The 57671-nt window shown below is 44.0% G+C and carries 43 protein-coding genes and 2 pseudogenes (1 of these 45 cut by a window edge); 18 read left to right on the top strand and 27 right to left on the bottom strand.

Going from position 1 to position 57671, the window contains the following annotated elements:
* Positions 1–280, top strand: the end of a protein-coding gene (locus ACSAZL_RS05825) for an amidohydrolase (protein WP_440947768.1). It extends 1313 nt beyond the left edge of the window; 280 of the gene's 1593 nt are visible here — the last part of the coding sequence; the start codon falls outside the window, past its left edge; its stop codon occupies positions 278–280.
* Positions 281–517: 237 nt separating this feature from the next.
* Here the strand turns inward: ACSAZL_RS05825 and ACSAZL_RS05820 are convergent, their stop codons facing one another.
* Positions 518–673: a hypothetical protein gene (locus tag ACSAZL_RS05820; protein WP_440947767.1), complete on the bottom strand. Its 156-nt coding sequence runs from the start codon at positions 671–673 to the stop codon at positions 518–520.
* Positions 674–914: 241 nt separating this feature from the next.
* Between ACSAZL_RS05820 and ACSAZL_RS05815 the strand changes: the two genes are divergently transcribed.
* The 3 genes from ACSAZL_RS05815 to ACSAZL_RS05805 all read left to right on the top strand — a co-directional run bounded on the left by ACSAZL_RS05815 (position 915) and on the right by ACSAZL_RS05805 (position 12665).
* Positions 915–5195 carry a NosD domain-containing protein gene (locus tag ACSAZL_RS05815; protein ID WP_440947766.1) on the top strand — a complete coding sequence of 1427 codons (4281 nt, stop codon included), beginning with the start codon at positions 915–917 and terminating at the stop codon, positions 5193–5195.
* Between the two features lie 1117 nt (positions 5196–6312).
* On the top strand, positions 6313–10392 hold the full coding sequence (locus ACSAZL_RS05810; RefSeq protein ID WP_440947765.1) for a NosD domain-containing protein: 4080 nt from the start codon (positions 6313–6315) through the stop codon (positions 10390–10392).
* Between the two features lie 716 nt (positions 10393–11108).
* On the top strand, positions 11109–12665 hold the full coding sequence (locus ACSAZL_RS05805) for a dicarboxylate/amino acid:cation symporter (RefSeq protein WP_440947764.1): 1557 nt from the start codon (positions 11109–11111) through the stop codon (positions 12663–12665).
* A gap of 295 nt (positions 12666–12960) precedes the next feature.
* Here the strand turns inward: ACSAZL_RS05805 and ACSAZL_RS05800 are convergent, their stop codons facing one another.
* Positions 12961–14733 carry an aldehyde ferredoxin oxidoreductase family protein gene (locus tag ACSAZL_RS05800; protein WP_440947763.1) on the bottom strand — a complete coding sequence of 591 codons (1773 nt, stop codon included), beginning with the start codon at positions 14731–14733 and terminating at the stop codon, positions 12961–12963.
* Positions 14730–15248 (bottom strand): 4Fe-4S binding protein, encoded by a 519-nt coding sequence (locus ACSAZL_RS05795; protein ID WP_440947762.1) that lies wholly within the window; start codon positions 15246–15248, stop codon positions 14730–14732. The genes ACSAZL_RS05800 and ACSAZL_RS05795 overlap by 4 nt, the downstream gene beginning before the upstream one ends.
* Before the next feature lie 852 nt (positions 15249–16100).
* Here ACSAZL_RS05795 and ACSAZL_RS05790 point away from each other — a divergent pair.
* The gene (locus ACSAZL_RS05790; protein ID WP_440947761.1) at positions 16101–16262 is read left to right on the top strand and encodes a hypothetical protein; all 162 of its coding nucleotides are present in this window, start codon (positions 16101–16103) and stop codon (positions 16260–16262) included.
* A gap of 766 nt (positions 16263–17028) precedes the next feature.
* On the opposite strand, the gene ACSAZL_RS05785 is transcribed toward ACSAZL_RS05790, so the two are convergent.
* Together ACSAZL_RS05785 and ACSAZL_RS05780 are read right to left on the bottom strand one after the other, a co-directional pair.
* On the bottom strand, positions 17029–17733 hold the full coding sequence (locus tag ACSAZL_RS05785; protein ID WP_440947760.1) for a type 1 glutamine amidotransferase: 705 nt from the start codon (positions 17731–17733) through the stop codon (positions 17029–17031).
* Positions 17734–17842: 109 nt separating this feature from the next.
* Positions 17843–18496 carry an HAD family hydrolase gene (locus ACSAZL_RS05780; protein ID WP_440947759.1) on the bottom strand — a complete coding sequence of 218 codons (654 nt, stop codon included), beginning with the start codon at positions 18494–18496 and terminating at the stop codon, positions 17843–17845.
* Positions 18497–18886: 390 nt separating this feature from the next.
* Between ACSAZL_RS05780 and ACSAZL_RS05775 the strand changes: the two genes are divergently transcribed.
* The 5 genes and pseudogenes from ACSAZL_RS05775 (at position 18887) to ACSAZL_RS05755 (ending at position 23734) form a co-directional block, all read left to right on the top strand.
* On the top strand, positions 18887–20341 hold the full coding sequence (locus ACSAZL_RS05775) for a phytoene desaturase family protein (protein ID WP_440947758.1): 1455 nt from the start codon (positions 18887–18889) through the stop codon (positions 20339–20341).
* A gap of 383 nt (positions 20342–20724) precedes the next feature.
* Positions 20725–21075: a Rieske (2Fe-2S) protein gene (locus tag ACSAZL_RS05770; protein ID WP_440947757.1), complete on the top strand. Its 351-nt coding sequence runs from the start codon at positions 20725–20727 to the stop codon at positions 21073–21075.
* Positions 21076–21097: 22 nt separating this feature from the next.
* Positions 21098–21382: a hypothetical protein gene (locus ACSAZL_RS05765; RefSeq protein ID WP_440947756.1), complete on the top strand. Its 285-nt coding sequence runs from the start codon at positions 21098–21100 to the stop codon at positions 21380–21382.
* 302 nt (positions 21383–21684) lie between these two features.
* On the top strand, positions 21685–22338 hold the full coding sequence (locus tag ACSAZL_RS05760) for a methyltransferase cognate corrinoid protein (RefSeq protein WP_440947755.1): 654 nt from the start codon (positions 21685–21687) through the stop codon (positions 22336–22338).
* Positions 22339–22357: 19 nt separating this feature from the next.
* Positions 22358–23734 (top strand): annotated as a pseudogene (locus ACSAZL_RS05755) (monomethylamine:corrinoid methyltransferase).
* A gap of 126 nt (positions 23735–23860) precedes the next feature.
* Here ACSAZL_RS05755 and ACSAZL_RS05750 read toward each other — a convergent pair.
* The gene (locus ACSAZL_RS05750; RefSeq protein ID WP_440947754.1) at positions 23861–24106 is read right to left on the bottom strand and encodes a DUF2769 domain-containing protein; all 246 of its coding nucleotides are present in this window, start codon (positions 24104–24106) and stop codon (positions 23861–23863) included.
* 643 nt (positions 24107–24749) lie between these two features.
* On the opposite strand from ACSAZL_RS05750, the gene ACSAZL_RS05745 reads away from it, so the two are divergent.
* On the top strand, positions 24750–25667 hold the full coding sequence (locus ACSAZL_RS05745) for a hypothetical protein (RefSeq protein WP_440947753.1): 918 nt from the start codon (positions 24750–24752) through the stop codon (positions 25665–25667).
* Positions 25668–25953: 286 nt separating this feature from the next.
* Here ACSAZL_RS05745 and ACSAZL_RS05740 read toward each other — a convergent pair whose 3' ends face one another.
* From ACSAZL_RS05740 to ACSAZL_RS05730, 3 genes are all read right to left on the bottom strand, one after another.
* Positions 25954–27111 carry a hypothetical protein gene (locus ACSAZL_RS05740; protein WP_440947752.1) on the bottom strand — a complete coding sequence of 386 codons (1158 nt, stop codon included), beginning with the start codon at positions 27109–27111 and terminating at the stop codon, positions 25954–25956.
* Positions 27112–27677: 566 nt separating this feature from the next.
* Entirely contained in the window at positions 27678–29039 is a 1362-nt protein-coding gene (locus ACSAZL_RS05735) for a PFL family protein (RefSeq protein ID WP_440947751.1), read from the bottom strand.
* Between the two features lie 20 nt (positions 29040–29059).
* Positions 29060–29338: an ACT domain-containing protein gene (locus ACSAZL_RS05730; RefSeq protein ID WP_440947750.1), complete on the bottom strand. Its 279-nt coding sequence runs from the start codon at positions 29336–29338 to the stop codon at positions 29060–29062.
* A 463-nt stretch (positions 29339–29801) separates the two neighbouring features.
* Between ACSAZL_RS05730 and ACSAZL_RS05725 the strand changes: the two genes are divergently transcribed.
* Together ACSAZL_RS05725 and ACSAZL_RS05720 are read left to right on the top strand one after the other, a co-directional pair.
* Positions 29802–30191 carry a DUF2769 domain-containing protein gene (locus ACSAZL_RS05725; protein WP_440947749.1) on the top strand — a complete coding sequence of 130 codons (390 nt, stop codon included), beginning with the start codon at positions 29802–29804 and terminating at the stop codon, positions 30189–30191.
* Positions 30192–30600: 409 nt separating this feature from the next.
* Positions 30601–30771: pseudogene (locus ACSAZL_RS05720) on the top strand (histidine kinase dimerization/phosphoacceptor domain -containing protein); the annotation flags it as partial.
* 117 nt (positions 30772–30888) lie between these two features.
* Here the strand turns inward: ACSAZL_RS05720 and ACSAZL_RS05715 are convergent.
* Positions 30889–31398, bottom strand: coding sequence for a shikimate kinase (locus tag ACSAZL_RS05715; protein ID WP_440947748.1), 510 nt, complete (start codon positions 31396–31398; stop codon positions 30889–30891).
* Positions 31399–31975: 577 nt separating this feature from the next.
* Between ACSAZL_RS05715 and ACSAZL_RS05710 the strand changes: the two genes are divergently transcribed.
* Positions 31976–32236 carry a DUF2769 domain-containing protein gene (locus tag ACSAZL_RS05710; RefSeq protein WP_440947747.1) on the top strand — a complete coding sequence of 87 codons (261 nt, stop codon included), beginning with the start codon at positions 31976–31978 and terminating at the stop codon, positions 32234–32236.
* A gap of 92 nt (positions 32237–32328) precedes the next feature.
* Here the strand turns inward: ACSAZL_RS05710 and ACSAZL_RS05705 are convergent, their stop codons facing one another.
* Positions 32329–32721 carry a hypothetical protein gene (locus tag ACSAZL_RS05705; protein WP_440947746.1) on the bottom strand — a complete coding sequence of 131 codons (393 nt, stop codon included), beginning with the start codon at positions 32719–32721 and terminating at the stop codon, positions 32329–32331.
* Positions 32722–32898: 177 nt separating this feature from the next.
* Here ACSAZL_RS05705 and ACSAZL_RS05700 point away from each other — a divergent pair, with 177 nt between their 5' ends.
* Complete coding sequence (locus ACSAZL_RS05700; RefSeq protein WP_440947745.1) at positions 32899–33054, top strand: hypothetical protein; 156 nt, start codon at positions 32899–32901, stop codon at positions 33052–33054.
* Between the two features lie 363 nt (positions 33055–33417).
* On the opposite strand, the gene ACSAZL_RS05695 is transcribed toward ACSAZL_RS05700, so the two are convergent.
* The 4 genes from ACSAZL_RS05695 to ACSAZL_RS05680 form a co-directional block, all read right to left on the bottom strand.
* On the bottom strand, positions 33418–33951 hold the full coding sequence (locus tag ACSAZL_RS05695; protein ID WP_440947744.1) for a tRNA (cytidine(56)-2'-O)-methyltransferase: 534 nt from the start codon (positions 33949–33951) through the stop codon (positions 33418–33420).
* Between the two features lie 81 nt (positions 33952–34032).
* Complete coding sequence (locus tag ACSAZL_RS05690; RefSeq protein WP_440947743.1) at positions 34033–35553, bottom strand: AMP phosphorylase; 1521 nt, start codon at positions 35551–35553, stop codon at positions 34033–34035.
* A 426-nt stretch (positions 35554–35979) separates the two neighbouring features.
* Complete coding sequence (locus ACSAZL_RS05685; protein ID WP_440947742.1) at positions 35980–36855, bottom strand: DMT family transporter; 876 nt, start codon at positions 36853–36855, stop codon at positions 35980–35982.
* A gap of 174 nt (positions 36856–37029) precedes the next feature.
* A complete protein-coding gene (locus tag ACSAZL_RS05680; RefSeq protein ID WP_440947741.1) occupies positions 37030–38715 on the bottom strand; it encodes a right-handed parallel beta-helix repeat-containing protein in 1686 nt (561 codons plus the stop codon).
* A gap of 520 nt (positions 38716–39235) precedes the next feature.
* Here ACSAZL_RS05680 and ACSAZL_RS05675 point away from each other — a divergent pair.
* A complete protein-coding gene (locus tag ACSAZL_RS05675) occupies positions 39236–39373 on the top strand; it encodes a hypothetical protein (RefSeq protein WP_440947740.1) in 138 nt (45 codons plus the stop codon).
* Between the two features lie 59 nt (positions 39374–39432).
* Here the strand turns inward: ACSAZL_RS05675 and ACSAZL_RS05670 are convergent, their stop codons facing one another.
* The 5 genes from ACSAZL_RS05670 to ACSAZL_RS05650 form a co-directional block, all read right to left on the bottom strand.
* Positions 39433–39642: a hypothetical protein gene (locus ACSAZL_RS05670; protein ID WP_440947739.1), complete on the bottom strand. Its 210-nt coding sequence runs from the start codon at positions 39640–39642 to the stop codon at positions 39433–39435.
* Between the two features lie 729 nt (positions 39643–40371).
* On the bottom strand, positions 40372–40593 hold the full coding sequence (locus tag ACSAZL_RS05665; protein WP_440947738.1) for a hypothetical protein: 222 nt from the start codon (positions 40591–40593) through the stop codon (positions 40372–40374).
* 896 nt (positions 40594–41489) lie between these two features.
* On the bottom strand, positions 41490–42659 hold the full coding sequence (locus ACSAZL_RS05660) for an ABC transporter permease (RefSeq protein ID WP_440947737.1): 1170 nt from the start codon (positions 42657–42659) through the stop codon (positions 41490–41492).
* A gap of 197 nt (positions 42660–42856) precedes the next feature.
* Positions 42857–44008: a hypothetical protein gene (locus ACSAZL_RS05655; RefSeq protein WP_440947736.1), complete on the bottom strand. Its 1152-nt coding sequence runs from the start codon at positions 44006–44008 to the stop codon at positions 42857–42859.
* A gap of 231 nt (positions 44009–44239) precedes the next feature.
* Entirely contained in the window at positions 44240–44401 is a 162-nt protein-coding gene (locus ACSAZL_RS05650; RefSeq protein WP_440947735.1) for a hypothetical protein, read from the bottom strand.
* A gap of 500 nt (positions 44402–44901) precedes the next feature.
* Here ACSAZL_RS05650 and ACSAZL_RS05645 point away from each other — a divergent pair, with 500 nt between their 5' ends.
* Together ACSAZL_RS05645 and ACSAZL_RS05640 are read left to right on the top strand one after the other, a co-directional pair.
* Positions 44902–46359, top strand: coding sequence for a cobyric acid synthase (locus ACSAZL_RS05645; protein WP_440948790.1), 1458 nt, complete (start codon positions 44902–44904; stop codon positions 46357–46359).
* Positions 46360–47470: 1111 nt separating this feature from the next.
* Complete coding sequence (locus tag ACSAZL_RS05640; RefSeq protein WP_440947734.1) at positions 47471–48199, top strand: hypothetical protein; 729 nt, start codon at positions 47471–47473, stop codon at positions 48197–48199.
* Positions 48200–48243: 44 nt separating this feature from the next.
* Here the strand turns inward: ACSAZL_RS05640 and ACSAZL_RS05635 are convergent, their stop codons facing one another.
* From ACSAZL_RS05635 to hdrC, 7 genes are all read right to left on the bottom strand, one after another.
* Positions 48244–48525: a hypothetical protein gene (locus tag ACSAZL_RS05635; protein ID WP_440947733.1), complete on the bottom strand. Its 282-nt coding sequence runs from the start codon at positions 48523–48525 to the stop codon at positions 48244–48246.
* 9 nt (positions 48526–48534) lie between these two features.
* Positions 48535–50136, bottom strand: a complete 1602-nt coding sequence (locus ACSAZL_RS05630; RefSeq protein WP_440947732.1) for a hypothetical protein — start codon at positions 50134–50136, stop codon at positions 48535–48537.
* Positions 50127–51356, bottom strand: a complete 1230-nt coding sequence (locus tag ACSAZL_RS05625; RefSeq protein ID WP_440947731.1) for a Coenzyme F420 hydrogenase/dehydrogenase, beta subunit C-terminal domain — start codon at positions 51354–51356, stop codon at positions 50127–50129. The genes ACSAZL_RS05630 and ACSAZL_RS05625 overlap by 10 nt, the downstream gene beginning before the upstream one ends.
* A gap of 2 nt (positions 51357–51358) precedes the next feature.
* Complete coding sequence (locus ACSAZL_RS05620) at positions 51359–51805, bottom strand: hydrogenase iron-sulfur subunit (protein WP_440947730.1); 447 nt, start codon at positions 51803–51805, stop codon at positions 51359–51361.
* Complete coding sequence (locus ACSAZL_RS05615; RefSeq protein WP_440947729.1) at positions 51805–54849, bottom strand: FAD-dependent oxidoreductase; 3045 nt, start codon at positions 54847–54849, stop codon at positions 51805–51807. The genes ACSAZL_RS05620 and ACSAZL_RS05615 overlap by 1 nt, the downstream gene beginning before the upstream one ends.
* A gap of 170 nt (positions 54850–55019) precedes the next feature.
* On the bottom strand, positions 55020–56003 hold the full coding sequence (gene hdrB, locus ACSAZL_RS05610; protein ID WP_440947728.1) for a CoB--CoM heterodisulfide reductase subunit B: 984 nt from the start codon (positions 56001–56003) through the stop codon (positions 55020–55022).
* A gap of 31 nt (positions 56004–56034) precedes the next feature.
* On the bottom strand, positions 56035–56574 hold the full coding sequence (gene hdrC, locus ACSAZL_RS05605; RefSeq protein ID WP_440947727.1) for a CoB--CoM heterodisulfide reductase subunit C: 540 nt from the start codon (positions 56572–56574) through the stop codon (positions 56035–56037).
* Positions 56575–57671 lie beyond the last annotated feature (1097 nt).

Raw genomic sequence — 57671 nt, 5'->3', positions numbered from 1 at the left:
GGATGCTCGTAACCCGATTAAGGGCTCTGTGATGGGATCAACCATGAGCGACGGAGAAGGCAATGTCATCTTCCCGGATCAGGTGCTTCCTTTTGAGCAATGGCTCTGGATGTATACTGCAGGTGGCGCTTACGCCGGTGGGCAGGAGAAAGAGCGTGGCATGCTGAAAAAAGGTATGGTTGCGGATCTTGTAGTCCTCGAGAGCGGTCTTGACCCAAAAAAACCTCCTGTTGTTGCTGAAACCTGGGCAGCAGGTAAGCGGGTATATACGAAAGGGTAAATCCGGCCCGGAATCCTGGAAGCTATGAATATTCCTCGGGAGAATGGCAGAAAAAGGGTATGTAAGGATCATTGGTAATGTATGTACGGATCATCGATAATATCCGACCCTCTTCGGCCGTATCTCCCCTGAAGAGCGAAGATCAAGAGTCAGGAATGAATTTATGCTTCCTCTTGACGAGATTCTGTGAACTCCGTACTTTAAGCCCTGAAGATGAAGCAGTTACTTCCAAAGGCATCATGAACATGAAATTTTGATATATCGTAAATATTCAGGTAGCTTTTCAAGGGCTGTAATTTCCTCCTCTTTCCGGGAAGGAAAATCACCATTTTTCTCGATTTTTGATACTTTTTTCAAGACCGTTTTTGCACAGTGATGTCCATTTATTAGCAAGCAGTCTCCTTCAGGATCAAAATATTTATACTATCAATTACACTAATAAAATACAATATATAAAAATTTAGTAGATATTTCATCTGAAATAAAATTAAACTTCATGCACAGCTGGTTAAATTTAGTTTTAAGGAGACCTGAAAAAATGGTTTTACTACATAAAAAAACTCAGTTACAATTTCTAACACTTACGTGTTTTCTTTTTCTTGTTTTAAACGGAACCGCAGTTGCTGCCCCTTCCATGTTATACGTGGGCGCCGGAGGCGGTGGAAATTATACAACTATTCAGGCTGCGGTAAACAATGCAACGTCTGGCGACACAATCATTGTCTACCCGGGAACGTATACGGAGGTTATAGATGTTGATGTAGCAAATCTCACTATTCGTTCCCTTTCCGGAAATCCTGAAGATACAATTGTGAAAACGCTTTCCCCGAGCCACAACTTCAAAGTAATTGCCAATAATGTGACTATCAGCGGATTCAAAATTATCGGGGAAGGGTACTATACGGGAGTTTTTATAACCGGGGTTTCAGGGGTTAACATCACTAACAATAAGTTCTCCGGGAACGATTGTGCTATTCAGGTGCAGAGTTCCGGCGGATGCAACCTGATCAACAATACGGTTTTTGGCTCTACCAGTTACGGATTCCATCTTTCTTCTTCCAGCAACTGTATCCTTGCCAACAACACAATTTCAAATACTGATGCAGAAGGCTTCTATCTGGATAATTCAGAAAATTGCAATCTTACCAACAACACCATCTCAAACACTTATTATGAAGGCATCTATCTGTATTATTCAGGAAGCTGCAACCTTGCCAATAATAAAATATCAGATACTGATGCAGAAGGCTTCTATCTGTATAATTCAGGAAACTGTACTCTGATCGATAACATAATTTCAAATACTGATGAAGACGGCTTCTGTCTGTATTATTCAGAGAATTGCAATCTTACCAACAACACCATCTCAAACACTTATTATGAAGGCATCTATCTGTATTATTCAGGAAGCTGCAACCTTGCCAATAATAAAATATCAGATACTGATGAAGAAGGCTTCTATCTGTATAATTCAGGAAACTGTACTCTGATCAATAACATAATTTCAAATACTGAAGATGAAGGCTTTTATCTGGATTATTCAGAAAGTTGCAATCTTACCAACAACACTATCTTAAACAGTGGTTATGATAGCATTTACCTTTATAATTCCAATAGCTGTAATCTTACCGATAACATTGTTTCAGATAGTTATGACGATGGTATTACTCTGTATTATTCAGAAAATTGCAATCTCTCCGGTAACACAATCTCAAACCTTTACGACGATGGCATCCTTCTTTATTATGCCGGAAGCTCCATTCTGACAAACAATACCGTTTCAAACGTTGATTACGGCATCTATCTGGAATATTCTGAAAACTCCACCCTGAAAAACAGTAACGTTTCAAGCGCTTATTGCGGCGTCTGTCTGTATTATTCTGAAAACTCCACTCTGACAAACAGTAATGTTTCAAACTCTTATTATGGCATCTATATTGAAGATTCTGATGGAACTGTCATGAGGAATAACACTGTAAGTTCAGGAGAATACGGACTCAAACTCGATAATGTCAAAAACTGTACTCTTGAAGACAATATTATGTCCGGAAATCGGTACAACTTCGGATTCAGTGTTGACGACTATGACTTTTTCAACAACACCGGAAACATAATTGACACCAGCAATCTTGTCGACGGAAAACCGATTTACTTCCTTGAAGGGGACCCAGCTCCATCAATCGGAAGTGACGCAGGAGCAATCTACTGCATAAACTGCGGAGATGTTGAAATTAAGGATGTTGTGCTGCAAAACGTCACAAATGGGATTAGTCTGTATAACACGAGTGCAGATCTGGCCAACAACACTATAAACAACACAGAAATCGGAATCGGGCTTGCATATTTGCAGGATGTCAGTATCTCGGACAGCAAGGTTGAGAATTCCAATTACGGAATTGGATTACTGTATACTGCAAATGTAACTATCGCTGACAATAGTGTCAGGAACTCCATTGATGGAGTTTACATGTACGCTTCAGAGAACTGCACGTTTACGGACAACTATGTTCAGAATTCAATACGAGAACACAAATATAGTACTGTAAGCTCAAACCTTGTTAAAGGTGAGGAGAATACACTTATAAGCGATAATTCCCTTCGAACCTCGAACCTCGTAGGGGATATGGAGGAGTCCGGCTGTGGGATCATGTTTGCATATTGCCGGAATTTCAGGCTTGGGAACAATGTTGTTGACCAGGCAAGCAACTTCGGAATTTTACTCAGTGAGTGCCAGGATGTCGTGCTTGTGAAGAACTCGGTGCTGAACATCGGAGATGTAGGAATTTATTCGTATAATTCTTCCGATGTAGATATTCTGAACAATACGGTCCAGAATGTAACAGGTACATCTTTGATGTTTTCCTCCGGATTAAGCAAAAGTTCTCTAACAAACTCAAATGGTGTTGGAATTTTATCCGAATATACACAGAGTCTCAGGGTTGAAAACAATACCATCGATCAGATAGATAACACAGGCATTCTCCTTGATGAGTGTCAGGATATTGAGTTTGTTAACAATTCGGTTCAGAACACCGGATATGTGGGAATTTATCTGGATGGCTCCTCCGGTGTTGACCTCCTGGACAATGAGGTCCAAAACGTAACATATAGACCCTTACTATATGACTCCGGATTAAAGGAAAGTACTCTAACAAGCTCGAATCTCGTACAGCGCTCGAGACCCTCCGGAGTTGGGGTTTTATCCGAATATTCACAGGACCTAAGGTTTGAGAACAATATTATTGGCCAGATAGATTGCATAGGAATTCTTCTCGGTGGGTGTCAGGACGCCGAGCTTGTGGGGAACTCGGTACGGGATGCCGGATATATGGGGATTTATACAGCAGGTTCTTCCGGTGTAGAACTTCTGGAAAACACGGTTCAGAACGTAACAGGCGAGTATGAACTGTATAGATCCGGAAATTTACCCTTTGTCAGCTCTCCTCTTGTTGGAGATAACCCCGGTATTTCAGGGTATGGAATCGGTTTGGATTATTCAGAGGACTTCAAGCTTGAGGGGAATACCGTAAAAGACTCTTCTCAGGTCTGGGGCATTTATCTCTATGAACCGGTGAACGCAACCCTTGAAAGTAATTATATTGAAAGCTGCAAGATCGGACTTGCATCCTACGATGGCTATAACTGTAGCATCAGCGACTGTTCCGCAACTAACTGCAGTTCCGGAGGAATCCTTATTGAAAATTTCCAGGAAAGCATGGGGGCCGAATATACGGTTACCGGCTGTACTGTAGACGGAAGTGATATCGGGCTGCTTGTAACGGGAGAAAGCATCCTTGCCGATAATATTTTATCCGGCAATTCTTACGGAATCGTGCTCTACGATGCGAACAACAGCCTGATCTATGGCAACACCATGGTCGAAAACAGTCTGGCAGGACTTACCCTTGATCTGGACCGGACTGAAATTGTGTCTCGCATCGGGCTTGTAGGGAGCATGGAAAGTCCCGAGAGTGGAAATAACACGATTTACAACAACTATTTCAACAACGTAAACAACACCCTCATCTACAGCGAGGCAAACAACACCTGGAACACCAGCAAAACTTCAGGGGAAAGCATAGTCGGCGGCCCGTACCTCGGAGGCAACTACTGGGCAAATCCCAGCGGGACAGGTTTTTCCGAAAACTGTACGGATGCTGACAGGGACGGGATTGCCGACTCTTCCTATGAAATCGTAAACGGAACCTTTGACTACCTGCCCCTTACGGAAATTCCCTCCACAACCACGACAAAGCACAAAAGCTCCCCCAATTACATTCCTTCAAGTGGAAGCAGCACCGGAGTCACAGGTATTGACAGTGCCCAGAAAAGAGTTGCTGCAGGATCCAGGGCCACCTTCACTTTCAATAACCCTGCTTCCGGAATAATGGGCCTGAGTTTTACTTCCCAGCAGTATTCCGGGAACGTCATTGTCAGGATTGAGGCTCTTGATTCAGGAAGTTCCGGCAATGTTCCCGGAGGAGAAGTCTACCGGCTGATGAACATCCTGGTCGGAAACGAACGTTTCGAAAGTGGAGACAATATCAACGGAGCCTCCCTTAACTTCAGGGTCTCAAAGAGCTGGGTCGAAGAAAACAACATCGACGTCTCCAGTATAACGATAAACAGGTTCCATGACGACAAATGGAATGCGCTTGCAACAGAAATGGCTTATGAAGACGAAGAATACTACTATTTCACGGCAGAAACTCCGGGCTTCTCCAAGTATGCGATTACGGGAGACAAGCTCGGGGATGTGGTGATTGCTCCGGCTGAAGAGGAAGAAACCGGGACAGTAACCGGAGAAGAGCAAACAGGTGACGTTGAAAAGAGTACACCAGGATTCGAAAGTAACTTTGCGGTCCTCGGAATCCTTGCTTCGGTATTCTTTGCAAAGAGGAGAATCCTGAAATAAACATCTGGAAAATAAGGAAATTAAGCAATTTGGAAAATAAGGAAATTAAGCAATCTGGAAAATAAGAAAATTAAACAATCTGGAAAATAAGGGAATTACTTTATATTCCCTGATTTTCTACTTTTACTACAATTTTTTAATCTGTTTTGTCTTTTTCTGGTCGTCCCTCTTTACATGGTTGATATTTTTGAAAAAATAAGTCTGACTCAAATTCCTGAATTTTGCCCCGTACAATGTCATTTGCTTTATTGTGTCGTTCTTGTCCCGCTCGACGCAGGAGAGCGGTCTTTCCCAACAAGACAAAAAAGAGATAGAAGGATGAAAACAACAGATTAGCAAGTAAAAGCTGCTGTAGGCGTTTATGAGTTTAAAAGAAGAAAAAGAGCTAAAACGGTACCAATTTCAGTATCATTTCTCATTCATTTCTCTTTTTTCTTTTGTGAAGGGCCGCCAGACAAGCTGGCTGAGGCGTTTATGTTTACCTGTGAGTTTTAAAGAGATCCCCCAGATCAAGATATAAAATTCGCTTGTTCATTTTTTGCGTTGTAGAAGAGAAAAGTTCAGCCCTGCAAAAAGTAGAATCAAAAAACAAAAGATCTTAGTTTCAGATATAGGAATAATATCAACTGATTAATAAAGGACCACCCTTTTTCTTTTCCGTCCGTTATTTTACACCCTGAGCACAGTTAATTCTTTTTTGATCATTCTGGATGTAACAAGTCTTTTTCTAGTTTTTTTCTGCGTTTCAAGGGCAAGAGATCATTAAGCTTCAAATCTTTGATCGAGCTGATTGTTTGCTAGTTTGATCAGTTTTGCACATCAATACCCATATATTAGCAAGCAGTCTCCGTCAGGATCAAAATATTTATACTATCAATTGCACTAATAATACACAATATATAAAAATTTAGTAAATATTTCATCTAAAATAATTTCAAATATAGTGCACATGTAGCGTAATTTGAGTGAAGGAGACCCGAAAAAAATGGATTTACTATCTAAAAAAACTCAGTTACAATTTCTAACACTTACGTGTTTTCTTTTTCTTGTATTAAGTGGAACAGCAGCTTCTGTACCTGTCGGACCACCTGCTTCACCTGTATTTTCCACACTATACGTGGACGCCGGAGGCAGTGGAAATTATACAACTATCCAGGCTGCGGTAAACAATGCAACGTCTGGCGACACAATCATTGTCTACCCGGGAACGTATACGGAGGTTATAGATGTTGATGTAGCAAATCTCACTATTCATTCCCTTTCCGGAAATCCTGAAAATACAATTGTAAGAACGCTTTCCCCGAGCCACAACTTCAAAGTAATTGCCAACAATGTGACTATCAGCGGATTCAAAATTATCGGGGAAGGGTACTATACGGGAGTTTTTATGACCGGGGTTTCGGGGGTTAACATCACCAATAATGAGTTCTCCGGGAACGATTGCGCTATTCAGGTGCAGAGTTCCGGCGGATGCAACCTGATCAACAATACGGTTTCCGGTTCTACCAGTTACGGCTTCCATCTTTCTTCTTCCAGCAACTGTATCCTTGCCAGCAACACTATCTCAAACACTTCCTATGAAGGCATTAATATGTCTAATTCCGGAAGCTGCGTCCTTGCCAACAACATAGTCTCGGATACTGATGATGACGGCATCTATCTGTATTCTTCCAGCAACTGTGCTCTTACCGGCAACACTGTCTCGGAAACTCATGATGGGATTGACCTGAACTCTTCCGGCAACTGTAATCTTACAGGCAATACAATTTCAAACATTGATAATGATGGGATCTGCCTGTATGATTCTAAAAACTGCATTCTGACCGGCAATACAGTTTCAAACTTTGATGGTTACGGCATCTACCTTGAAGCTTCTGATGAGAGCGTTCTTGGAAATAACACTGCAAGTTCGGGAATATACGGGATCAGCCTGTATGATGTTCGAAACTGCACGCTTACAGGCAATATCATGTCCGGAAACCGGTATAATTTTGGTTACGAAACGTACGAGATCTCCGATCTTGATAAAGTAAGCGGGAATATAATCGACACCAGAAACCTTGTCGACGGAAAAGCAGTTTATTTCCTTGAACGGGAACCAGATCCCTCAATCGGAAGTGATGCAGGAGCAATCTACTGCATAAACTGCGGAGATGTTGAAATTAAGGATCTTGTGTTGCAGAATAATATATATGCGGTTTTCCTTTACAACACGAGTTCCGAAATGCAAAATAACACCATAAATGACTCCATATATGGAGTCGCGGTTTTAAATTCTCAGGATGTCAGGCTCGCAGGCAGCAGAATTGAGGACTCCATGGCCCCGGTAATTCTTCAGAAGGTTATGAATGCGACTATAGCTGACAATACCGTTCAGAGCTCATTTTTCGGAATTCAGGCCGTTAGTTCCGAGAACTGTACGTTTTCGAACAATTCAATTCAGGACTCCACATTTGTTGGAATTGCCACACTTAGTTCCGGAAACTGCATGCTTTTGAACAATTCGGTTCAGACCTCCCGATATGGGATTATCACCCTGGGTTCCGAGAACTGCACGCTTACGGGTAATTCTATTCAGGAATCGACGGAAAATTATGGAGTTCTTTTCTCTGAGAATTCGAAGCTTACCGGAAACGAGGAAAGTATCCTGAAAAATACCCTCATAAGTGAAAGCCCCTTCAAAAATTCCAACCTCGTGCAGTCCGAGGCACCTGACAGCTTTGGGATCTATTCTATAAGTTCCCAGGGTCTCAGACTTGAGAACAATGTTATCGAGCAGATAAGTGATATAGGAATTTATCTTGGCGGGTGTCAGGATGCCGAGCTTGTAAGGAACTCGGTGCTGGATATTGAGTGCGTGGGAATTTATACCGAAGGATCTTCCAATGTGGAGCTTCTGGATAATACGGTTCAGAATGTAACAGGTACGTATCTTCTACCTGCAGCCGGAACCCAATCCCTTGTCAGCAAAAGTTTGAGACTCTCGGGATGTGGAATATATTTTAATACTTCCCAGGATGTCAGGTTTGTCAACAACTCGGTACTGAACATCGGAGATGTAGGAATTTATTCGCATAATTCTTCCGATGTAGATATTCTGAACAATACGGTCCAGAATGTAACAGGTACATCTTTGATGTTTTTCTCCGGATTAAGCAAAAGTTCTCTAACAAGCTCAAATGGAGTTGGAATTTTATCCGAATACACACAGGGTCTCAGGGTTGAAAACAATACTATCGATCAGATAGATAACACAGGAATTCTTCTTGATGGGTGTCAGGATATTGAGTTTGTTAGCAACTCGGTGCGGAACACCGGATATGTGGGAATTTATCTGGGTGATTCTTCCGGTGTGGACCTCCTGGACAATGAGGTCCGAAACGTAACATATAGACCCTTACTATATGACTCCGGATTAAAGGAAAGTACTCTAACAAGCTCGAATCTCGTACAGCGCTCGAGACCCTCCGGAGTTGGGGTTTTATCCGAATACTCACAGGACCTAAGGTTTGAGAACAATATTATTGGCCAGATAGATTACACAGGAATTCTTCTCGGTGGGTGTCAGGACGCCGAGCTTGTGAGGAACTCGGTACGGGATGCCGGATATATGGGGATTTATACAGCAAGTTCTTCCGGTGTAGAACTTCTGGAAAACACGGTTCAGAACGTAACAGGCGAGTATGAACTGTATAGATCCGGAAATTTACCCTTTGTCAGCTCTCCTCTTGTTGGAGATAACCCCGGTATTTCAGGGTATGGAATCGGTTTGGATTATTCGGAGGACTTCAAGCTTGAGGGGAATACCGTAAAAGACTCTTCTCAGGTCTGGGGCATTTATCTCTATGAACCGGTGAACGCAACCCTTGAAAGTAATTATATTGAAAGCTGCAAGATCGGACTTGCATCCTACGATGGCTATAACTGTAGCATCAGCGACTGTTCCGCAACTAACTGCAGTTCCGGAGGAATCCTTATTGAAAATTTCCAGGAAAGCATGGGGGCCGAATATACGGTTACCGGCTGTACTGTAGACGGAAGTGATATCGGGCTGCTTGTAACGGGAGAAAGCATCCTTGCCGATAATACTTTATCCGGCAATTCTTACGGAATCGTGCTCTATGATGTGAATAACAGCCTGATCTATGGCAACACCATGGTCGAAAACAGTCTGGCAGGACTTACCCTTGATCTGGACCGGACTGAAATTCTATCCCGCATAGGGCTTGTAGGGAGCATGGAAAGTCCCGAAAGCGGAAATAACACGATTTACAACAACTACTTCAGCAACGTAAACAACACCCTCATCTACAGCGAGGCCAATAACACCTGGAACACCAGCAAAACTTCAGGGGAAAGTATAGTTGGCGGCCCGTATCTCGGAGGAAACTACTGGGCAAATCCCAGCGGGACAGGCTTTTCCGAAAACTGTACGGATGCTGACAGGGACGGGATTGCGGACTCTTCCTATGAAATCGTAAACGGAACCTTTGACTACCTGCCCCTTACGGAAATTCCCTCTACAACCACGACAAAGCACAAAAGCTCCGCCAATTACATTCCTTCAGGTGGAAGCAGTACCGGAGTCACAGGTATTGACAGTGCCCAGAAAAGAGTTGCTGCAGGATCCAGGGCCACCTTCACTTTCAATAACCCTGCTTCCGGAATAATGGGCCTGAGTTTTACTTCCCAGCAGTATTCCGGGAACGTCATTGTCAGGATTGAGGCTCTTGATTCAGGAAGTTCCGGCAATGTTCCCGGAGGAGAAGTCTACCGGCTGATGAACATCCTGGTCGGAAACGAACGTTTCGAAAGTGGAGACAATATCAACGGAGCCTCCCTTAACTTCAGGGTCTCAAAGAGCTGGGTCGAAGAAAACAACATCGACGTCTCCAGTATAACGATAAACAGGTTCCACGATGAAGAATGGAATCCACTTGTCACAGAAATGGCTTATGAAGACGAAGAATACTACTATTTCACGGCAGAAACTCCGGGCTTCTCCAAGTATGCGATTACGGGAGATAAGCTCGGGGATGTGGTGATTGCTCCGGCTGAAGAGGAAGAAACCGGGACAGTAACCGGAGAAGAGCAAACAGGTGACGTTGAAAAGAGTGCACCCGGATTCGAAAGTACCTTTGCGGTCCTCGGAATCCTTGCTTCGGTATTCTTTGCAAAGAGGAGGATCCTGAAATAAACAATCTGGAAAATAAGGAAATTAAGCAATCTGGAAAATAAGGGAATTACTTTGCATTCCCTGATTTTCCATTATTTTTTTTGCCTGCAGCCCTTCTTTTCGAGCACTTTTTGTATTCTTTTTCTTTGATGGCCCCTGATTAATCGGCTGTTTATTAAGAATATCCGAAGCCGGCTCTGTTGTTTTTCTTTCCCTTGCCGAGGGCTGAAGCTGGCGGAGGCTTCATATGAATACTGGATAAAAACGAGGCTGCAAGATCCAGAAAAAATCAGGGACAGCACAAATCCCGATACCTGCGAAAAGGGGGAAGGGCAAAAACAAAACTAAAGAGAGTTTGCAAGAAAATAATCTCAAAGTCAAACAACGACGTGACCGGCTGATCTACTGAAAACTGCTGCTTCATACCAGTTTTGTTGCTGGTTCTTTTTCGTTCATTAGACCTATTTGTATTCTCCGTACAACTATTTTATGAAGAGATTCCTATTTATGGAGCCAGCTCAACTTGATAAATTGTTACGTATTTTTCTAAGCTTTTATATAATTTAATGTGAAAGTAATATACAATTAAACTAAATGTGCAATTAAACTAAATGTACAATTAAACTAAATGTACAATTAAACTAAATGTACAATTGAACCACTGTTCAATTAAACCAAATTCCTGAAAAAAGACGTAAATTTTTGAATTCCCTAACGATTTTTTACTGTGATCCCCCATGAAAGACAAGGACAATCGCTATATCCCGAACCCGAGGGAGTTCGCTCAGGAAATCGCAGAGGAGACCAGGACGCTTCGCCATGAAATTACTGGTGGAATAATGCGCATTTATTACCCCCTGGATTTCAGGCGCAACAATTCCCTGAAAAACCTGAGCAATCAGCTCCGTGATTTGCTTGAAAAGAAACTCTGGCTAAAAATTCTTATCGGCATGGGGCTCGGCATCCTTATGGGTCTTTTTCTCGGGCCTTTTGGAGGATACGTCGATCCCGCTTATGCAGAAATTATAGGCGAATGGATTGCTCTTCCGGGTTACATTTTTCTCGGGCTTCTGAAAATGATTGTAGTCCCGCTTGTTTTTGCCTCCATCATCCTTGGGGTGGCTTCAAGCCAGAGCATGAGCGCCCTCAAAAAGACGGGAGTTTCAACAGCCATTTATTTTGTAATTACGACTGCAATTGCAGCTGCTATCGGACTCGGAATGGCGCTTTATATCCGCCCCGGGCAGTTTATAAGCGGGGACCTTATTGAAAGTGCAATGGGAAGTGAGGTTCAGGTAGATACATCTGCTTTGAATATCGATACTTCGGTTCTGACCCTCCCAGCATCGCTTATCGGGGGGCTTCTCCCTTCGAATCCCCTTGGAGCTCTGGCCAGTGGGGAAATGCTGCAGGTTGTGATCATTGCAATAATTATAGGTATTGCTCTTGTGTCTCTGAATAAGGAGCAATCAACTCCAATGGTTAGTGTCCTTAACTCTGTGCAGGCTGTCTGTATGACGGTGGTCAAATGGAGTATGAGTCTTGCCCCTATTGCGGTTTTCGGGCTACTCACCAAGTTTACTATCAAACTGGGCATCGAAGCCCTGCTCGGAATGATGGTATATGTGGGCACCGTACTTGCAAGCCTGCTGCTCCTTATGTGCCTGAACCTCCTTATTGTCTCCGTTGTTGCAAGGTATAACCCCTTTAAATTCCTTAAAGCCACCAGGGATGTTATGCTCCTTGCTTTTTCCACTTCCAGCTCGGCTGCAGTTATGCCCTTATCTATCAAAACCGCAGAAGAAAAATTAGGGGTCAGGCCTTCGATCTCACAGTTCGTAGTCCCTCTGGGGGCCACGGTAAATATGAACGGGACTGCGCTTTATCAGGGTGTAGCTACGGTCTTCCTGGCTGAAGTCTTCGGAATAGACCTCGGACCTTTACAGCTCCTTATAGTAATGGTCATGGCTGTTGCAGCTTCCATAGGGACGCCTTCGATTCCGGGGGTGGGAATCGTTGTCCTTGCCCTGATTCTCAACAGCGTAGGGATTCCTACGAGCGGGATAGCTCTTATAATGGGCGTGGACAGAATTCTGGACATGAGCAGGACCGCAGTGAATGTGGCAGGAGACCTTGTGACCTGTAAGGTAATGGACCGCTGGGTCGGAGGAGAAGCTAAAGTACAGGTAGATGAAATGGCCGAAGTAAAAGTTGAAAAAGCCCCTGAAGAAAAAATTGAGGACAAGGTTAAGGCAAATAAGGATATTACAGCGTCCGAAAGCTCAAATGCTTAACTCCTCAAACAAAATCTTTTTTTCCAACTTGACCTGAACTTTTTCTAACTCTATCTGGACTTATTTCTGGCCTTATTTAAGCTCTTTCGGACTCTATCTTGATTTATTTCTGGCCTTATCTGATCTTTTTTCTGGCAGGGGCCGGACTGTTCTCTAATCTGACCTGAATTTACTTTTCGGGTACAACTTCAGGTAGATATTTCCTGAAAATGGCTTTCCACTTAAGGTAACTTCAGAGGCCCTCTAATTCAGAAGGCATTTAAATAGATTTGAAGGCTCTGAGGCTGCAATAGCTTCAGGAAGCCTTAACTCCTCTTTTTTCTATATACATTTCAATTGCTTTCCTGACCCTTTCTTCTTCGAGCTTTCCTGTGGTGGAGGCCGTCTCAAAGAACCTTTTAGGGAGCGTGAGATCTTCGAACTTAAAACCGAATTTCTTTTTCAGTTCGTATTTTTTCCTGAAAATGTCCTTTCCCAGTCCTTTCAATTCCTCTTCGGTTCTTTCTATTCCTATGGACTTAAGGGCCAGGATTATGTTTTCGTATGTGTAAACATTTCTGGCAAAGAGGCAGGAAACCATGCAGTTCAGGACATTTCTTCGATCCTCTTCGTCGATTATATAGTCAACAATCTGCTCATCAGAAAGGGGGCGGTTGAAAGCAGCCTGGTCAGCTGCATAGCCAGCGCTGTCCAGGTGAGAGTGCCGGGCTCCGACCGAAAGCCCGAGCGTGTTTCCAAGCCCTGTGTGATAGCCGGGAATCTCCAGCCCTCCCAGCTGGATGGCAAAATCTTCTCCTCCGTACTTTTTTGAGGCATACTCCACTCCTTTTCCGAGAGCTGCATAAAATTCGTTAGGAGCCTGGACTACAAGCTCTATTGCCCGAAGGTATGTTGCTTTGTCGCCCCAGGAAAATTTGAGCCCCATGGTCTCTTCAGTGGAGATTTTTCCTCGCTGCTGCATCTCCGTAACCCAGGCAAGCACCACTCCCATACTGATTATGTCGACCCCGGTTTTTTCGCAGGCATCAATAAGTTCGAGCACGGCTTCAGGATCCGCTACTCCAAGGTTCGAACCAAGAGCATAAATCAGTTCAAAATCATAGGAAACATGAAGGATTTCGTACTCATGAGCTTTTGAGAATTGACGCTTTAGCATAGCTATGTGGACGCAGCCTATGGGACAGCCCGCACAGGAAACCCGCCGGATAAGGTATTTATCTGCAAAAGCCTCTCCGGAAATCGTTTCGGCTCCTTCGAAAGAAGCTTCCTGCAGGTTCCTGGTAGGAAGACCTTTGAGTTCATTTAGGACCAGGATATTTTCGCTTGTGCCCAGGTTGTGATACTTCTCGGTGAGTCCGGTCTTCACAATTGTGTCGTAAAGCATGCTGACAGTCTTTCTGTAGGCATTGTGCTCAGGACTTTTAATTTCCTGGTTTCCGGAAATCAGAAGGGCTTTAAGTTTTTTTGCCCCGAAGACTGTCCCGAGCCCGAGGCGCCCGAAGTGTCGGTAAGTGTCAACGTTTACGCTTGCATACGCGACTCCTTTTTCTCCCGCAGGCCCTATTCTGATAATACTGCGTCTTCCCGCGCCAGGCTCTACCCTGCGGAGCACCTGCCCCACATCAATTGCGGAAGAGAGGTTCCATATGGAAGATGCATCCCTGAAAGCAACCTTGTCGTCATGTACTGATACATACACAGGGTATCTGGAACAGCCTTTGATAACGATTGTTTCGTACCCTGCATAGCGCATGGACATGGCGAGGTGCCCTCCTGCATAGGACTCTCCGAGTTCTCCGTTAAGAGGAGAACGGAATAACGCAACGGTTTTGGTACAGGTCGGGTATACACCTGAAAGAGGCCCCGTACTGAGAATTACAGGCATTTCAGGATCAAGAGGGCCGGTACCTTCTTTATACTCTTCGAGCATGAGGTTCGTGGCAACTCCTATGCCTCCCAGGTACTTTTCATACAGGTCCGACCTCTCCTCAATATGATAACTCTGGTTGGCAAGGTCAATGTAAAGTACATTCTTAAGACCCGGAATAGCATACTGCTCTGTTGTCATTTTTCCTCCTCGGACTTTTTTTGCCCGTAAAGCTCCCTGTGAGATGCAGTGGGGCTTTCAGGGCTTGTATCCTCAACCGGGCTAGTGTCCTTAACTTTTAGCTCTCCGCTGTCCTCTACCTCGATCATCTCAAGCACGTCATGGGGACAGAATTTCGTGCAGACTCCACAGTGCTTGCAGATTACTGCTTTTTTTTCCACATCCAGATGAATTGCTCCTACTATGCAGGCTTCTACACAGTTCCCGCAGCCGTCACAGATCTCTTTATTGAAATTTACTCCTCCTCCTTTCCTTTTCGTCAGCGCACCTACAGGGCAGGCCCTCAAGCACGGAGGGTCAACGCAGGCGTGGCAGACAATCTGAGCATAAGGGGTTTCGATTCCGCCGCGGGTCTGGATATCAATTCTGCTATTTTTCAAAGATATGGTGTCGTACCAGGTCCTTGCGCAGGCCATCATACAGGAATAGCAGCCTATGCAGCGGGCCGGGTTTGCAACTTTTAGCCTTTTTGCCATCGTGCTCCCACTCTGGATTCCCTTTTATGAAAAATATGTTTCTTCGGTTTATATAATGTAGCATTGAAATGCAGCAGCAACCGGGCTCTGGATTTATTGGATATTTAAAAAATGGCAGGGATTTCCTCTCCAATATCTCAATCCCTTATTATATGTCAAGTATTTCCTGTATAACATTTTTCCTGTAGTATTTCATATCAAATATATTGAGGCTGCATCGAAAAAACCTATTTTTTGAATGTAAATAGAAAAGTCTTTATTGTCTGATCACGTAGGTAGGATAGTGGATTCCGGTTTGTTGAATCGTCGAACAAATAGTTATCGGAGATATTTGGTCTGGATGATTCGCATGCAACAAGATGAAATGATACAGCACAACAAAATGATGCAGCAAAATAAAGTGATAATTGGTACTTTCGGCGTACTTTTTATTTTGTTAGCGCTAGTCAGTTTGTACTGGATCTGACGTACTGGATCAACCTCAAATTCCCTTGTGGCAAAGGGATTGGAGTCCATTAGGAAGCGAGAATTCAATTCTTTGAAGAAAAAAAGCTTTCTTCGGGCATACCTGATATTGTTTCCCGTTAAGCTCAGATCCAAAAAACCGTTTTAGAAATGGAACCGAGTATTTTCTTTATGGTTCCAGTCAGTACCTGAAGTTCATCCTGGTCCTAAGGGAATCCAAGGTGCCCTTGGTTTTCCCGGCAGGGAGTACAGGTTGATAACTGTTCCAGCTTATGACCGGCCCGGCAGAGGACGTTGTAGAAAAATGGCCCTGGTTCAAACAGCGGAACATGACTCATCATACACTTTATACCAGGCCCGAAAAAGAAGCCCCGAGAAGAAGAAGTTGTGGTAAGAGGGGTTTGGAAAGGCCTGGAAAAAGGTGAAAAGACAGGAAGCGCAGGATGTGTGAACCTGCAAAAGAGTAATCGTGGAGAGGCCCTGGACGAAGAGGAAGGCAAGAAGGGAAAGCTAGTTTTCCTCGATTTCAGGGTTACTTTTTTCGAATAAGTTTTTTCTAAGTTACCTTTTTTTCAGATAGTGTTTATTTTTTTAGACTGTATATTTTCAGGGTCACTATTTTTGGGCATAACATTTCCAGGAAAAAATAGTTCAGGCTCTCAACCACCTGAAAAAATGGCTTATTTTGCTCCTGTATATAAGATTACTGTCCAAAATAATTCTCTGAGGAGTTAAAATAGAAAGCTATTTATCCTAATCTTACATAAATAATACTGAAGATTCTAATTTTTATAATTATAAATTCACTATCGGAGATATTTTACAAATCCCTATATGGAAGGTTTCCCATGCAGCAGAACAATGTGATAGTTGGCACGTATACCCTGATGTTTTTGTTAGTTGTGGCTATCGCCATGCTGTTGGTATAAAACTAACTCCCCATGGTGTTAACTACGGTTTCCAGTATATCCTGAAATCGACAACGAGAAACGAGCTGGCCTGATATTTTTTGGGGCCCTGTCTTAAATTATGCATTTAATTTTCCCTGAAAATCAAGTCTCTGGAAAGCTTCTGCTGAAGAAGTGGTCGAAAAGAAGGAGCTTTTAGGGCCGTTTAATATCCTTCGGAAAAGATTTAAGGATATTTTGTTTTCCTGATGTCCAGAAGACACCTTATTTTCGCATCAACATTTTAACTTTATAGTGACTGTAGAGACATTCATGGTTTAAACCTTCTTCCCGAACTTTTTAATACCAAGAATTTTTTTTAGTATGTGGCGCCCCTTTTTGCATCCATTTTTTGTTGAGGACATGCTTCAGTGAGTAATTGTTTTTTCAAGGTTGCTCAGCAGCCTGAACATTAATTGTCTGGATTCTTTAAGGAGATCAGTCCTGTCCAGCATTTCATCTTCTTTCTGGATGTATTTTCCTTCAACTAGTTCATCCCTGCAGTTTTCAATTACATTCCTGATTGTCTGGTTGCTCATTTCCAGATGAAACTGCAGCCCTATTACCCTGTTTCCATGAATGAACCCCTGGTTTTTACAGGCTTCGCTTTCAAAGAGCCTCTTTGCCCCTTCCGGCAGACTGAAAGTGTCCCCATGCCAGTGAAACGCGGTGAATTCTTCAGGTATGCCTTCAAGGAGAGGGATTTCGCCTTTCTCGGCTCTTCCCACAGATACCGGAAACCACCCGATCTCCTTATAGGTATTATTAAATACTTCAGCCTTCAGGACATCAGCAAGCAGCTGGGCTCCAAGGCAGATCCCAAGTACTGCTTTTCCTCCTGCAATTGCTTTTTCAAGAAAGGCTTTTTCTTCCTTCAGCCAGGGGCATTTTTCATATTCGTAAATATTCATGGGTCCACCCATGACTATGAGGAGGTCGAAAGCGTCAATTTCCGGGAAACTTGTGTTTTTGTATAAATGGCTCGTTGACAGGAGATGATTTTTCTGTTCAATCCATTCGAGAATGGTCCCGAGGGTTTCGAATTTTACATGCTGGATGCAGTGGATTTTCACGTTGAATTCCTTCCGTTTGATTTTTTTCGCTAAAAATTAGTCAAGCCAGGAAATATATAATAATTTGTAAGCTTGTTCTGGCTCAGGGTAAATATCTAAGAGGTTCAAGTCAAAAACTAAGAAGTTCAAGTCCAAGCTCGGATAAATTCTTTAATATCCTTATGCACGGATATTGTGAAAATTCGTTTTCATCTGTTGTTCCCGTGGTCACTGCCGCAAAATCAACATTTGCTGCTAAAGCCGTTTTAGCATCCACCAGACTATCCCCGACATATAGCACGTCATTTAGCTGTGCGTTAAGGCTATCAATAGCAAGTAACAACCCTTCCGGAGATGGTTTTGGCACTTTAACATCCTCTCCCCCAACAATAATGTCTACCAGATCTGAAATGCCGTGTATATTTAAGGTCTCCACGATCCTGTAATGGTATTTCGTAGTTACGATTCCCGTATTAAATCCATCACGTTTTAATCGCTGCAGTGTGATTATTGTGTCATCAAAAAGCACTGTATTTTTTGACATGACCTCATCGGCTTTTTCCTTAAATAAAATTTTAAAACGATTTCTAAGGGCTCTATCTTTATTTGCCGTCAGCTGTACAAATGCCTCATCCAGCGTTAAACCGACAGTCCTTTTTATGCTTTCAATGTCGCAACCGGCAAGGTTCAGCTCGCTAAAAGAATGGTTAAAACTTGATACAATACCATCCGTTGCATCGGCCAGTGTGTAGTCAAAATCAAAAATTACGGTAGTATATTTCATTTTTCCCACCCTGAGTTTTGCATTATTGATACAGCACTTTTTATAGCATCTTTTCTTCCAGAAATGGAGGTTTTGAGAACCTTTATCAAGCGAACTATTAATTATAAATACTATTTTTTTCTCTATACTACCTACAGATGGAAAGAAGACTTTGGAGACAACTTTTGTAGATCATAATGTTGATCATAATGTGATCATAAATTACATATAAAAATAATTCCACACATATCCTATGTTTAAAGTACTTCATTACATTTCAGAACATAATCTTTGTTAAGATATGTTCAACACATATGAAATCCTGTCTGTTGTGAGTTAAGATTATACGGTGCATGAACTTTCATTAGCTGAAAACTTGATTCACTGGAAAAAATAGAGGTAGTTTAGGGAATGAAAAAATATGATGTAATTGTTGTCGGGGCTGGCGTTAGCGGGCTTCTGGCCGCGCTGACACTTTCCAAGCACGGAAAGCAGGTCCTTGTTCTTGAGAAAGAACGGTATCTTGGGGGAAACTGCAACAGCTACATGGTAGACGGGTATCAGGTCGATACAGGGGCACATGCGATAACCCATCTGATCGAAGGTCCCCTCCCGAGGCTGATGGATAACTACTTTGATTTTTTGCCTGTCTTTGAGGACTACGGGCACTACTATGTGAGGACTGAAAATGCCTTTACCAAAGTTCCTTCGAACCTGAAAGATTTCGTGACTTTTGACGTGCTTCCCAGAAAAGACAGGCTTGTGCTCTCGCAGACCCTTACGAAAGCCCTTACACTGTCGTCTTTCGGGATAGACCTGTCGGACCAGTCGGTGTACGATTTTCTCCCGAGAAATCTTTGCAAAGATACCTATGACTTTGTGGACACGATCTCAGGTTTCCTGTCGGGAAAGTCGATGAAAGAGACCTCTGCCCAGCGTATTCTTTCGGGCAGCAGTTTTGTCAGGGACAGCATTACGCAGGAGCAGTTTGATGCCATGATCGGAAAATTGGAACCAAAAAAGCGCCAGTCAACCGAGTCAATTCTTGCGTCGGTGCTCCCGTACCATCTCCATGCTTCTCTTCAGTCCCGTATGGACAGAGTTGCACAGCCCCTTGCCTCGCTTGAAAGGCTTGCTACGAACAAGGTAAATTATTCCCAGGGCTATCCGAGAAAAGGGTTGAAGGCTCTGCTGAATGCCATCCTTTATTCCCTCCCCGACACGGTGGAAATAAAATCAGAGTGCGAAGTAAAAAGCATCCTGGTGCAGGATGGAAAAATCTCGGGTGTGGAGGCTGACGAAATCTATCCGGCCGATCTTGTTATCTATACAGGCTTTGCAACCGATCTCCCAGGGCTCGTAAAGGACCTGCCGCCGGATTATAATGAAGAGCTTAAAGGAATCGTACATTCAAAAAGCCTGACTATCTGGCTTGGCCTGAAGGAAGAGCTTCCCGAGTTCAACTATACGGGCTCGGAAATCTGGTTTAAAGACTTTGCTTACTGGGCAATGCCGATAAGCAACTATGATCCGTCCCTTGCTCCTAAGGACAAGCAGCTGGTAGGTTTTTCCTTTGTAATAGACGCAGATCAGACCGAAGAGCACGAGCTCAAAAAAGCCTATGATACCATTTTCCGTGCCCTTCCAAATATAGAAAAATACATCGATTTGCAGCATGAGCAGATTATGGTGCCCGAAAAAGCCGCAGTCACAATTAATGGCAAATTTGCAGATATCCGGACTCCGATCAAAAACCTCTACATAGCAGGCACGGATACGGACAAACGCAGCATGGGAATTACCAGGGCATCTTACTCGATAATCGAGCTTTTAAAAATCCTCAATGAGGATGGAAATCTCCATTGAGCACCAAATTCAAACTAAAAATCGAAATTTCCTAATTTACTACCTTTTTCTCTTCTTTCTCTTCTTTCTCTTTTTATCTCTCCTTTCTCTTTTTATCTCTCCTTTCTCTTTTTTCTCTTTTTTCTCTTTTTTTATTCTCTTTTTTCTCTTTTTTTATTCTCTTTTTTCTCTTTTTTTATTCTCTTTTCACCTCCTTTCGACCCCTTTTTTCTCTTTTAATTTCTTCACTCATCTTTTCCGAGTTCAGCAAAACTTATACAGGCAGCCAGCCTAATGATGTAAAATAAACAACTACGTAAAATAGAATTGAAAAGAACTTCCGGATCAATAATGAACCCGGAATAAGTTTAATTTCATGATTCCGGTTTTCGGTGGTTGGTAAAATGCCTTCTGAAAAAGTGCCTGAAAAGGGTTCGAATCCTGATTTTGAGCCTCCCTGGTTTTATGCAGCTGAAGAAAGCAGCCTTAAAGAAGGAAAGCTTCTGCATGTCGAACCCGGGGGAAGAAATGTGTTACTCCTTAAGACGGAAGGGCAGATCCATGCTTTCACAAATATCTGCCCTCATGCGAGATGTCCTATGGATAGAGGCAGGCTTGAAGAATTTACGTTAACATGCCTCTGCCACGGCAGGAGGTTCGACGTCAGGACAGGCGAGTGCCTCAATGATTCACTGCAGCTGAAGCGATATGAATGGATACTTGAGGGCGGAAAGATTGGGGTGAAAATCGAATAAAGGTGGAAAATGACCTGGATTAGTGACAGGAGGAAAAAGGATTAACGGGAATTCTGACTTAAAAGGAGTTTTAAGCCTTATTTTCGGGCTTATAAGCATATTTCTTTCTCTTTCGTTCTGGTTAGGGATTGGTAGCCTGTTCTTTACGTCCTTTGCGATACCTTTCGCCCTTGCAGGTATTGTCCTTGCCAGGTCCAGTCTTAAGAAAAGTCCGGACGCAACAGCTAAAGCAGGGCTGACGGCAAGTGTGTTTGGCTTTCTGTTGAATCTTGCATCATTCGTTCTGTTTCTTGTCTTTTTCAGATAAAACCTCTTCTCAAATTTTTTGCTTTCGACTTAATTTGCTTTCTACTGAAGGCTTTTTAGTTTTTTATTTAATATTATTTTTTTACAGGATTTATCCGGACTTCATTTGAGAACCTCACCAAACATTATTTATATTTAAACCCTTTTTTCAAATTATTCACGGATAAAATATATATATACATCAGTTTGATTTGAGAGAAAGTTATTTATACATTTAATAGGTAAGAAGATTCCGTCAGCCGGCAAACAGGCAGATTTCCTGTACCGGACAAAAGTCATAAAACAGAAAGAAGTGATGATGGGATGACAAATACCGAAATTTTTGAAAAACTAACCAATGCGATCGTAACTCAAAACATCGCAGGCTGTGCACAGTTAGCCCAGGAAGCCCTGGATGCAGGAATTCCGCCTATTGACATTATCACAAAGGGCCTCTCCCCAGGTATGAAAATCATTGGGGATAAGTTCGAAGCCGCAGAAATCTTTCTGCCTCAGATCATGATGTCCGGAAAAGCCATGAGCAGTGCAATGGAAATACTTACTCCCGAACTTGAGAAAAATAAAACAGAAGGAGAAGAAACCGGACTTGCAATTACCTTCGTTGCAGAAGGAGACATCCACGACATAGGACACCGCCTTGTCACAACCATGCTCGGAGCAAACGGCTTTGAAATCCTTGATATGGGAGTCGATGTCCTTAATGAAACCGTTGTGGAAGAGGCTGCAAAGCACAAGGGAGAAAAAGTCCTGCTTGTTGGATCAGCCCTTATGACCACCTCCATGCTCGGCCAGAAAGACCTTATGGACAGGCTCAGGGAAGAAAACCTCAGGGACAGCGTAAAGTGCATGTTCGGAGGAGCTCCCGTATCCGGTAAATGGATCGAGGAGATCGGGGCGGACGCTACCGCAGAAAACGCTGCCGAAGCTGCAAAAGTTGCACTTAACATAATGAAATAATCCTGGGAGGCAAAAGCACATGACATTCAGAAAATCATTCGACTGCTATGACTTCTACGACAGGGCAAAAGTAGGAGAGAAATGCACCCAGGATGACTGGGACCTTATGAAAATCCCCATGAAGGCAATGGAGCTCAAACAGAAGTACGGGCTTGACTTCAAGGGAGAATTCATCCCGACAGACAAGGACATGATGGAAAAACTCTTCAAGGCAGGGTTCGAGATGCTCCTCGAGTGCGGTATCTACTGTACCGACACCCACAGGATCGTAAAATACACCGAAGACGAAATCTGGGACGCAATCAACAATGTCCAGAAGGAGTTCACCCTCGGAACCGGCAGGGATGCAGTAAACGTTCGGAAGAGAAGCGTAGGGGACAAGAGGAAGCCAATCGTACAGGGCGGTCCTACAGGCTCTCCGATTTCCGAAGAGGTTTTCATGCCTGTTCACCTGAGCTACGCTCTTGAAAAGGAAGTAGACACAATCGTTAACGGCGTGATGACCTCAGTCCGCGGGAAACCTCCGGTCCCAAAAAGCCCGTATGAGGTCCTTGCCGCAAAGACAGAGACCCGACTTATTAAACAGGCATGCGCCATGGCTGGAAGGCCTGGCATGGCTGTCTAGGGCCCAGAGACCTCCCTGTCTGCTCAGGGAAACATCTCCGCCGACTGCGCAGGCGGGATGCAGAGCACGGACAGCCACGAGGTCTCTCAACTCAACGAACTCAAAATTGACCTGGACGCGATCGCCGTTATTGCCCACTACAATGCAAACAGCGACATCATTATGGACGAACAGATGCCGATCTTCGGAGGATACGCAGGCGGCATTGAGGAAACCACAATTGTCGACGTTGCAACCCACATCAACGCTTTTGTTATGAGCAACGCAAGCTGGCACCTGGACGGGCCGGTCCACATCCGCTGGGGCTCAACCAACACCAGGGAGACCCTTACCATTGCAGGCTGGGCATGTGCAACCATTTCCGAGTTCACGGATATGCTCTCAGGAAACCAGTACTACCCATGTGCAGGGCCCTGTACCGAGATGTGCCTCCTCGAGGCTTCAGCCCAGTCCATCACTGACACAGCATCAGGAAGAGAAATCCTCTCGGGTGTTGCATCCGCAAAGGGTGTCGTAACCGACAAGACCACGGGTATGGAAGCCAGGATGATGGGAGAAGTAGCAAGGGCGACTGCAGGTGTCGAAATCACAGAGATTAACAAAATCCTCGACAAACTCGTAGCCCTCTACGAGAAGAATTATGCAAGCGCACCGGCTGGAAAGACCTTCCAGGAGTGCTACGACGTAAAGACAGTAACCCCGACTGACGAGTACATGCAGGTCTATGACGGAGCAAGGAAGAAGCTCGAAGCCCTCGGACTTGTATTCTAAGTGGGAAAGTCGAGTAACTTATCTTCAAACAATTCACTTCCGGGAGTTCCATTCCCGGATCTTTTTTCTTACGGCTCAGTCAGCTCCGTCAAATTGGCAAGTCTTCAGGATCCGGGGCTTAAGTCTTTATGTGCTCCCAGAACCCCGTGTACAGTAATACATATTTTCTAACCTCATGCTGCTCGCTACCGGACAGCTCGGGCATAGGCATCCGTTTTCTTCGCTTATACAGCTGCTTTTCTCTATTGTTTCAAAGCAAAATCCGCCCTTTTCTCCACATTCAACCCAGGAAGGACATTCAGGGCAGAGACACATTAATGTGACCATTTGTTCCTGTTCGGCAATTGATGAAATTTGCGGTGCTTTATCCATATGGTTCCCTCCTCTTCAAGAAGCTTCGACTTCCCTGCTGTAAATCAGAAGCTTTGAATTACCCTGCTGTAATATTATCTTCTATTTCTAAAATACCTATCCTGAGTGTCATTTCTAAAATACCTATCCTGAGTATCGTTGTATTCGGCACAGGGTACCGAAGCGAAAATCGGGTGGTCCAACTGGGGAGAGCCGTTTTTTTCGAGAACTCAAAAATCATCGAACAGGTAAGAGTTGAAGACTGGACTTCTGGATTAATACAAAACATTATTTTACCTGGTCGTCTTACTTACTGTTACAAAAAAATGCTGGGATAGCAGCATCAACATGCTTGAAAATTCATCTTATTACCTGAAAATATTTGAACCAGGAAACCATAAATATAAGATGAATCCGGGGAAGAAACAGAGAGTAGGGGGATTGATGAAATCAGCGATATATTAAAAAAAATAGACTTTAAAGCTCTTCTTGCAGTTCTCGTTTTTCTGACGCTTTACTACATATACCACTATTCTGGCGGAGCTATTGATTAAAAACAAAACAAATAGAAAGGCCAAAACAGATAACAAATTAAAGCAGTAAAGGGCATCTTGGAAATAAGCACAAAGAAAGAAACAGGAGAATAAAAATAGAGGCATAACTGATGAAAAGGAGCTTCAAAGCTATGCTTTCAGGAGAAAACGATCAAGCACTGCGTAAAGGGCTGGATTCCATAGATGAGGAATTTGATGAAGGAGTCAGTCAGGCTCTCGCCTCTCTGACAGAGAAAGGTAAAGGGTATCTTAGCGAAAGAAAAGAACTGGAAGCCGAAAGGACGATATCCTCCATAAACGAAATAGGAAAGGCTGCCGCCCTTCGGGGCATGGAGAATGCAGCAGTCAATGCTATCCGGTCTCTGGAACAGATTCTCCGGTGCTCAATGAAGCAGAACATGGAAAGCTCAACTATAAGAATCCTGCTTTCTTTCGGAACTATCGGAAAAGTCGCTGCCGAACAACAACTTGAAACTGTAGCTAAATTTGCAGCCTCAGTGCTCGGGAAAAGCGGAAATACGGCAGCTCTCCTTAACAGGGAAAGAGAAACAATTGCAGTTACAATCGGACTTGGGGAAATTGGAAAAGCGGTTACCCAGATGAAAATCCCTGATGTTTCGGAAAATGCCGCCATATGTGTCACCTGCCTTGGAGAAACCGGAAAACTGGCTGCTCAGAAAACCCTTGAAGAAGCTGCAATAGGGGCCGAACTTATGTTAGAAGAGATGGCTGCAGCCGCTATGGAAGAAAACCTTCAAAATGCGGCAGGAAGTATCGCAGCCTCCATTGAAGAAATAGGAAAAAGCGCTGAGGAGGAAGAGATGGAAAATGCCGTTTTCCAGGCTGCATCCGCCCTTCAGACAATTGTGAGCAGTGCAGAGAACAGATACCTGAACGATACCTCGATTGCGGCAAAGATTGCCCTTGAATCTTTTAACGAACTTGATGTAATAAACGATAAAAACAGCATCAAAAAAATAGAAGAAATCAGAGAAATGATGAGAGCGCTGTGGGCAGATTCGAAGTAAAAAAGGCGGAAAAAACGCTTTTGACACAAACATTAAACCTGAAATTTCATTTAAATATTCTTGAAACAACTTCGGGCGGAGAAAAGTACAGGAATTTCAGAAAAACAGAGTCATTTCTCGTTTTCTCAGGTGGGGCTACAGATTGTAAGTAGGCCAGCTGCTTCAGACACAAAAAAATGTAAAAGGGGAAATTTTCCTGCAAAATACAGGATTTACATGTTTGAAGCTACAGGTCTGAGCTACAGGTCTGAGGCTACAGGTTTTATTTTCCATCAACTTGCGGCATTTACTCTGAAGAGAAAATAACCCAGTCAGTTACCATATATTCGTAGAATGCACTTCCCTGCTCAAGATCTCCTTTATACTCAATTGTTGCTTCATCGGGCTGGAAAGCCATGAAATCAACAAATCCTAAAGGTTCTCCCCCGGGCAGGGAAGATTTATCAAGCTGGACAACACTTTGAGCATTTATGGAGATATCCAAGTCAGGAGCCGAGATCTGGACACTGGAAGGTCTTTCCACATCGTGCCCATTTATTGTCACTGCTTCCCTGCCGTCCTGGTTGACACTCACTTCATTCCCTGAGTACTCTGCGATTACCTTCCCGGTATGTTTGTTTATCAGGGTCAGATGTTTATACGTATAATCATCATAACCATCCTCGGGCCCTCTTACTCCATAGAACACGGTCTGGTAACTATCCGTTGTAAGTTCTGACCAGCTCCACCCATGCATTTCCATTTCCCATACAGGCTGGTTATTTGTATAAGGAGTCATATGGTCAAAGTACCCGTCCGCCTGAGTGACATCGTATCTCTTGCCGTCAAGCACCACACTGCCCTCAAGCTTTCCATAAGCGTATTCATAGGTGGTGAAATTGACAGGCTCTGTGGCACTATCAATTGTTTTTTCGGCAAGAGGCTTGAAAAGCAGGTCTAACTGCACGTTGTCGTAAGCATAATCCAGACGGTAACCTTTACGGGCTGAACCGTAAAAGCTCCTTAAACCTTCCGGGTAAGTAAAGTCAATGTAAGGCACGTGAAATCCAATGTAATTTGTAATATTATCCCTTTCCACAAAATACATGGTATAATTGTCAGAAGTATCCTCTCCATCCGGATAAAGCCCGTAGAAAGTCACCATATTCGAAAACTGTTCATCCGAAACATTAAAAAACGACGGGGACTCCTGATGCACCAGTGTGACAAAAAATGCAAGTCTCCTCTTTTCCCCATCCTTCCCAACAAGCCGCACGTCCCCGTTCTGGTACCACCATTCCGACATGAAACTGGCAGTGAAGTCGGTATCATAGTGCCCGCCTTCGGTGTAGTCCATAACTGCTGCGTTTCCTGGAGTTTTGCTGCCCGGCTCAGCTCCTGATACGCCTGCAAGGCATACTAAAAGAAGCGGCAAAATTATTATTCTCAAGTATTTTTGGTCCAAATAACTCTCTCCTCTGTCAATAACTCATGTTCTTCAAGCCTCTTTTTGAGACATCCCAACAACCTCCAAAAATAGAGGATAAAACAAAAATAATGTCCATGGTCAAACAGTGTAAATGATGAAAAATTTTTCCATATTTAATAAGTATTTTATTAATAAGTATTTTATAATAGTGTGCTTTTGAAGATTTTACAAAAAATATTTGAAAAAGACCTCAAAAGAACAAAATGCCTGAACAACTAAAATCAAAGAAGAGAAAAAATAATATCCGCGTTCTCGCTTCCCGATCCACTTTGCAACAATTCGAGAGGAAAACAATTCAAAAGGAAAACAATTCAAAAGGAAAACAATTCAATAGCCATCTTTTTTAAGGATTAACGGACAGATTTCAGAGAATCCATTTTTACCAATTGAAGGCTATTGTTCTGTTTTTCACTCTTTTTAATCTGGCAATTGCCGCCGGTGAGAACTGAAAATCAGCATGTTCTGACTTCATGACAGTATGCTCAACAGTTCGGTATGTTCAACAGTAACTCTATCTGAGTTCCTATTTTAAGGGCAATACTTCAGTTCGTAAGTGACTGGATTGGAGCCGGAATCCTTCCTCCCCGATTTACGAAAGTCTCGGAGCTGAAACTGCTTACCGGCATAATAGGTGCACTTCCGAGCAGCCCGCCGAACTCCACGGAGTCCCCTACGGCTTTTCCCGGAGCCGGAATGATACGGACGGCTGTTGTCTTTTTGTTGATCACTCCAACTGCCATTTCGTCGGCAATGATTGCGGAAAGGGTAGCGGCGGAGGTGTCACCCGGGACTGCGATCATGTCAAGCCCTACGGAACAGACGCTGGTCATTGCTTCGAGTTTTTCCAGAGTAAGGGCTCCGGCTTTTACTGCTTCGATCATGCCTGCGTCCTCACTGACCGGGATGAAAGCCCCGCTTAAACCTCCTACGGAAGAAGAAGCCATTGCTCCGCCTTTTTTTACGGCATCATTCAGGAGGGCAAGGGCTGCCGTTGTTCCGTGGGTTCCGCAGCGTTCAAGCCCCATAGCTTCGAGAATTGCGGCAACACTGTCCCCGATTGCCGGAGTTGGAGCAAGCGAGAGGTCGAGAATCCCGAATTCCACTCCAAGCCTTCGCGAGACCTCCTTTCCTACCATCTCCCCCATGCGGGTGATTTTGAAGGCTGTCTTTTTGATCGTTTCGGAGATTTCCGTAAGGTCCGGGTTTTCAAGTTCGCAAACAGCTGTATTAACCGCACCCGGCCCGCTAACACCCACATTGATAACGCATTCGGGCTCACCTATTCCGTGAAAAGCTCCTGCCATAAAGGGGTTGTCTTCGGGGGCATTTGCAAAAACAACCAGTTTGGCACAGCCTATCCCGTCCCTGTCAGCGGTCAGTTCTGCAGTCTTTTTGATCACTTTTCCCATCAGGCCGACTGCATCCATATTAATGCCCGCTTTTGTTGTTGCAACGTTTACGGACGAGCAGACCTTTTCGGTAGATGCAAGGGCTTCGGGAATGGAATTTATCAGTTTGAGGTCTCCCCGGGTTTCCCCTTTATGGACAAGGGCGCTGAACCCTCCTATAAAGTCCACACCTGCTTCCTTTGCAGCTTCGTCCATTGTCTTTGCAACGGAAACGAAGTCCTGAGACCTGCAGCTTTCGGCTGCTATGGCTATGGGAGTTACGGAAATCCGCCTGTTGATAATAGGAATCCCATAAAGGCTCTGGATTTCATTCGTTGTCCGGACAAGCTCTTTTGCCCTGGAAGTTATTTTTTCATAGATATTCTCGTTGAAAACCTCAGGGTCCGGATGACTGCAGTCCCTGAGACTGATCCCCATGGTGACGGTCCTGATATCCAGGTGTTCCATCCTGACCATTTGAATCGTTTCCAGGATTTCGTTCGGGTTTATAAGCATGAAAAAAACCTCCTCACAGCTCAGATCCTGTGCATGAAACGGAAAACATCTTCATGCTGCACCTTGACCTCGACCCCAAGGCTCTTTCCTTCAGCATCCATAGCGTGCTGGAAAGCTGCAAGGTCAAAGTTTTCCTTTGGGGCTTCTGCCAGCATGATCATGGTAAAGATGCCCTGCATAATAGTCTGGCTGATATCGACAATATTTACATTATAATTTGCCATCACCGTGGTGATCCTGGCAACAATCCCTACCCTGTCGCTACCGATAACCGTGATAATGAAACGGCTTGATGTCATGAAATATCTCCTGTTAATCCTGCTTCTATTTGCAGGTTAATAATGAAAGCGATAAACAAAGAGTTTTGTCCGGATTGAAGACCTGATAGATAAGAACTATCCCTGTAAGTCTTCCTTATATCCCTAAACCAGCTTTAATAGTTAAGCTTTTTTGCCACGATGAGAAAAAAAATCAGTCACTGAAACAAATAGTCTATAATGTAGACCGTTGAATCCAAAAACGATGTTTGGACTTTAGATTACCTGTAAAGTGCCTGCAAATATCCTGGGAATATAAATGAAGAGGAAGGTTCTCCGCGTTCCAGGATAAATCGGAAACAATTGTTTAGTTAAGTTCTCTTAAGCGCTCTTTGACTGCCTGGAGTAATAATTATGCAAAGATTTTTATGCAAAGATTGTTATTATTATAAATAAATTATAAAACGGGGTTGTTAATTTGGGTATCAATTTTGGGGACCACTATATGGGGAGAGATACACCAACCGAAGAAAAAGGCCCTGTAACATCTAAAGGCGGGAACATAACTTTTGAAAAATGTACGGATTTTGCGGTTCCTTACGTAGGGGAAAACATTAGTAGATGTAGGTGCCCGGAGTGTCCGGTCCAGGCTGACAGTCAGTGCGCACAGGATAAAATTAAAAGTTCAAGAGAAGCAATGGAATATATGCCTGCAGGAGACGTCCCGTATCCAGAGTATATCCCGGGTGTATTTTGCTCGGAAGGTAAGTCCCTATGTAAGGACCTTAACTTTGACAGACAATGCATTTGTGATTCATGTGATGTCTGGAAAGAGTATGGCCTCAAAGATGCGGATCCGAATAACCACTTCTGCCAGCACGGTAGATCAACTTAATTTATTAAGGACAGTAAGTCCTGGCTGTAAGTCCTGGCTAATACTTTACTACTACTCAAATGAAGTTAATCTACTGATTTTTTTGTAAAGGGGGGAGTAGTTATAATTTCGGTTGTTATTCCCTTTATAACAAAGAGCCACATGTTAAATGACATCAAATCAGACTACAAAAAATATCGCTTAGCGTAATTTCTTCAACAATCAGTGAAAATAATCCCTCAACATTTTCTAAACTCGCATCCGAAAAAAAACATTTTTGCCCTATGCTGGCAGTGGCCGGTACGGAACTCCTTATTCATATATTTAACAGAACATCCAAATTTAAAGAAGCACCGGCTGAGAGTGAGCTGCGATTGATCGGTTTCCTGGTTGGGCAAGCTGCAGACATAATCGAAAGCGAGCAGGCTGAGTGCAGGTAATCTCTTCCCTGCTGGACCTTCAGGCTGAGAAGTTCAACTATGAGGAATAGGTTAAGAATACCGAAGTCCTTGGAGCTTTCAGAGAAAGCCAGAATAGAGTAGCCTCTATTGCCCTTATCCATGAAGAACTCTACGAAGGCGGAGGAAATGAAACTCTAAATAATCCGGATAAAGTTAAGTCCTGGAAATGAATGTCTTAAAAAGATTTATGAAAGAAGCGGTTTTGAAAATAAAATGAAAGCCTTATTGGTCTGTCATCCGGGAAAAGCTAATGCTCATCAGGGCTCCGACCCAAAACAGAGCTGAATTATCTTTCCCGCAATCCTCTGGACGTTTTCCCTTCCTTTAAGTCTTATTGAAAAGTCAGCATACTTCCGATACAGAACCAGTCTCTCTTCAAAAAGCTCTTTAAGGCTCCTGTCCCTGAGCCCTACTATACCCCTCTTTCTTGCGTTAGGGATCCTTCTTACGATGCTTCTGAAAGGAGCGTCCAGAAAGACTATCCTTGAGATTTGTTTCAGGTGCTCCATGGCTTTTTCGGAATAAACCACGCTCCCTCCGGGAGAGATAATACAGTTGTCCACCTGCTCAAGCTCAAGAATGGCTTCTTCTTCAAACCTGATCAGAGCCGAATCGCCCTGTTTATCTATCAGAGCCTGAAGGGGCATTTCTGTCCTCTCCGTTATCATGCCGTCAACGTCAATAAAAGTATAATTCAGGCGTTTTGCAAGTGCCTTGCCTATAGTACTCTTCCCCGCTCCTGCCATACCAATTAAAGTTATATTCATATGACCCGCTTCCTTAATCCAAAAAAACAGGGAAGCTCTTACCCGAGAATTCCCTGCGTAACTCCCTGTATAACAGGAAGTTTACGGACAAAATATAATCTCCTGATATATAAAAGGTACAACACCGGCATTTTCATGGAAAGGGTAAAATTTCCGGAAAGGAACTGAAATTTTCGGGAAAAGCCATGAATTTTCAGGACAGCTGTGCTTAATTTTCATTCAGGTCACCTGAAAACAAAAAAATCCGAAAATCCAGAAATCCGAAAATCCAAAAATCCGAAAATCCAGAAATCTGAAAAGCCTCCGGTGAAAAAACCTGCTTCCCGAAATGGCGATTCAGTCCGATCAACAGGCTGAAATTTGAATTTGCTGCAAAACCGTAAACTGCTCAGAGTTATAGGCATTAAGGCCCTAATCATAGTAAAGCAGGACGTTAGAAAACGGGTAGAACATCAAAAAAGAATGGGGCGCTGGAAAAAGGTGGAACATCAGAAAAAAGATATGAAGTTGGAAATGAGAATGAAAGCTGAAAGGGCAGCAAATCGAAAAAAGGACTGGAGAAAAGGGGGAAAGAAAAATGAACTACAGGGAAATGAGCCCCGAAGAAATAGAGGGAACCAGAATACAGATCCAGGAACTCTGTATTTGCAAATCATGCCTTACATGGGATCCTTGTGCAGAGGAAATTGGATTCTGCTTCCCTGCAGTCGGAAAAAACAGGTGCATCAAAAAAGACCGGGGATGCATTTGCATGCAGTGCCAGGCTGCGGCAAAATTCAGGCTCAATCAGGATTATTATTGCATAATAGGACCTCAAAAAGAGAAATGGGGACTTTGAAGAATAAGCATCGGAAAATGCATTGAAAGAGGGGCAGGACATAAAAAACAAGGTTCTAAAAAGATTTGTTAAAAATGGAGTTTTAAGGAAACTTATTTTCTCAGGTGCTGTTTCTTTTTACTCGCGGAAGAGTTTAGGGTGTTTAGGCTGTAGATGTATTTTTCAACCTCTTCGGAGGGGTTAAGAAAAACGGACAGGTACTCCAAAAGAACAAGCCGCGTACCCGAAATATAGTGCTTGAGCAAACCCCTGGTGGTGAGCTTATCCACCTGCTCAAGGGAGACAATTGCAAGGTACATGAGCAGGCGCACCAAAAAAACGAGATGAAGAGCCATCATCTTGACCCAGGGACTATCCGAACCGATAGCCAGCCCACAGATCCAGTTGCAGAGTTTTAAAGAGTGTGAGAGCAGCCGGATTTTGTAAAAGTGTAAAATCAGAGCCAGGACTATAAGGAGAAACACAGATCCGACTAATAAATCCATTTGCTGCACTGTTAAGTCCATATGGTTCATTTATCCTTACTTCTCGCTATTATTTTAATTTATTCTTTTTTATGGTCCGGTGTTCGATTTAAATTAGTCAGGCATTTGCTGAAAGCATGTTCAGGTTCGTACTTTTCCATTTAAAACTCACTTCAGAGAAAGTTTGTTGGAAAAAAGGTGAGAAAAATAAACAGGAAAGTCAGGAAAACAGAGGGAAAACAGAAGGAAAACAGAAGGAAAACAGAGGAAAAACAAAAGAAAAAAGAGAGAAATAGAGAAAATGAGAAGGAAAAAACAAGAAGGAGAATAAAGAAAACAAGAAATAAAAAATAGAAAGAGAATAAAGAAAATAAGAAAACGGGAAAGAAAACCGGAAGGGATGCCCGACAAATAAAGTGTCTGACAAGAAAAGTTTGTCTGCATGCACCCCTTAACCGGACCTTACCTCAATTTTCCGGAACCGTTTGGATCGTACCTGTCAGCCCCTTCTGGCGAGAACGAAAACGGGAAAACCGGATACTGCTGGTTAGCAGGAGGACTGGTCTGCCTATGACACCCATCCTATGCGGAACTTATATTTAACACTTATCTTAAAATTCGTAATAATAGACCGGATCGCATCTAATTAAAGACTTTGACTCTCAGGGACTCGTCTATTTTCGAAAAAGATAAGGAAGTGAAAATATATAGCCAGGCTTATTCTCTGATATTTTCGATTACGTGTTTGCCCCTTTCTGCGGGGACAATTGTCAGTTCAGCCCCCAGAAACTCGTTTTCAAGAGGCTCTCCTTCAGCGATCCTGTCCATTGTGATTGCAACTGCCGCAACTTCGGAATGAGGCTGGCTACCTACAGCTACATTCCAGTCTGCAAGCTGGTAAATTTCAGGAGGGACTTTTTCTGCACCTACGACGATCATGAGCTTTTCGCACTTTTTGAGTTCCCCGGTAACACCCGGCAGGTTAACCCCGTACATGGAAAGGTGGCAGACTTTTCCTCCTGCTTCTTTCCAGACTCGGATTTCCTGCTTGAAGTTAACGTTATTTTTAATGTAAAAGTCTCCGCCCCAGCGCCGGACCACATCTTCAAGGCTCTGCACTATCCCCGGGTCATCAGAAGCAAGAAGCATCCCCTCAGCTCCAAGCATCCTAGCAGTTAAGCCTACATGGGTGGTAATCCTTTTGTCCCTTTCAGGGCGGTGCCCAAGGCGCAGCAATACAATCCTCTTCATGTCCGGCTAAAACCCTTACAAGGTATTAAAGGGTTTCATTGAAGTTGCACCGAAAAAAGAAGAGAAAGGAAAATATGGGTCTTACTGGAAGCCATAAATTCCCGGGATTCTCTTCAGAAGCATGCCTTCGACTATTATCGGGTTTGTCCTCTGGGCAGTGGTCAATGCGAGATCGAGCTTGAACTCTTTTTCAGCATAGATTGTGAGAATGGAATCTCCCTTTTTGACCTGCTCTCCCATTTTCTTGTGAATTGCAACCCCGGCTCCTTTGTCATTCGGAGCTCCGGCAAGTCTGGCAATCTCAATAATCCACTTGTTGTCAAACTCAATAACGTACCCGTCTGCAGAAGCAAAAATGTCAGCAGTGTACTGCCCTACCTGGATATCATCGGATTTAATGTTCGGGTCTCCACCCTGGGCTTCGATTATCTGCCTCATCTTTTCAAGGGCTTTTCCGCTCCTGAGAGTCTCCAATGCAACTTCTTTTCCGCGGTCCCTTGGAGCCGCCCCTCCCATCTCAAGCAGAATTCCTGCAAGAGCAGCGCTCTTTTCAATAAGGCTGTTCGGACCTTCCATGCTTTCCAGCACCTTCATGGCTTCCCTCACTTCCAGCGCAGGTCCCACTTTTCTTCCGATGGGAGAGGAACCGTAGGTAATGGCACACTCAACGTTCATTCCGAGCCTGTGCCCGAGGTTGATCAGGTCTCTTGCCAGCTTCTGCCCTTCCTGAACTGTCGGAACTTTCGTACTTGGCCCGACAGGGATGTCCATTACCACATTATCAGCTCCGATAGCTCCCTTTTTTGCCATAATTGAGGCAAGCATCTGATAGTAAGGGTCAATGGACAGGGGATACTCAACCCTTATGAGCTTGTCATCCGCAGGTGCAATGTTGGTAGCTCCTCCCCAGACGAGCGCACCCCCTACCTTCTCGGAGATCTCCTTGACCTCCTCAGAGCTGAACTCAACGGGACTGAGCACTTCCATGAGATCTGCAGTCCCACCCGCACCTGTGATTGCCCTGGAACTTGTCTTGGGGATAAGAAGCCCGTTTGCAGCGACGATGGGGACAACAAGGAGAGAAATCTTGTTTCCGGGTACTCCCCCTATCGAGTGCTTGTCCATGATAGGATGGGTGTCAAATTCGATTGTATCTCCGGTATCAATCATAGCCCTTGTCAGCCATTCGACCTCGTCATCAGTCATCCCGTGGATATAAGAAGCTGATATAAAAGCCGAAAGTTCGACATCACTGAGGTTTTCCTCCACGATATCGCTTACAAGCAATTTGATCTCATCCTGAACAACAGGCTTTTTGTCCAGCATCTTCTTGATAATGCCTGCAGATTTTGAGCGTAATGCCGGGACAACTTCAACCGGCTTATCCCAGTCCTCGAAGTGCTCGTAAACTTCAGAAAAAACGCCCAGAGTACCCGGAGGAACCATATCCTCGGTTGTGTCCACAATGGCAGAAATGCTCTGATGCCCACGGATGCGGACCCTATCACCCGGATTTATTCCCAGTTCCTTCGCATCGGCAATATTGAACATCACTTTATGCTGCCCGATTTTTATATTAAAATGTTCAAGATTCAACCTCATTGACTAAACACCTTCCTTTTCATTCTCAATATGATTGTGACTTTGTCATTGTAATTTATTTCGCCTGAATCAGCCATCTATTTATTTTAGACCGGATGATTGCAGATGACCTGAAAGAAAGACCTGGAATAATCAGAACGGTCATATTAATTAGCAAATGTGGAGAAGGTAATAGGGTTAATTTAGACCAGATATTAAACTGAGGTGACATATTAACCTTCACACTATTTCAAGTGATTCCGTAAAACCCCCTTCCGGAGCAAAAGAGAGTCTCAGGAAAAAAGACTTCAGGAAAAAAGACTTCAGGAAAAAAGACTTCAGGAAAAAAGACTTCAGGAAGAAAAAATTAAATGAGAACATATTGAAGAAAATATTAAAAATAGTCTTGAAGGAAAAAGGTTCAGGCAGAAAATTAACGAAAAAAGCTCACTTTCGTTCCTGTATCAGTACAACTGCTATAAGTACGAGCAGAACCCCTGCCAACTGCCAGCCCGTTAGCATTTCCCTGAAAAAGAAAAAACCTGCAAGGGTACCCACAACCGGCTCTATCGTTGCTACTATGGAGGCTCTGCTTGATTCGACTTCCTCGAGCCCTTTCGTGTACAGCAGGTAGGCAAGTATGGTGGGAAAAAAGCCCAGGCCTGCAAGGTAGACCCAGAAAGTCCCCGTAGAAAAAGCCCCTGCAGAATTTTCAAAGTTGCCAAGAGGCAGAAGAGCAAGGCTTGCAAAAATGAAAGTATAAGCTGCAATTGTCATTGTATGATACTTTTCGAGAGCGGCTTTTCCGAAAATGCTGTAGAGGGCGTATCCGAAACCTGCCCCTAACCCTATGAGAAGCCCTGATAAGGAAAGGGAAAGAGAATCCCCGAGTCCCGGAAGATAACCGGTTACAAAAGCACATCCTATAAGCGTTAGCCCCAGAGAAAAAAGCTTTTTTATACCCAGACTTTCCCCGAAGAAAACCCTGGAAAGGACTGAAACAAATGCAGGGGCTGTATAGAGCAAAGTAACGGCAACTGCAATAGAAGTTTCCCTGATTGTGGTAAAGTAACAGAGGTTAAAGAAAGCAAGGCTGAAGATGCCTGTCCCTACAAAATAGAGAGAGTCACGAACCCTTATTTTCAGCAGTTCCGGCCTGGTAAAAAGCAGGTAGACCAGCATAAGAACAGCCGCCGATAAAACCCTGAGCGTCACAACCTGAAGCGGAGAAAATCCGAAACCGTAAAAGCCCCGAACGAAAATTCCTATCGTACCCCATAGGACCGCCCCTGCAGCAATCAGTAAATATGCCCGTTTTTGCATTTCGTAACCCTCTTTTGCCAGACCTTCAATTTAGTATACCTGTTCCCATTTGAAATCTTCGTTTTATGGAATTTGTGACCGAATGATCGACAAAGTACCGAAAGTTCTGCAAAATCACAAATCTTAAGAAGTTATCGAGCAGAAAATTTAATTCGGTATATAAAAATGGAAAAATTATTTACCTTTCAGGTTAATATCCATTACTTCCACTCCAATTAATTCCTGGTGTGAGTCCCCATAAACAGGATTTGGATATTCATAGTATCTTTTTGTGTAAATTTCAACCAGTACATGATGTTGCTTTTCTTTTTTCAAATCGAGCGGATGGCTATATTGATATGGTTTTGAATACTCTAAGGTGAGAGGTTCTCCATGTAACAGGGTGTAATCCCCTAATGTGCTTGCAGAACCCATTGAACCGATATGGATATCAACTGGTAAAATGTCTGTTTCAGGGCTCTCTCCAAGGTTTAGAGACTGTGAATTCTTGTGCAGATAAACAAAGTCCATTGAGAGATTCCCTCTTACATAACTATCATTTATTGCCCTATTATCAGTCACTGCCCCATTATCAGTCCAGTTAATATTATTAATTTCAACATTGTTCTCAGGCAGACCTGACTCAAATGGGAAGTACCATGCGACAATTGCAAGGATCAATAATATGAACACGAGAAGCAGGATCTTCAGAGATTTCAATAGTAATGACTCTTTTTTCAGGTAAAATACCGCCCCTATTACTACAAGGACAAGAAGAGCAGACATCAGTTTATTAGCGGTCAGCCGGTTATCTATTGTGTTCGAAAAAATCTGATTTTCGGATAATTTTTCTGTTTTAATTCCTATTTCATTATTTAATAAAGTGTTGTTTTCGATGACATTGTCTTTAGTATAAATGAGAAGTATGCCGTATTTGCCGTTGGAATTTATTGTATTGTTCCGGATAAGGGCGCCGTCACCTCTGGAATAGATTCCGTTTTCATTGTGTGAAAGCTCATTGTTTACGATTCTATTATTTTTATTTGCATGAAGGAGGGTTAAGCCCGAATCTCTATTGAAACCAAAATTATTGTTTTCCAGCCGGTTAGTTTCCGAATCCCATACAACAGAACCGGTTAACATATTATTGACGGCACTGTTGTTTTCTATTTCATTATTAAAAGATGAGGTTAAACAGATACCATGCTTGTTTCCAGTAGCAGTGTTTTCTTTTACGATACTGTCATTTGTTTTGAACAGGGCTATCCCATAATTCTCATTAAGGCTTGCATTGTTATTGGAAATTATATTGTTATTTGAAGATTCGACAATTATTCCATATCGATTATTGAAAACCGTATTTTTACTTATGACGTTGTTATTCGAGTCGGATATGTTTATCCCGTGCAGGCTGTTTAAAAATAAAGAATTGCCTTCGATTTCGTTTTCCCGGGAAGAGGAAAGTAGAATGCCGTCTTCAACGTTTGAAATACTGTTATCCAGGATTTGACAGTACATGGCATTGTCCAGATATATCCCGGACCTGATTTTGCTCTCATTTTCGGCTATCAAATTGAAACCGATTATGCTGGTATTCGATGAGCTTATGTGAAATATATGATTTGAAGAGTTTGTAACTTTGACAGTTACATTAAACGAGTTATCATCTGCAGTTTTTAATGTAAGTGGTTTGTTGATGAGCAGGTTTTCAGAATAAATCCCACTGTGTACAATAATGATATCCGTATCATTTGCATTATCAACGGCATCCTGAATCGAAGTATAATCTGCATTTTTGAATCCTACTGTGATCACATCAGCCGATACGGGATTTGTTGAAAAGAAAAGAAGTAGTGTAATCAAAACAGATTTCAATTTCATAAAATTACCTTCTGGATAAATCCATTGTTTGTTTGAGCCCCCGGCTTGAAAAATCCTGTATCACTATAAGGTCAGACACCGTCAATTACAAGTAACAATGGGTCTGCGTGATTTTTTTATCTGCATCTATGCTCCGGCTTTGAAGATACCTTTTGCCCGTGTGCCATTCATCAAGTTATAATCTCTTCTTCGAGCGTTCAGGGTTCAAGCCAACTCTGTAAGTTTAGTTTGGATTCACCCTCATATTTTTACAATGTGAGATGAGATAATCGAACCTAACTATATTAATGTTTTTTGACCACATCATCAAACTAAAGAATAAATTATAACGCTAGTCAATTAAGAAATAATATCATAAAAGAAATAATATCATAAGTTAGAATTTCGATTAACAATACACCCTAATGAAGCTGTTTTTACATTGATCTTCTTGAACAAAGCAAAGCTCAGCTAAAACCTATAAAGCAGTCTACCTGAACAAGCGAAGCCCCCCACTACTGGAACCTATAAATTAGCCCTCTTGAGCGAAGTTTCCGATTTAAACCTTCAAATTAGTCTGCTTGAGCGCAGCGAAACAGACCTCGTGCTCCCGAAGCGAAATTCGGGCTGCAGAGCCGCAACTCTGCTGGCGCAACTCTGCTCAAAAGTAAGGATATAAAAAATAATAGAGTAAAAAGAGTGTCCCTTAATAAAAAGTAAGTATGAACTGAAATGCAGTTATTTGTACTTATATATGGAAACCAGACCCCTGGCTATAGCTATTGAAATAATGGATATTAGTACTGCAGTTAGGAGAACCATGAAAAGATTTTCCTGTTCAGCAAACTGGAACATAAAATAGAAGAGAATAACACTCAGCACTACTCCAACAAGCAGCAGAATTGCTGCCGGTCCTCCCAAAATCTTTTCGGTATCCTTCTTGCTCATACAGACGATCTCTCCTGAGGTAGTTTACCAGCAAATTATAATTTCAAATTATTTTTCAAGTCAGACATTTTTCTTTCTAATCTTTTAAAGATCCTGGTCTTTTTAAGGGTCCTTACTTCCGTAAACCTGAAAGGAATAAAACTAAACGAGAATCATTTTCTGACGGGAAGAAGTGATTTTTAACTCATTCCATCAACCAGAGATAGCAATTCATTAGTAAAGGTGATCTCTAAAGCTTTAAGCATGCCGATTCTCAGGATATTATAGAAGAATCGGGTTATTGAATTACATGTTTCAGGTATGTACAGCCTTCTAAGTTCCAAATAAATTTATAGTTTTTGATTTCGAAAACCCATGATACCCTTGGGAAACCTGTTTTCGGGATTATAAATTGCTGTTCATCCTCTCGAATTGTGACTCGCTCGAATTGCTCCTCGGGATCGCAGGAAATCGGAGATTTTCTGGGAGTTGCGATGTAATGCAGCAGCAAATAACATGAAAAGAGCAAGTACTAAAAAATAGGAAAAACTCGACGCGAGTACAAATAAAAAAGAATTAAGCACTCATTAACAGCACTGTTTTTACTCTGTTTTCATGCCTGGAGGCACAGCGTTCGTGACGGGGGACTACATAGCCTGAAGGTGCCGTATTCAGAACTTCTGGAATGATATACCGATCGATCAGAAGTTACCCAATTGCTTGAAAAACAGTAATTGGAAAATTAAGTTTTTAGAGAAACTCAAGGCACAGGCACACGTAATATTCTCTTGCAATCTTTTTAAGCCAGTCTGGAACTATACAGTACCTGTCAACAACAAGCTCGTTCAGGTAGTAGAGGGACTCTTCGGTTTTGCATTCACTGAGCCTCTTTACAGCGGTCCTTCTCGCCCATGCAGATTTCTCTTCGTCAAGGGCTTCAAGATAAAGCTGGTATTCTTTACTATCATCCATTACAGTAAAATTATCTACCAAAGAATATAAATATTTGTATTCGGTGTCAGCAACAGAGATATCCAGAGTTTTTCAAGTGATTTTAATGTGATCTGGGCGTATCTTTCGACGAGTGGGACATTTTTAGGACCAATCGAGGAAGTATCCGGATAGTTGGCATGGACAAACTGATAACGCAGGGTATAAAACGTAAGAATTTCTGATTCCAGGGATAAGGGACCGAGAATCCTTTCTCAAATGTTAGCTTTGTGCTACAGGTTAGAACACAAAAACACAAATATACGGTACAGACATAAATACAATTTCAGAAATTCGGTTCCAAAAAAGGTAGATTCGGGTAAGTAAAAAATAGGAAAAAAGAATTCCCATGCAGTGATCAGTTGCTGAGAATTCATGCACAAGGTCTTTTTGTTCGCTATTGTTCGCTATGCTTACGAAGTAAGTAATCATTCGTCAAAAAAGATATATAATTACCGGGATTGAAATTTCAACCCGGCTGACATATTGTCTCGCGTTGAAATGTTTAACGCAAACAATTATTTTAAGGCAAACACTAATTTTTTTCTCCTTCAAAAATTATTTTGAAGTAGATGCCGAAAAGAGCTAAAAACGGGCAAGAATTACTAATTTAACAGACTAACTTCCGTGTGTAGAACATACATATTCAACTATACTTATGTGCCCGGTTATACCAATCTATAATCATTTATACTTATCTGTACTCCTTATTTTACCTGAGTTTTCATTTTATACTTATGTCTTATCTGTACTCCCTATTTCACCTGGGTTCTGGAATTATAAAGCTTCATTTCCCGGAGGTTATATTCCTCGAACTGCCAGATCAAAGCTCCGGAAGGAGGTTATATCCTCTCTAAATGTCAGATCAAAGGGAAGTTTCACCTTGTACTTATTGATTTTACAGGATCCAGCTTTGCCGCCTGCCGCGCAGGATAAATTCCGGTAATCAGATTCAGCAGGAAAACGGCGGCAATAATTAACACGATGTCCTGAGCGCGGACAACAATCGGGATAAAGGAAATACCACCGTAGACATCCGAAGAAGCTGCCGGGATTTCATACCCGCCTATTGCCAGGGATATAAGAACTCCTGCAAAGGTACCGAAAAGGGCGCCCAGCAGGCCGAGAATCCCACTCTGAAGAATGAAAATCGTCTGGATACTTGAGACCGGGGCTCCCATAGCGCGGAGCATCCCTATCTGGCCAGTTGCGCCGATAACCGAAAGGTTCAGGGTACTGACAACGCCAAAAGAGGCTATGACAATAATAAGCCCGTAGACGACATTGTTTGAAGTACTTTCGATAGCAATGGTACGGAGGATTGCAGGATTTGTCTCGGTCCAGCCTTTTGCCTCGTAACCGGTCTTCCCGATCTCGGCTGCGATTTCCCGATCCATATTGAAATCCTGGAGCCGGACTGAAATACCGTTAACAACATCCGGGACATCATAAAATTCCTGAGCAGTATCCAGAGAAGTATAAGCCAGGGATTCGTCCAGAGGAGAGCCCGTATGAAAGATCCCCACAACCCGGAGCGAAAGGGGATTTGCATTTGGGAAAGATACATCTACAGAATCTCCCAGGTTAACTTCAAGTTTCTCCGCCAGCCTTGAGCCGATAACCACCGTATTTTGTGAAAACTCGAGTTCCCGGAAACTGCCTTCAACCATATCTTCTTCAATCGAGCTGATTTCACTTTCCTGTAAAGGAACTACACCCTTAAGCTCGGCATTGAAAGAATTGTCCTTGAACCTGAAAGAAGCCTGTCCGGTAAGAAAAGGAGAAACTGCAGTAACCCCTTCGATAGAACTTATCTCTTCCATGAGTGTCCCGTAGAGATAGATGTAATCCTCGCCTTCCTGCGGAGAGACCGAGACTTGAGGGAGTTTGTCGACGGTAGTGTCGTAAAGCTCCTCGGTAAAACCCACCATGAGCGCCTGGGAAATCGTGAGCACCATCACAGCAAGGGCTATTGCGCCTACCGAAAGAAGAGTCTGGAATTTTCTTGCCCGGATCTGCCTTAGGGCTATAAAAAGTTCGTAACGCATGGGATTCACGGCTTTTGAACTTTAGTTGGATTTTTTTCTGTCCTGATTGTTTTCTGTCCTGATTGTTTTCTGTCCTGATTGTTTTCTGTCCTGATTGTTTTCTGTTCGGATTGTTTTCTGTCCTGATTGTTTTCTGTCCTGATTGTTTTCTGTTCGGATTGTTTCCTGCTCTACGCCTCACTTTTACACGAAAGAGTTTAGTGCAGCTTTTTGAAAAGGGAGAAAACCACAGCAAGCCCTGCAACTCCGGTGGCAAATGAAAAGCCAGGGATGCCATTTCCTCCGTCTTCTCCTGAGGTTTCATTTCCTGCATCAGGGCTCGCTTCACTTGCATTAGATGCGGAAAGGTCAGACTCGATAATGGTTTCCCTGCGTTCGATAACATCTCCATTGTTGCCGAAAAGCTCGATTTCAAGCCTGTAGACTCCTGCCGTAAGCCTTTCTTCCCAGGCAACCTCAACCGTCTCGTCATCATCGTTCAACAGTACGGGGACTCTTTCCCGGACGGACTCGACAAACACGGAACTGCCACTCCCTGAGCTTTCCTGCAGTTCATATACGGAAAAAACCAGATTTCCTTCAAAAGGCACTTGGGAACGCCCTAAAACCGTTGCACTTGCTCCGGTTTCATCTTCATAGATGTCAGTAATCTCTGCATCGTCTATGGCGGTAAAATTCTCTGCTGATGCGATGAAACCTCTGCTGGGGGAATAGACCCGGACCTTAACCCTTCCCGTGTACTCTTTATTGTTTTCGAGGAGAGTGCCCCAAGATGCAGAAAAGGCTTCCGGCACGCTGGTCAGGGATACCTTTTCAGTTTTTGTACTGTAAAGGACATCATGTCCGTCCACAAGCATGTATTCGAGATCAAAAATTGAAGCCTGATTGGGGGAGAGCGCAACGGTGATCCCTTCGGAATTGGGGACAAGATCATCGACCTGAAGTCTGGACGCGGAGTTGCTGCCGTAAACAAAATCATATTCCGATTCTGAAAGTACTTTTCCCTGGTCCAGAAGCCTTGCCCTTAAAGTGTAAGCCCCGCGTTCGGCATTCCTGATATCCCAGAAGCCAACTTTCATGACCCTGGTATTTGCAGGAAAACTCCCGGTTGAGAATGTCTGTGTAGCAATGGCCTCTTCATTCCCCCTATCCGGCCTGACCAGAGAAGCCTCAAGGATCAGGTCCTCTTCCGGCTGGTTTGAGTAGAGTGTCACATCATAGGACTCAAGGTCACTGTAGAGTTCGGATATTCGGACCTGGTGTGTTCCGTCGACCTGAGAGGTATCTGCTGCAGAGGCCTGGGGGACCGATATAAGAAATAAAACGAGTAAGAAAAGCAAGGCTTTCATGATCTTTTTTCCCCTGTTCAATAACAAAAAGATTGTTCTGATCTTATTTAAAAGAAGTGCAGTCAGAGAAACAAGTTATTTTCTACTTCCCGATTACAGGTGGTTCCTGACTGACTGCTGATCCGTTCCGGTACCCGAAGAGAATCTTTCATTATTCTCACCCTGCACCACACCGGCTTGAGCAGGCCAGCCATCCAGACAAATACTTTGCTTGATCCCGGAAACTATTTTTCAATTAACAGTAAATACAAGCGCCTCCGCCAGCCCGTCTGGAGGCCCTGCAAAAATAGAAAGAAAAAAAGATTTGAAAGAGAAATAAGGCCTAATTATGCCAATTTGCCCTTTTTTCCTCTCTTTTTTACTCCCAAGCATTTCCAATAGCTTTACTTTCAAGCTTTTCTTTTTTTCTTTTTCGTTTTCTTTTTGTTGGAAAAATCATCCTGCTGGGTCTCTTTATTTTACCGTTGTTTTAAGTTAGTCCTCTTGAACGCAGCTCACTTTTTCCCATAATAGTCTGCTTGAGCGCAGTTCACTACTTTATCCCAAAATTGGCCCTCTTGAGCGAAGCGAAAAGGGCAGCGTACTGCAGAGCCGCAACTCTGCCGGCACAACTCTGCTGGCACAACTCTGCCAACAAAGATTGAGAAGATAAAAAAATTGAATAAATAAAGAATTTTTTTGAGTTAAATAAACAAAACCTGCAGTGAATCCGAAAGTATTTATTCTATAGTTGAAGTATAAGATGACAATTATTAAATCTAAACAAGTTTACTTGATTTATCGCTCTGAGAGCAGAAATCTCACTGCCGGTGTTACTGAAATATTTAGCTTACCTGAAAAGCTTTTTACCTGAAATATATAAAACACGTGTTCGAGCAGAAGGTATGGTAAAAATGGAGAAGAAAAGCCTCTTAATCCTGGGAACCGCCTCTCATGTTGGAAAAAGTTCAGTTGTGACTGCCATATGCAGGATTCTATCCAGAAGCTACAGGGTTGCCCCCTTCAAGGCCCAGAACATGAGCCTGAATTCCTGGATCACAAGAGACGGAAAAGAAATCGGAATTGCACAGGCAATCCAGGCAAAAGCCGCAGGTACCGAACCCACAGCAGATATGAACCCGGTTCTCCTCAAGCCCAAAGGGGACTGTGTTTCCCAGGTAATCCTGCTGGGGGAACCTTATGCTGACAAAAGTGCAGGCCAGTATTACGACTCCATTGAAGAGATGCAGGCAGTCCTTAAAGGGGCTCTCGAAAGGCTCTGGAAGGAACACGACATCATTGTTATGGAAGGGGCCGGAGGAGCTGCAGAAATCAATCTCTATGAAAGGGATATCGTAAATGTAGGGACTGCAAGGCTTACTCAGGCTCCCATAATCCTCGTAGGAGATATTGAAAGGGGAGGCGTGTTTGCAAGCCTTTACGGCACGGTTGCTCTTCTGCCCGAAGATGTAAAGAAAAATGTCAAAGGGTTCATAATAAACAAATTCAGAGGCGACCCTGAAATCCTGAAACCGGGACTCAAGCAGCTTGAGGAAAAAACCGGAATCCCTGTACTCGGAGTTCTGCCTCATTTCAAGCTCCGCATCCCCTCAGAAGATTCGGTCTCCCTCGGAGATAAAGAAGGGGCTAAGACCGAAAAAGAAATCGAAATTGCAGTAATCCGTCTGCCCAGAATCTCAAATTTTACGGATTTCGAACCCCTTGAGGGACTCGTAAAAGTCCGCTACGTAGACATTGACGAAGACCTCGGAAACCCTGATGCGATCATGATCCCCGGCACGAAGAACACTGTCAACGACCTTCACGACCTCAGGGCAAGCGGGATGGCCAAAAAAATCCAGGCTTTCAAAGGAAAAATCCCGATCTTCGGGATCTGCGGCGGCTACCAGATGCTTGGCAGAACTATCTTTGACTCCGGCGTGGAAAATGGAGTAGAAGCCGAGTTTGAGGGCCTCGGGCTCCTGGATATAGGGACAAAGTTCGGGGAGTATAAAAAGAGGACAATCCAGGTAACAAAGAAAGTTAACGGCCACGGGCCTATCCTGAAATCCATAGATGGGGAAGAGATAAAGGGTTACGAGATTCACATGGGCGTTACGGATTCGAACCGTACTGTTTTCGGAGACGATGGTGCTATTGATGAAGAAGGCCTTGTGATCGGCACATATCTTCACGGGCTCTTTGATAACGGGAATATAAGAAATGCCCTTGTCCGGTACCTCTATGAGAAAAAAGGGCTTGAGTACGGGCCTGAAGAGATCGTAAGCGAAAACGATGCCTATGAAGAACTTGCAAATATGTTTGAGCAAAACATCGACATGGAAAAGCTCTATGAGATTGCAGGGATCTGAAAAATACTGCTGAAAAGAGAACAAAGCCGAAAACACATTCATCAGGTGCTGCTGTCCTGCAGTACCTGAACCTGTTATATGAAATCCAAATAACTCTGAAACGGATCGGCGTTGAAATCGACACGGAGATATGTTTTAAAAGATATTTTGAGCGGGGCCCGGCAGGACACTGGGAATACCAGGTAACAAAAAAGTACTATTGGGGTAAAGTACAATTCGTGCGGAGGCACAATTGCTGTTCAGGGCCCGCTCAACATTCAATTATTTTTATTGCTAACTATTTATTCATTATGAATTTGTTCTACTTAATTGAGATAAGAAGCCGGACAATCTGAGAACAGATTCGTGACTATTTTTCCTAAAGCTAATATAGAAAGGAACACTACAGTCTTAAATTAAGAAAGGTAATCTGTTAGAGCTTTTTGCCGAAATGTATGAATTATATTTTTCTATGCTCTATCCTTCTGTGTTTCTGTTTTTCTGTTCTTCCATTCTTCTGTGTTTCTGTTTTTCTGTACTTCCATTCCTCTGTGTTTCTGTTTTTCTGTACTTCCATTCCTCTGTGTTTCTGTTTTCTACTGGAATAATAGACAGAAAAAATAAAGGAATGGAGGGAAAAAGAGCTATGCAGGCGGAAAAAGAATGTTAATGATTTGTGAGTCTGATGTTGAAAAAAGAGGTTGTTGAGCGGTAGGGGGGAGAGAATATGGGGAGTATTTGGGAAAGAAAATTTGATACCATTTGGGGGGCTAGGTATGTTTGCTCGTAGAGGGCGAATAAATCCCAGAAAGTTAACCACTCAACAGTACTTATCTTTGCTACATAGTATTTATGCCTTCTGAATTTATCTTACTTATCTAAGATCCCCAAACTTTTATTTTTATTTGAAGATCTGATTTAATACAAAGTAAAACAGAATAGTTAAAATTTTAAAGATTGTTACAAATAGTTAAATGTAAATAAAAATTATAAGACAGATAAAGTATGATTTACTAGAAGAAATATATTTCAAAGATAATTCTGAGAAATTCTAACTTATCAAATATTATTATCAAGTATTATTACTTATGTCTGCAAGGAAAACGATGCAGACATCAACTGGAGGATTTTTTTGAGATATGAATTTAAGAGGAAACCCCTCTTTATGATAATCCTGTTTTGTGCAGCCGCAGGAGTCTTAATAGCCCCTGCATCTGCTGCTGTTACAGACTGGGAGTTATCTCCGGCCTGTCCCAGCGCAGGAGATGTTATTAGAATTTCCGGTGAGGCAGCAGATAATGAAATCATTGAAGTATCCATCTTACATGAAGAAATGGTGCCGGTCTCAGGGAAAAAATATACTTATCAGATAAACAAGCTGACAATTCCATCTGGCGAAGATAATTCCTTCAAAGTCACTGCAACCGGAGAAAACGATATTGAAGTCAAGGACATGAACGTAAGAGTCAAAAAATTTAAGTGGTTCACAAGACATGCAGATGCCCTGGACGGAACTGTTACAGTATCCCAATCAAATGTACCGTCCTGGATGAGTTATTTTGTTAAAATTGACGGAGATGTTGTCTTCAAAAAAGAAGAATCTTCGAAAAATAATTTCAAGGTTAATTCGGACAATGGACAGGTTAAACTTGTGTTCAAAACCTCATATGAAGCTGAAAAAGCCGATTCAAACGGAGATTTCACATTCACCTATGATACGAACTCGCTTCCTGAGGGCAATTACACAATAAACATAGGTGACATTGAAAAAGAATTTACCCTTAATACGGCAAAAGAAACAAAAGAAAAAAAGACTTACCTTAATTTTTTAAAAAATTTCAATTTGATAAAAAAGAAATAAAAGGTTATTAAGCTCAGCCTTTCTAAGGACCGTTCGATCGGTGTTTACTCCAGCGTTTCATTCGGTCGGTGTTTAATACCGAAATAAAGAATGAAAAACAAAAAAGAAGTTAGCTCAAAAGAAACATTAGCCCCACAGAAACATATCCTTTCCTGTGGAGTTATCTTTTGAGCTAACTTATGAGCGAACTTATGAGCTAACTTTTGAGCTAACTTCTGAGCTATCTTTTGAGCTAACTTCTGAGTTATCTTTTGAGCTAACTTCTGAGCTAACTTCTGAGTTATCTTCTGAACTATCTTTTTATTTCCTGCATCAATTAAGGTCAACAGCGGCCTTCAATCCGGATTTTTTTGTTTGACGGAAAGCTTCACTTCAGCCCCTGGAAAAACTGCAACCGAAAACTTCCGGGGAGAAAGCATATACCCGTCTTCAATGTTCGATACCCTGAACTTCATATCAACCGCTTTTCCCTGAGCCCTGATTTTTACAGTGCCTCCCTTTACAAGTCCCAGCTTGCGGACCATGTGCAGGTCCAATTCGACAAAGTCGTTGCAGTCTTCAAACCCGTGCCACATGAACGGGGACAGAGAATAAACAAGCGAAGCTGAAAAACCTTCTGTAGAGGCTTCCTCCGGGAATGGTTCAAAGAGGGATCCGGAACATGCTTCCTGATCGGACCCGCATTCGAAACAGGGGGTTTCAACTTCGGTTGGTTCGGCTGGCGTGGAGCAAGTTTCGACAGGAGCCGAGAAGGAGAACTCATCTGCTTTCTTTGCTCCCAAGATTTCAAACACCTCTTTCCGGACCGACATAAAATCGAGCTTTTTTCCGAAAGCTGTCGCCAGGCTGGTAAGCGAATCGAAACCGAGAGTGGAGTTCCCACCTGCTGGAAGCAGCCTTCCTTCCGCATTGAGTACACTTCCCTGTTTGCGGTAAAAAGGTTCGGATGCGATAACTATGTCAGCAAGCCCGGAAAGTTCTCCCTGTCTGGAACTCTGGACTATCAGGGTATCCAGTTTCGATAGGGCCCTGACCGTAGCTTCTTTATCAGGAGCAAGTCCGAGAAGATCGGATTCCAGGCAGAAGAGAGTCTTTATTTTCCCGGAATTTATGTCCTCAAGCAACTTTTCCAGCGTGTGTTGCTCTGTGTGCGCTGAAAGTAGCTCTGCCCCTGCAGAGTTTGCAAAAGGCCTGAGGAAGAAAGTTTTTGCACCGGAAACCTGCGCAAGGTCCAGGACTGCCCTTACATGTGCCGGGTCCGAGTAAGGGTGGATATCGGCTATAAGCACGGAGTCCCGGGAAGGAGAAAGGGTTTTTCCATATTCCTCAGGCTTCAGGCAGAACTGGTCGTCAGCAACAGGCATATGTCTGATCCCTATGCAGACAACCTTTGCCCCGTTTTCTTTTGCTCTTATGACTCTCCTGAGGAGCAGTGGATACTGGGAATATGGATCAACAAAGAGAAAAACCTGTTTTGCTTTTTCAATTTCCTCAAGGGGCATACTCTGACTGAATACAGTGTGCATGCTAACCGGAAGGGAAGAGTATATGCCCATTCCCGTCTCTACTCCTGCTCCAAACGCGCCTGCAAGGAAGGAGAAAGCCTTCTGTTCTTCGTTCGTCGTGTTCCCCGCCGAAAAGAAAGCCAGGCTTTCTGCTGACGCGTTTTTCAGAGCCTCGACTGCTGCTGAAATAGCAGCTTCAAGCCCTGCATCCTTTCCTCCTACACTCGAGACCTGAGGCTCTGCGTAATAGAGCGGGAGCTTCATCCCGAATCTGCAGAGCTTGCCTGCATTTACCGGGGAGCTTTTCCGGAAATCCACGGCAAGTGAAGTTTCCCCGGTTTCGGAAACCATTTCCCGAATGTAGAGCCCGCAGGCAAGCCCGCAGCCCGGACATATGCTTGAATACACGTTCTCTCCGGGATTCACCTGCATGAGCAGCCACCTCCTTCTTTTTCTTCATTATCTTCAGGTTTCAGGGCAAAAAAAGGCGGAGTCCTGTCTGACATGCCCGGGAGGTACCTGTATTCCTTCTGGACGGGGACGGCAAAGCGCTGGTAAAGGCGGGTGAGCGGAATTTCCGCAGGGCAGACATCTTCACACTGCCCGCAGCCTATACAGGAGTCCGAAAGGTGAAGGAAACGTATCAGATGGAAAAGGGACATTTTGTAGCTGTCTGCAGGGGAAGAGTAAGCCGTGCACTTTGAATCTTCCCCGCAGGTGCAGACAGGGCAGACTGCCTTGCAAGCTCCGCAGTGGATACAGTTTTCAAGCTCCTTCCGAAAGTACTCGAAGCGTTCTCTTCCATCCTCAATCGGGATGAAAACTTCAGCCTTTCTTTTCTCGCTCATCCCGAGCATTACCTGATTGACCTTTTCCCGGGTAGAAATGTCCTTCTCATCTGCCTGCATAAGTTCGGCAAAACCCGCATTAACGGCATTTTTTAGGAGCTTCGCCCCTTTTTCGGTCAGAACTTCCACAAAGGTACCCTTGCCTGCAAGACCACCGGGGACGCCCCAGTTCCCGCAGGCAAGGTCGGCATTAGTCGGGATCTTTACCTGGCAGTAGCGGCAGGAATCCCTTCTTCCGAACTCTTCAGCTTCGAGGTCATCAATAGGAACTGCGTGTTCATTCCCGTCCTTTGTGAAGAAAACAAGTTTACCTTTTACGATTTCTTCTCCTGCAATCTTTTCCGGGTCAAGCCTGTAGATGGTCTCAAGCATTTTCCGGACCGTTTCCGGGTGCATCGTGCCCCCGCAGTTAAGCCCTATGACATAAGTGTCATCAGGAGACAGGGCATTCCTTTTCCCCCTTTCGACAACGGCTCTTGCATCGCAGGGCTTTGCAGGCAGAGCTATTTTTCCGGCACAGGTTTCGGGCATTAAGTATCTGGCAAGGTTTACGGGCACGGAGTGCATGGAGCCTGCTGACTCCAGGACCTCCTGCACGTCCGAAGTAAACACCGGATAGGCTTCAAATTCGCTGACTTTTTTCAGGACAAGCACTCTGTCCACAAGCCCGGTCTCAAGAGCAGCCGCGAGTACTGCTGTCACAAGTCCCCCGGAAGCTCCGCGTGCCCGCACCTCTTCGGACGCAGCCCAGCCGAGCAACTGACCACCGATTTTAATGTCGGCAGCAGCTTTCATTTCGGACATTTTCAGGCCACCCCTTCAGGCTTTAAGACACTGGGACCAAGCTGCCTGACCTCTTCCGTAACCTTCCGGACAACTTCGGCAAACTTTTCGCCTTCCGAGGCAGAGATCCAGTTGAGCTGCAGCCTTTTTTCTTCAAGGCCGAGCTCTTTTAACATCGAACGCATGAAATTGAACTTCACGAGAGTTTTTTCGTTTCCGTTTATATAATGGCAGTCCCCGAGGTGGCAACCCGTAATCATCACTGCATCGGCTCCCTCAAGGAAAGCGGAAAATACATGGACAGGGTCTACCCTGCTCGAACACATAACACGTATGATGCGCATGCTTGCAGGCTGCTGGAAACGCCCGATTCCAGCCCCGTCTGCGCCTGCATAGGAACACCAGTTGCAGCAGAACATTACAATCTTTGGTTCCCATGCTTCAGAGATTTCGTTTTTCTCAGGTTCCATTAGCGGACCTCCTCAGAATAAGTGAAGACATCTTTTACCTGGGCAAGGAGCTGATCGTTTCTGAAATGCTGCTGGTCAAGCGCCCCTGTCGGACAGCTCATGGCACAGGCCCCGCAGCCCTTGCAGAGAGCAGGGTTAACCCCGGATTTCCTTGCCTTATAAGAAACGCCCTGCTTTTCAAGCAAAACTTCGGTTAAATTGATCGCCCCGTAAGGGCAGACCTTTTCACAGGCTCCGCAGCCTACGCAGAGTTTGGCATCAACTTTTGAAATGACAGCGCTTGATTCCAGAGACTTCCTTGAAAGGATTGTACATGCCTGCGAAGCCGCAGCTGCAGCCTGAGCAATGCTTTCGTCCACAAGTTTGGGAGCCTGGGCTGTCCCGCAGAGGAAGACCCCTTCGGTTGCAAAGTCGACAGGCCTTAACTTTATGTGGACTTCCAGGAAAAAGCCGTTTGAGTCCAGAGGGACCTTGAACATCGGGGCAATCTGCCTGTTTGAAGCAGGAGCTACAAGCGGAGCACTCAGGACTGTAAGGTCAGCCTCGATTTCCAGGTCAAAGCCCGTGATCTCATCATATACGCGGACCTCATTCTCCCCTATCCAGGGCATCCGGGTATCGGAATAGGCTATAAAACGAACGCCTGCAGCCCTTGCCCTTGAGTAGAGCTCTTCCCAGGCCCCATAGGTACGCATTTCCCGGTACAGCACATGTACGGTAGCCGAAGGGGCTTTTTCCTTGATGCGGAGGGCATTTTTCACAGCAGTTATACAGCAGACCCTGGAACAGTAGGGACGCTCTTTATTCCTGCTCCCGGCACACTGGACCATTACCACGTGTTTCGCCTTGAAATCGCCTTCGAGTTCTGCTTCGAGTTCGGACTGGGTAATAACATTCGGGAACTCCCCATAACTGAAGTATCCGGCAGGCGAAAGCTCCTCGGCTCCCGTTGCAAGAACCGCAACTGCAAACGAAACTTCCTGTTCCTTCCCTGCTCTATCCCGTATCCGACCTTTGAAATTTCCAACCGAACCGCTGACTTCAACCAGTTCGGATCCTGTAAGGACTGTGATTAGAGGATGAGCCCTGACTTTCTCGATAAGAGGAAGAAGTATTTTCCTGGTTTTCCTTTCGTCCTGCAGGGCTGTTATATCTTTAAGGAGCCCTCCGAGGTCGGCTTCTTTTTCCACAAGCAGAACTTCAAACCCGTTCTCTGCGATCTCGAGAGCTGCATGCAGGCCTGAAATTCCTCCCCCGAGCACGAGTGCGTTATGCCCGAGCGAGAGTTCCTGTTTATAAAGAGGACTGAGGCACCTGACCCTGGAAACCCCCATCCTGACGATGTCCTTTGCCTTTTCAGTGGCTTTTTCGGGCTCTTGCTGGTGAATCCAGGAACAGTGTTCCCTTATATTTACAAGCTCAAAGAGGTAAGGGTTCAGCCCTGCGTCCCTGCAGCTCTCCTGGAAGAGGGGCTCGTGGGTTCTGGGAGTGCAGGAAGCAACAAGTACCCTGTTCAGCCCGTATTTGGCAATCATTTCCTTGATCCTTTCCTGGGCATCTTCGGAACAGGCATACATTTCTTCCCTTGCAACTGCCACATTTTCAAGTGTGCCTGCGTAACGGACAACTTCGGGGACGTTAACAAAGCCGCCTATGTTCGTGCCGCAGTGACAGACAACCACGCCTACCTCAGGTTCACCTTCGACCACCTTTTCAGGGGGAAACTCCTTTTTGCTTTCCAGAGTTCCGCGGGCAGGAGAGAGCAGAGCCCCGGCCTTTGCGGCAGCTCCGCTTGCCTGAGCAACCGTATCAGGGATGTCTTTTGGGCCCTGAACGGCACCTGCAGCAAAAACTCCGGGCCTGTCCGTGTTCATGGGATCCTCGATTGGGGTGCTGATAAATCCGGCTCCCGTAAGCCCGACCCCTGCAATCCGCGCAAGTTCTTTGCCTGATTCGGAAGCCCCTATGCCTATCGAGAGGACGACCATGTCGAACTCTTCGTGGGCTATGCTGCCGTCCTCTTCTTCATAGGGGATTCTCAATGCACCTTTCAGAGGGTCGGCTTCAACACAGGAAGGGCGGGAACGGATGAAACGAACCTTTTTCTCATTTCTTGCCCGCTGGTAGAACTCCTCAAAACCTTTTCCGAAAGCCCGGATATCGATATTAAAAATTGCACATTCGATTTCCGGGTCGTGCTCTTTTGCAATCACTGCCTGCTTTACGGCGTACATGCAACATACGGAAGAGCAGTACTTTTTCGATAATTTCCGGTTCCTGGAACCCACGCATTGAATAAAAGCAATCTTCTTTGGCTCCTTTCCTTTCGAGGTCTGGAGGTGCCCATGATAAGGTCCGGAGGCATTAAGGAGCCTCTCAAACTGGAGAGAGGTTACAACATCCGGATGTTCGGGCCTGTAGGCCTCAAGCCCTTTCGGGTTAAAAGCCTCAAAACCCGCAGCAAGGATTACAGCTCCGGCTTTGAGGGAGAGTTCTTTATCTTTCTGGGTGTAGTCAATGGCCCCTCGCTTGCAGACCTTTGCACAGTTTCCGCATTTGCCTTTGCTCAGGTAGATGCAGTTTTCAGGGTCAATGGTCATGGTCCTGGGCACAGCCTGCGGAAAAGCGAGATAAATCGCTTTCCTCGGGGCAAGCCCTTCATTAAACCCGTCCGAGACTTTTTTTGGGCATTTTTCAATACAATCCCCGCATCCCGTACATTTCGTCTCGTCCACATATCTGGCTTTTTTCCTGACTTTTACAGTAAAGTTCCCGGCAGCTCCGTCAATGGCAAGAACCTCACTATACGTGAGCAGCTCTATATTCGGGTGCCTGCTGGCTTCCACAAGTTTGGGAGAAAGGATGCAGGCTGCGCAGTCCGAGGTCGGAAAAGTCTTGTCAAGCTGGGCCATTTTTCCCCCGATTGTCGGCCCGGACTCGATAAGGTAAACTTTGTACCCGCTGTTTGCAAGGTCAAGGGAAGCCTGTACTCCGGCAATCCCTCCCCCGACGACAGCAACTGCTCCGGTTATGTCCGTTTTCATGCTTTCAGCTCCTACAGATGTTTTTCAGATAATTCTGCTTCAGCACAGTATTTTTTCAGCTTTCAGCTTTTTTCAGTGTTTTTCGGCATTTTCAGGCTTTTCTGAGCTTTATTAATTTTTTTCAGTTTTTTTGGCTTTTATTCAACTTTTAGTTAAAAGTAGATTCAAGCTCATGTGGGCAATCCGCCCTTTCCAAAACCTGTGCCTGCACCGAGTTTTTTACCCGGAAACTTATTTTCGGCCCTTTCTCCGAGTTTTGTATAGAATTCGGCATTCTGAATACGGTTTAAGTGGATGCCCAGTTTCTCAGGGGAATACCCGAGAGCAAGCCCGAGGAGCTGGGAGTAGTGCAATACCGGGATGCTGAAGTCTTTTCCCTGGCGCTCTGCAAGCTCAAACTGCCCCTGGTCAAACTGAAGATGGCAGAAAGGACAGGCGTTTACGATGCAGTCCACGTTTGCACTTTGCATATGTTCGAGTTTTTTTTCTGTAAGCCTGAGAGCCACGTCCTGTACGGCTGAGCGGGCTCCTCCCCCCGCCCCACAGCAGGCTGTTTTGTCCTCATATTCCACGCTCCGGGCTCCCGTAGCTTCTACAAGTTCATCAAAAAAAGAGGGATTTTCCGGGCTTCCGAGTTTTCGTTCATGGGACGGTTTTACTAGGTGGCAGCCGTAGTGCACTGCGATCCTGAGGTCAAGAGGGTGGGTGACTGCATCCCGGACTTTTTCGGGCCTGACATCCCTGAACAGGTATTCGACGATATGCCTGACCTCAATATTCCCCGAAAACTCTTTCCCGATCTCAGAAAGTTTTTCATTGACCACAGCTTTTGTTTCGGGGTCTTCTTTTAAGATCCGGTTGGTATCCGCAAGCGTTGCGTAACAGCCGTTGCACACGGTCAGGAGGTCCGTATCAAGAGCTTCCGAAAGGCAAAGGTTCCGGCTTGCAAGGGTGAGCCAGGTCTTTTTATCAAAGGACTGAAAGACGCCTGGAGCAGGGCAGCAAGAAGCTCCTTCAAGTTCCCTGATGGGAATTCCAAGCCGTTCCATCACCTTCCGGGTGGCACTTTCAATGCCGGGATAACGGTTCGGAGCGATACAACCTAAAAAGAGAGAAAGGTCACGTTTTGAAGTGTCGGTATTGTTTTTCGTCATGTTTTTCAGCTTCTTATCGCGAATTCGTCTTTCAGGCCGAAGCAGACTGGTCAAACCCCACAAGCCTGTCAAACCCGCAGGCTTTAATGAGCTGCCTTACCTCTTCAAGGGCTTCAGGGCAGGAGTGTACGGTTCCGGGCAGTTCGTCCAGGGCAAGCTCTTTCCGCTTTTTCCTGTTCTGCTCGTCAATAGGAACACCGTGCCCGGTACGCATTACATACTCGGCGATTTTTTTATGAGCCGGAAGCATGACACCGTTTTTTACGGCAATACTTCGAAGCTTAAGCATGGTGTCCACGGTTTTTACTCCTTCCGGGCATCGTTCTTGACACCTGAAGCAGGTAGTGCAGTACCAGAGGTGCTCGCTGTTGAGCACACGGTCCCGCAGCCCCATTGCAGACATGCGCAGAAGTTTTTTTATGTTGTACTGGGGCACAATGTCGGTAACCGGGCAGCCTATAGAGCAGCCCTTACAGTTAAAACACATCAGAATCTTTTCGGCTCCGGTCTCCTCTTTGATCTCTTCAAAAAAGGTAGGATCGGATTCTGAGGTTTTTATAGGGTGTTTCATAGATTCATCCCTGATACATCTCTTAATTTTTGACGTGAATAGACAAGTCCGGATTTCAGATAATTTTTCAGATTTCTGGATAATTTCTCAAATTTTTTGTCCTTTCCCGGGAAGATATTTCATGCAAATTAGAACTGCATAAATGAACCTTCATTACTCGAAAAGGAAGGTTAAACAAGCTCCTGTTCATGAATAAGCTCAGGATGCTCGCGGGGTAATAATATAATAATATACTTAAACGTTTCGCACATTTGTCATGATAAATAATTAAAAATATAGCGAAAAAAAATATTTAAAAGAAGAAATATCAAAAAGCTGCGCTTCATTCAACAAAAATACAAATTAAAAAAATGAAAGAATGAATAATAATAAAAATTTTTAAAAAATAGTAAAAAAATTAAAAATTATAGAGAAGTGATATAGTATAAAAAATAAACATAAGTTTACACCCGCCGTTATAGAGTTGCATGCCTGAATAAAAAAGAATTGTGCTTCGGCAGAGTTGCGGCTCTGCAGCCCGAATTTCGCTTCGGGAGCACGAGATCTGTTTCGGCAGAGTTGCGGCTCTGCAGCCCGAATTTCGCCTCGGGAGCACGAGATCTGTTTCGGCAGATTTGCGGCTCTGCAGTACGCTGCCCTTTTCGCTTCGCTCAAGAGGGCAAATTTGGGGATATAGTAATGAGCTGCGCTCAAGCAGACCAACTTAAAAACAACGGTAAAGTAAATAGACGCATGAGAGCGGCCTTTTCAAAAAAGACTTTAAGGAACAGAAAGCGACGCTGCTGAAGAGACGCCTATGAGTAACAACAGAACCAAACTGCCAAAAGAAGATGAAACTTCGGTCTTTATTTCTCTTTCATTTCTGCCTTTTTCCTTTTGTGAAAGGCCTCCAGAAAAGCTGGCGGAAGCGTTTATATAAGTCGGAATTAAAAATTAGTTTCTATGGTCCAAGAGAAATATTCTCTTGAACCGGAGGATGTTTCCTTAGTATATTTTGTCTCTCACTCCGGTATCGCTCTGTATGTCACATTTGTTCGGCTGACGGATGGACCAGATTCCGCGCGGCGAAGCATAGAAAAGATGAAAAATTTCTTATC

The organism is Methanosarcina mangrovi, assembly GCF_052057765.1.
Taxonomy (GTDB): Archaea; Halobacteriota; Methanosarcinia; order Methanosarcinales; family Methanosarcinaceae; genus Methanosarcina.
The sequence above is the reverse complement of the archived record's forward strand: the minus strand, read 5'-3'. Positions and strand labels throughout refer to the sequence as shown.

What these genes read in the sequence shown, in the direction of transcription:
- ACSAZL_RS05815 (WP_440947766.1), top strand. Translation starts at nt 915, where the DNA reads ATGTTATACGTGGGCGCCGGAGGCGGTGGAAATTATACAACTATTCAG.
- ACSAZL_RS05805 (WP_440947764.1), top strand. Translation starts at nt 11,109, where the DNA reads ATGAAAGACAAGGACAATCGCTATATCCCGAACCCGAGGGAGTTCGCT.
- ACSAZL_RS05800 (WP_440947763.1), bottom strand. Translation starts at nt 14,733, where the DNA reads ATGACAACAGAGCAGTATGCTATTCCGGGTCTTAAGAATGTACTTTAC.
- ACSAZL_RS05795 (WP_440947762.1), bottom strand. Translation starts at nt 15,248, where the DNA reads ATGGCAAAAAGGCTAAAAGTTGCAAACCCGGCCCGCTGCATAGGCTGC.
- ACSAZL_RS05780 (WP_440947759.1), bottom strand. Translation starts at nt 18,496, where the DNA reads ATGAAATATACTACCGTAATTTTTGATTTTGACTACACACTGGCCGAT.
- ACSAZL_RS05775 (WP_440947758.1), top strand. Translation starts at nt 18,887, where the DNA reads ATGAAAAAATATGATGTAATTGTTGTCGGGGCTGGCGTTAGCGGGCTT.
- ACSAZL_RS05770 (WP_440947757.1), top strand. Translation starts at nt 20,725, where the DNA reads ATGCCTTCTGAAAAAGTGCCTGAAAAGGGTTCGAATCCTGATTTTGAG.
- ACSAZL_RS05760 (WP_440947755.1), top strand. Translation starts at nt 21,685, where the DNA reads ATGACAAATACCGAAATTTTTGAAAAACTAACCAATGCGATCGTAACT.
- ACSAZL_RS05750 (WP_440947754.1), bottom strand. Translation starts at nt 24,106, where the DNA reads ATGGATAAAGCACCGCAAATTTCATCAATTGCCGAACAGGAACAAATG.
- ACSAZL_RS05745 (WP_440947753.1), top strand. Translation starts at nt 24,750, where the DNA reads ATGAAAAGGAGCTTCAAAGCTATGCTTTCAGGAGAAAACGATCAAGCA.
- ACSAZL_RS05735 (WP_440947751.1), bottom strand. Translation starts at nt 29,039, where the DNA reads ATGCTTATAAACCCGAACGAAATCCTGGAAACGATTCAAATGGTCAGG.
- ACSAZL_RS05730 (WP_440947750.1), bottom strand. Translation starts at nt 29,338, where the DNA reads ATGACATCAAGCCGTTTCATTATCACGGTTATCGGTAGCGACAGGGTA.
- ACSAZL_RS05725 (WP_440947749.1), top strand. Translation starts at nt 29,802, where the DNA reads ATGGGGAGAGATACACCAACCGAAGAAAAAGGCCCTGTAACATCTAAA.
- ACSAZL_RS05715 (WP_440947748.1), bottom strand. Translation starts at nt 31,398, where the DNA reads ATGAATATAACTTTAATTGGTATGGCAGGAGCGGGGAAGAGTACTATA.
- ACSAZL_RS05710 (WP_440947747.1), top strand. Translation starts at nt 31,976, where the DNA reads ATGAACTACAGGGAAATGAGCCCCGAAGAAATAGAGGGAACCAGAATA.
- ACSAZL_RS05705 (WP_440947746.1), bottom strand. Translation starts at nt 32,721, where the DNA reads ATGGATTTATTAGTCGGATCTGTGTTTCTCCTTATAGTCCTGGCTCTG.
- ACSAZL_RS05695 (WP_440947744.1), bottom strand. Translation starts at nt 33,951, where the DNA reads ATGAAGAGGATTGTATTGCTGCGCCTTGGGCACCGCCCTGAAAGGGAC.
- ACSAZL_RS05690 (WP_440947743.1), bottom strand. Translation starts at nt 35,553, where the DNA reads ATGAGGTTGAATCTTGAACATTTTAATATAAAAATCGGGCAGCATAAA.
- ACSAZL_RS05685 (WP_440947742.1), bottom strand. Translation starts at nt 36,855, where the DNA reads ATGCAAAAACGGGCATATTTACTGATTGCTGCAGGGGCGGTCCTATGG.
- ACSAZL_RS05680 (WP_440947741.1), bottom strand. Translation starts at nt 38,715, where the DNA reads ATGAAATTGAAATCTGTTTTGATTACACTACTTCTTTTCTTTTCAACA.
- ACSAZL_RS05670 (WP_440947739.1), bottom strand. Translation starts at nt 39,642, where the DNA reads ATGAGCAAGAAGGATACCGAAAAGATTTTGGGAGGACCGGCAGCAATT.
- ACSAZL_RS05665 (WP_440947738.1), bottom strand. Translation starts at nt 40,593, where the DNA reads ATGGATGATAGTAAAGAATACCAGCTTTATCTTGAAGCCCTTGACGAA.
- ACSAZL_RS05660 (WP_440947737.1), bottom strand. Translation starts at nt 42,659, where the DNA reads ATGCGTTACGAACTTTTTATAGCCCTAAGGCAGATCCGGGCAAGAAAA.
- ACSAZL_RS05655 (WP_440947736.1), bottom strand. Translation starts at nt 44,008, where the DNA reads ATGAAAGCCTTGCTTTTCTTACTCGTTTTATTTCTTATATCGGTCCCC.
- ACSAZL_RS05645 (WP_440948790.1), top strand. Translation starts at nt 44,902, where the DNA reads ATGGAGAAGAAAAGCCTCTTAATCCTGGGAACCGCCTCTCATGTTGGA.
- ACSAZL_RS05630 (WP_440947732.1), bottom strand. Translation starts at nt 50,136, where the DNA reads ATGCAGGTGAATCCCGGAGAGAACGTGTATTCAAGCATATGTCCGGGC.
- ACSAZL_RS05625 (WP_440947731.1), bottom strand. Translation starts at nt 51,356, where the DNA reads ATGTCCGAAATGAAAGCTGCTGCCGACATTAAAATCGGTGGTCAGTTG.
- ACSAZL_RS05620 (WP_440947730.1), bottom strand. Translation starts at nt 51,805, where the DNA reads ATGGAACCTGAGAAAAACGAAATCTCTGAAGCATGGGAACCAAAGATT.
- ACSAZL_RS05615 (WP_440947729.1), bottom strand. Translation starts at nt 54,849, where the DNA reads ATGAAAACGGACATAACCGGAGCAGTTGCTGTCGTCGGGGGAGGGATT.
- hdrB (WP_440947728.1), bottom strand. Translation starts at nt 56,003, where the DNA reads ATGACGAAAAACAATACCGACACTTCAAAACGTGACCTTTCTCTCTTT.
- hdrC (WP_440947727.1), bottom strand. Translation starts at nt 56,574, where the DNA reads ATGAAACACCCTATAAAAACCTCAGAATCCGATCCTACCTTTTTTGAA.